This is a genomic window from Streptomyces sp. NPDC001903, assembly GCF_042891345.1.
Classification (GTDB): Bacteria; Actinomycetota; Actinomycetes; order Streptomycetales; family Streptomycetaceae; genus Streptomyces.
In genome coordinates, this window is record NZ_JBIASZ010000002.1 from 1 (window position 1) to 56,512 (window position 56,512).

The 56,512-nt window shown below is 70.0% G+C and carries 48 protein-coding genes and 9 pseudogenes; 23 read left to right on the forward strand and 34 right to left on the reverse strand.

The features are described 5' to 3' along the window. The 3 genes and pseudogenes from ACFYZS_RS03480 to ACFYZS_RS03490 form a co-directional block, all read left to right on the forward strand. Positions 1-516: fibronectin type III domain-containing protein (locus ACFYZS_RS03480; protein WP_389006322.1), on the forward strand; the 516-nt coding region annotated here is incomplete at its 5' end. A 101-nt stretch (positions 517-617) separates the two neighbouring features. Next, positions 618-792, forward strand: a pseudogene (locus tag ACFYZS_RS03485) (transposase); the annotation flags it as partial. Between the two features lie 4 nt (positions 793-796). Continuing rightward, a pseudogene (locus ACFYZS_RS03490) lies at positions 797-1,129 on the forward strand (helicase); the annotation flags it as partial. Between the two features lie 206 nt (positions 1,130-1,335). On the opposite strand, the gene ACFYZS_RS03495 reads toward ACFYZS_RS03490, so the two are convergent. Next, the gene (locus ACFYZS_RS03495; RefSeq protein ID WP_389006324.1) at positions 1,336-1,707 is read right to left on the reverse strand and encodes a winged helix-turn-helix transcriptional regulator; all 372 of its coding nucleotides are present in this window, start codon (positions 1,705-1,707) and stop codon (positions 1,336-1,338) included. 83 nt (positions 1,708-1,790) lie between these two features. Here ACFYZS_RS03495 and ACFYZS_RS03500 point away from each other — a divergent pair, with 83 nt between their 5' ends. Both ACFYZS_RS03500 and ACFYZS_RS03505 read left to right on the forward strand, forming a co-directional pair. Beyond that, positions 1,791-2,699, forward strand: a complete 909-nt coding sequence (locus ACFYZS_RS03500) for an NAD(P)-dependent oxidoreductase (RefSeq protein WP_389006326.1) — start codon at positions 1,791-1,793, stop codon at positions 2,697-2,699. 73 nt (positions 2,700-2,772) lie between these two features. After that, positions 2,773-3,405: a hypothetical protein gene (locus ACFYZS_RS03505; protein ID WP_389006328.1), complete on the forward strand. Its 633-nt coding sequence runs from the start codon at positions 2,773-2,775 to the stop codon at positions 3,403-3,405. Positions 3,406-4,032: 627 nt separating this feature from the next. Here the strand turns inward: ACFYZS_RS03505 and ACFYZS_RS03510 are convergent. The 5 genes and pseudogenes from ACFYZS_RS03510 to ACFYZS_RS03530 all read right to left on the reverse strand — a co-directional run. Then, positions 4,033-4,110: pseudogene (locus ACFYZS_RS03510) on the reverse strand (site-specific integrase); the annotation flags it as partial. A 185-nt stretch (positions 4,111-4,295) separates the two neighbouring features. Then, positions 4,296-4,541: a hypothetical protein gene (locus ACFYZS_RS03515; RefSeq protein ID WP_389006330.1), complete on the reverse strand. Its 246-nt coding sequence runs from the start codon at positions 4,539-4,541 to the stop codon at positions 4,296-4,298. Positions 4,542-4,939: 398 nt separating this feature from the next. Beyond that, positions 4,940-5,611, reverse strand: coding sequence for a hypothetical protein (locus tag ACFYZS_RS03520; RefSeq protein WP_389006332.1), 672 nt, complete (start codon positions 5,609-5,611; stop codon positions 4,940-4,942). Between the two features lie 326 nt (positions 5,612-5,937). Continuing rightward, positions 5,938-6,171 (reverse strand): hypothetical protein, encoded by a 234-nt coding sequence (locus ACFYZS_RS03525; protein ID WP_389006334.1) that lies wholly within the window; start codon positions 6,169-6,171, stop codon positions 5,938-5,940. Positions 6,172-6,785: 614 nt separating this feature from the next. Beyond that, the gene (locus tag ACFYZS_RS03530; protein WP_389007523.1) at positions 6,786-7,115 is read right to left on the reverse strand and encodes a MerR family transcriptional regulator; all 330 of its coding nucleotides are present in this window, start codon (positions 7,113-7,115) and stop codon (positions 6,786-6,788) included. A 103-nt stretch (positions 7,116-7,218) separates the two neighbouring features. Between ACFYZS_RS03530 and ACFYZS_RS03535 the strand changes: the two genes are divergently transcribed. Beyond that, positions 7,219-7,386 (forward strand): CsbD family protein, encoded by a 168-nt coding sequence (locus ACFYZS_RS03535; protein ID WP_389006336.1) that lies wholly within the window; start codon positions 7,219-7,221, stop codon positions 7,384-7,386. A 388-nt stretch (positions 7,387-7,774) separates the two neighbouring features. Then, positions 7,775-8,401: a hypothetical protein gene (locus ACFYZS_RS03540; protein WP_389006338.1), complete on the forward strand. Its 627-nt coding sequence runs from the start codon at positions 7,775-7,777 to the stop codon at positions 8,399-8,401. Between the two features lie 130 nt (positions 8,402-8,531). Here the strand turns inward: ACFYZS_RS03540 and ACFYZS_RS03545 are convergent, their stop codons facing one another. The 3 genes from ACFYZS_RS03545 to ACFYZS_RS03555 all read right to left on the reverse strand — a co-directional run bounded on the left by ACFYZS_RS03545 (position 8,532) and on the right by ACFYZS_RS03555 (position 10,471). Then, on the reverse strand, positions 8,532-8,936 hold the full coding sequence (locus ACFYZS_RS03545) for a lamin tail domain-containing protein (protein WP_389006340.1): 405 nt from the start codon (positions 8,934-8,936) through the stop codon (positions 8,532-8,534). 82 nt (positions 8,937-9,018) lie between these two features. Beyond that, complete coding sequence (locus ACFYZS_RS03550) at positions 9,019-9,447, reverse strand: RHS repeat-associated core domain-containing protein (RefSeq protein ID WP_389007525.1); 429 nt, start codon at positions 9,445-9,447, stop codon at positions 9,019-9,021. A gap of 205 nt (positions 9,448-9,652) precedes the next feature. Continuing rightward, positions 9,653-10,471, reverse strand: coding sequence for a glutamate ABC transporter substrate-binding protein (locus ACFYZS_RS03555; RefSeq protein ID WP_389006342.1), 819 nt, complete (start codon positions 10,469-10,471; stop codon positions 9,653-9,655). Positions 10,472-11,159: 688 nt separating this feature from the next. Here ACFYZS_RS03555 and ACFYZS_RS03560 point away from each other — a divergent pair. Continuing rightward, positions 11,160-12,091 (forward strand): IS5 family transposase gene (locus ACFYZS_RS03560; RefSeq protein ID WP_389006344.1). Its coding sequence is split into 2 segments (ribosomal slippage): positions 11,160-11,495 and positions 11,498-12,091, totalling 930 coding nucleotides; the frame shifts between segments, so codons are not numbered across the junction. 15 nt (positions 12,092-12,106) lie between these two features. Here ACFYZS_RS03560 and ACFYZS_RS03565 read toward each other — a convergent pair. Next, positions 12,107-13,090: a hypothetical protein gene (locus tag ACFYZS_RS03565; RefSeq protein ID WP_389006346.1), complete on the reverse strand. Its 984-nt coding sequence runs from the start codon at positions 13,088-13,090 to the stop codon at positions 12,107-12,109. 124 nt (positions 13,091-13,214) lie between these two features. Beyond that, positions 13,215-14,120 (reverse strand): helix-turn-helix domain-containing protein, encoded by a 906-nt coding sequence (locus ACFYZS_RS03570; RefSeq protein ID WP_389006348.1) that lies wholly within the window; start codon positions 14,118-14,120, stop codon positions 13,215-13,217. Between the two features lie 147 nt (positions 14,121-14,267). Here ACFYZS_RS03570 and ACFYZS_RS03575 point away from each other — a divergent pair, with 147 nt between their 5' ends. Then, entirely contained in the window at positions 14,268-14,777 is a 510-nt protein-coding gene (locus ACFYZS_RS03575; protein WP_389006350.1) for an SRPBCC family protein, read from the forward strand. 1,008 nt (positions 14,778-15,785) lie between these two features. Here ACFYZS_RS03575 and ACFYZS_RS03580 read toward each other — a convergent pair. Both ACFYZS_RS03580 and ACFYZS_RS03585 read right to left on the reverse strand, forming a co-directional pair. Beyond that, positions 15,786-17,051: a hypothetical protein gene (locus ACFYZS_RS03580; protein ID WP_389006352.1), complete on the reverse strand. Its 1,266-nt coding sequence runs from the start codon at positions 17,049-17,051 to the stop codon at positions 15,786-15,788. A 214-nt stretch (positions 17,052-17,265) separates the two neighbouring features. Further along, a complete protein-coding gene (locus ACFYZS_RS03585) occupies positions 17,266-18,174 on the reverse strand; it encodes a LysR family transcriptional regulator (RefSeq protein ID WP_389006354.1) in 909 nt (302 codons plus the stop codon). Positions 18,175-18,421: 247 nt separating this feature from the next. On the opposite strand from ACFYZS_RS03585, the gene ACFYZS_RS03590 reads away from it, so the two are divergent. The 6 genes and pseudogenes from ACFYZS_RS03590 to ACFYZS_RS03615 all read left to right on the forward strand — a co-directional run bounded on the left by ACFYZS_RS03590 (position 18,422) and on the right by ACFYZS_RS03615 (position 24,449). Next, entirely contained in the window at positions 18,422-19,213 is a 792-nt protein-coding gene (locus tag ACFYZS_RS03590; RefSeq protein WP_389006356.1) for a gamma-glutamyl-gamma-aminobutyrate hydrolase family protein, read from the forward strand. An 85-nt stretch (positions 19,214-19,298) separates the two neighbouring features. Beyond that, positions 19,299-19,976: a FadR/GntR family transcriptional regulator gene (locus ACFYZS_RS03595; protein WP_389007527.1), complete on the forward strand. Its 678-nt coding sequence runs from the start codon at positions 19,299-19,301 to the stop codon at positions 19,974-19,976. Continuing rightward, positions 19,973-21,412 (forward strand): amino acid permease, encoded by a 1,440-nt coding sequence (locus ACFYZS_RS03600; protein WP_389006358.1) that lies wholly within the window; start codon positions 19,973-19,975, stop codon positions 21,410-21,412. The genes ACFYZS_RS03595 and ACFYZS_RS03600 overlap by 4 nt, the downstream gene beginning before the upstream one ends. 100 nt (positions 21,413-21,512) lie before the next feature. Continuing rightward, a pseudogene (locus ACFYZS_RS03605) lies at positions 21,513-22,247 on the forward strand (asparaginase); the annotation flags it as partial. 78 nt (positions 22,248-22,325) lie between these two features. Beyond that, complete coding sequence (gene aspA / locus ACFYZS_RS03610; protein ID WP_389007528.1) at positions 22,326-23,735, forward strand: aspartate ammonia-lyase; 1,410 nt, start codon at positions 22,326-22,328, stop codon at positions 23,733-23,735. A gap of 465 nt (positions 23,736-24,200) precedes the next feature. After that, positions 24,201-24,449 (forward strand): AIPR family protein, encoded by a 249-nt coding sequence (locus tag ACFYZS_RS03615; protein ID WP_389006360.1) that lies wholly within the window; start codon positions 24,201-24,203, stop codon positions 24,447-24,449. Positions 24,450-24,820: 371 nt separating this feature from the next. Here the strand turns inward: ACFYZS_RS03615 and ACFYZS_RS03620 are convergent, their stop codons facing one another. Then, positions 24,821-25,249, reverse strand: coding sequence for a nucleoside deaminase (locus tag ACFYZS_RS03620; RefSeq protein ID WP_389006362.1), 429 nt, complete (start codon positions 25,247-25,249; stop codon positions 24,821-24,823). Beyond that, entirely contained in the window at positions 25,246-26,109 is an 864-nt protein-coding gene (locus ACFYZS_RS03625; RefSeq protein WP_389006364.1) for a TIGR03619 family F420-dependent LLM class oxidoreductase, read from the reverse strand. Before ACFYZS_RS03625 ends, ACFYZS_RS03620 begins: the two co-directional genes overlap by 4 nt. A gap of 94 nt (positions 26,110-26,203) precedes the next feature. On the opposite strand from ACFYZS_RS03625, the gene ACFYZS_RS03630 reads away from it, so the two are divergent. After that, positions 26,204-26,671, forward strand: coding sequence for an Lrp/AsnC family transcriptional regulator (locus tag ACFYZS_RS03630; protein WP_389006366.1), 468 nt, complete (start codon positions 26,204-26,206; stop codon positions 26,669-26,671). Between the two features lie 721 nt (positions 26,672-27,392). On the opposite strand, the gene ACFYZS_RS03635 is transcribed toward ACFYZS_RS03630, so the two are convergent. The 6 genes and pseudogenes from ACFYZS_RS03635 to ACFYZS_RS03660 form a co-directional block, all read right to left on the reverse strand. Next, positions 27,393-27,542, reverse strand: coding sequence for a DoxX family protein (locus tag ACFYZS_RS03635; RefSeq protein ID WP_389006368.1), 150 nt, complete (start codon positions 27,540-27,542; stop codon positions 27,393-27,395). Further along, positions 27,512-27,658, reverse strand: a complete 147-nt coding sequence (locus ACFYZS_RS03640; protein WP_389006370.1) for a hypothetical protein — start codon at positions 27,656-27,658, stop codon at positions 27,512-27,514. Before ACFYZS_RS03640 ends, ACFYZS_RS03635 begins: the two co-directional genes overlap by 31 nt. After that, a pseudogene (locus ACFYZS_RS03645) lies at positions 27,655-29,627 on the reverse strand (acetoacetate--CoA ligase). The gene ACFYZS_RS03640 and the pseudogene ACFYZS_RS03645 overlap by 4 nt, the downstream one beginning before the upstream one ends. After that, positions 29,624-31,243: a bifunctional 3-(3-hydroxy-phenyl)propionate/3-hydroxycinnamic acid hydroxylase gene (locus tag ACFYZS_RS03650; protein WP_389006372.1), complete on the reverse strand. Its 1,620-nt coding sequence runs from the start codon at positions 31,241-31,243 to the stop codon at positions 29,624-29,626. Before ACFYZS_RS03650 ends, ACFYZS_RS03645 begins: the two are co-directional and overlap by 4 nt. Positions 31,244-31,262: 19 nt before the next feature. Continuing rightward, the gene (locus ACFYZS_RS03655) at positions 31,263-32,201 is read right to left on the reverse strand and encodes a fumarylacetoacetate hydrolase family protein (protein ID WP_389006374.1); all 939 of its coding nucleotides are present in this window, start codon (positions 32,199-32,201) and stop codon (positions 31,263-31,265) included. Positions 32,202-32,229: 28 nt separating this feature from the next. Further along, complete coding sequence (locus ACFYZS_RS03660) at positions 32,230-33,381, reverse strand: VOC family protein (protein ID WP_389006376.1); 1,152 nt, start codon at positions 33,379-33,381, stop codon at positions 32,230-32,232. Positions 33,382-33,516: 135 nt separating this feature from the next. On the opposite strand from ACFYZS_RS03660, the gene ACFYZS_RS03665 reads away from it, so the two are divergent. Next, positions 33,517-34,152, forward strand: a complete 636-nt coding sequence (locus ACFYZS_RS03665; RefSeq protein WP_389006378.1) for a TetR/AcrR family transcriptional regulator — start codon at positions 33,517-33,519, stop codon at positions 34,150-34,152. 747 nt (positions 34,153-34,899) lie between these two features. Here ACFYZS_RS03665 and ACFYZS_RS03670 read toward each other — a convergent pair. Together ACFYZS_RS03670 and ACFYZS_RS03675 are read right to left on the reverse strand one after the other, a co-directional pair. Then, positions 34,900-35,898 (reverse strand): helix-turn-helix domain-containing protein, encoded by a 999-nt coding sequence (locus tag ACFYZS_RS03670; protein WP_389006380.1) that lies wholly within the window; start codon positions 35,896-35,898, stop codon positions 34,900-34,902. A gap of 137 nt (positions 35,899-36,035) precedes the next feature. Then, positions 36,036-39,767, reverse strand: a complete 3,732-nt coding sequence (locus tag ACFYZS_RS03675) for a S8 family serine peptidase (protein WP_389006382.1) — start codon at positions 39,765-39,767, stop codon at positions 36,036-36,038. 320 nt (positions 39,768-40,087) lie between these two features. Here ACFYZS_RS03675 and ACFYZS_RS03680 point away from each other — a divergent pair. The 3 genes and pseudogenes from ACFYZS_RS03680 to ACFYZS_RS03690 all read left to right on the forward strand — a co-directional run. After that, a pseudogene (locus ACFYZS_RS03680) lies at positions 40,088-40,201 on the forward strand (universal stress protein); the annotation flags it as partial. Positions 40,202-40,331: 130 nt separating this feature from the next. Then, a complete protein-coding gene (locus tag ACFYZS_RS03685) occupies positions 40,332-42,107 on the forward strand; it encodes a cation:proton antiporter (RefSeq protein WP_389006384.1) in 1,776 nt (591 codons plus the stop codon). A gap of 229 nt (positions 42,108-42,336) precedes the next feature. Further along, entirely contained in the window at positions 42,337-43,155 is an 819-nt protein-coding gene (locus ACFYZS_RS03690) for a hypothetical protein (protein WP_389006386.1), read from the forward strand. 270 nt (positions 43,156-43,425) lie between these two features. On the opposite strand, the gene ACFYZS_RS03695 is transcribed toward ACFYZS_RS03690, so the two are convergent. From ACFYZS_RS03695 to ACFYZS_RS03710, 4 genes are all read right to left on the reverse strand, one after another. After that, positions 43,426-43,611, reverse strand: coding sequence for a hypothetical protein (locus tag ACFYZS_RS03695; RefSeq protein ID WP_389006388.1), 186 nt, complete (start codon positions 43,609-43,611; stop codon positions 43,426-43,428). A gap of 1,399 nt (positions 43,612-45,010) precedes the next feature. Then, a complete protein-coding gene (locus ACFYZS_RS03700) occupies positions 45,011-45,349 on the reverse strand; it encodes an STAS domain-containing protein (RefSeq protein ID WP_389006390.1) in 339 nt (112 codons plus the stop codon). Then, positions 45,346-46,620 (reverse strand): PP2C family protein-serine/threonine phosphatase, encoded by a 1,275-nt coding sequence (locus ACFYZS_RS03705; RefSeq protein ID WP_389006392.1) that lies wholly within the window; start codon positions 46,618-46,620, stop codon positions 45,346-45,348. Before ACFYZS_RS03705 ends, ACFYZS_RS03700 begins: the two co-directional genes overlap by 4 nt. Beyond that, the gene (locus ACFYZS_RS03710; protein ID WP_389006394.1) at positions 46,620-47,423 is read right to left on the reverse strand and encodes an alpha/beta fold hydrolase; all 804 of its coding nucleotides are present in this window, start codon (positions 47,421-47,423) and stop codon (positions 46,620-46,622) included. Before ACFYZS_RS03710 ends, ACFYZS_RS03705 begins: the two co-directional genes overlap by 1 nt. Before the next feature lie 537 nt (positions 47,424-47,960). On the opposite strand from ACFYZS_RS03710, the gene ACFYZS_RS03715 reads away from it, so the two are divergent. Further along, positions 47,961-48,416, forward strand: coding sequence for a hypothetical protein (locus ACFYZS_RS03715; protein WP_389006396.1), 456 nt, complete (start codon positions 47,961-47,963; stop codon positions 48,414-48,416). An 816-nt stretch (positions 48,417-49,232) separates the two neighbouring features. Here the strand turns inward: ACFYZS_RS03715 and ACFYZS_RS03720 are convergent. The 5 genes and pseudogenes from ACFYZS_RS03720 to ACFYZS_RS03740 form a co-directional block, all read right to left on the reverse strand. Then, the gene (locus tag ACFYZS_RS03720; protein ID WP_389006398.1) at positions 49,233-49,670 is read right to left on the reverse strand and encodes a GPI anchored serine-threonine rich family protein; all 438 of its coding nucleotides are present in this window, start codon (positions 49,668-49,670) and stop codon (positions 49,233-49,235) included. A gap of 84 nt (positions 49,671-49,754) precedes the next feature. Beyond that, positions 49,755-49,910: a hypothetical protein gene (locus ACFYZS_RS03725; protein ID WP_389006400.1), complete on the reverse strand. Its 156-nt coding sequence runs from the start codon at positions 49,908-49,910 to the stop codon at positions 49,755-49,757. 390 nt (positions 49,911-50,300) lie between these two features. Next, the gene (locus ACFYZS_RS03730; protein ID WP_389006402.1) at positions 50,301-51,584 is read right to left on the reverse strand and encodes an AI-2E family transporter; all 1,284 of its coding nucleotides are present in this window, start codon (positions 51,582-51,584) and stop codon (positions 50,301-50,303) included. 592 nt (positions 51,585-52,176) lie between these two features. After that, the gene (locus ACFYZS_RS03735; protein ID WP_389006404.1) at positions 52,177-52,674 is read right to left on the reverse strand and encodes a DUF1877 family protein; all 498 of its coding nucleotides are present in this window, start codon (positions 52,672-52,674) and stop codon (positions 52,177-52,179) included. Positions 52,675-52,990: 316 nt separating this feature from the next. After that, positions 52,991-53,887: pseudogene (locus ACFYZS_RS03740) on the reverse strand (IS630 family transposase); the annotation flags it as partial. A gap of 205 nt (positions 53,888-54,092) precedes the next feature. On the opposite strand from ACFYZS_RS03740, the pseudogene ACFYZS_RS03745 reads away from it, so the two are divergent. Both ACFYZS_RS03745 and ACFYZS_RS03750 read left to right on the forward strand, forming a co-directional pair. Further along, positions 54,093-54,389: pseudogene (locus ACFYZS_RS03745) on the forward strand (barstar family protein). Positions 54,390-54,467: 78 nt separating this feature from the next. Beyond that, positions 54,468-55,068 (forward strand): annotated as a pseudogene (locus ACFYZS_RS03750) (DUF5753 domain-containing protein); the annotation flags it as partial. A gap of 510 nt (positions 55,069-55,578) precedes the next feature. Here ACFYZS_RS03750 and ACFYZS_RS03755 read toward each other — a convergent pair. Beyond that, the gene (locus ACFYZS_RS03755; RefSeq protein WP_030325187.1) at positions 55,579-55,782 is read right to left on the reverse strand and encodes a cold-shock protein; all 204 of its coding nucleotides are present in this window, start codon (positions 55,780-55,782) and stop codon (positions 55,579-55,581) included. A 247-nt stretch (positions 55,783-56,029) separates the two neighbouring features. Beyond that, positions 56,030-56,380 carry a helix-turn-helix domain-containing protein gene (locus ACFYZS_RS03760; RefSeq protein WP_389006406.1) on the reverse strand — a complete coding sequence of 117 codons (351 nt, stop codon included), beginning with the start codon at positions 56,378-56,380 and terminating at the stop codon, positions 56,030-56,032. Between the last annotated feature and the right edge of the window lie 132 nt (positions 56,381-56,512).

Sequence of the window (56,512 nt, forward strand, 5' to 3'; positions counted from 1 at the left end):
CTCACGTTCTACCTCCACCGCGACGAGACCGTCACTCCCAACGGCACGCTGTCCCTGTACGAAGGGACGCGCTGCAACGACCCCGACCTCGATGGCACGATACGAGTCTCGGAAAGACCAATCGTCCTGGGCAAAGTCCGGAACGAGAACCTGGTCGTGAAGAACAGGGAGTTCCTGTCGAACGATTCGACCTCGGCGGAATTCTCGATCACACACAGGGCCGCCGCAGTGGACGTCGGGCGGCCGAACGAGCCGTCGAACGTCGTCGCCACCGCGGTCCCCGTCGGCAACGAGAAGAGCGTCCGAGTGGACTGGGAAGACACCGCCAACAACGAGACCGGTTACGAAGTCCGCAACACCACCCTCAACCAGAACTTCGGCGTCGACGCCAACACCAAGACCTTCACGGTCCCCCACCTCGACCCGAAGATCCGGTACTGCTTCCAGGTCCGGGCCGTCGGCGCCCAAGGCCCCTCTGCCTGGACGCCGGTGGGCGAGAAGGTGGAGTGCGCCTGAGCCGGTCGGCGCAGCACCGCCTGACACGCCGTCTGCCGGGTGTTCCCTGAACGTGAGCAATCCGCATCAGACGTCGGCTACCCCCACGGGCCGGCCGGGACAAGCTGACCGGCCAGGGTGGTCTGCTGCAGCAGCTCACGAAGAGGATCCTCGAGTGGGCTCTGGAAAGCGAGATCACCGACCAGCGCGGGCATGAGAAGCATGAGAAGGCCTGACTCGCGCAACACCCGCAACCGGAACCGGTCCAAGGCCGTGGTGACCGAGGTCGGCCCGGTCGTGCTCCCTCTTGGAGCACGACGCGGCGTACAACCTGCGTACGGTCATGACGTTCAACCAGAAGGCGGAGGAGGCGGCCGCGTTCGCGGACAAGCTGCCGGACACGGCGGCCGAGCTGTACGACAGTGACGCCACAGGCGCCGATCTCGCGGCCGCGGAGAACCTGCCGAAGTCGTCAATCGACGCGGAGTTCTACGAGCTGGAGGCCAGCCGCCACGTGCCCCCGGACCGGGTCTGGTCCGCGTGGCTGTGCGGGGACCACCTCGTCACCGAGCGCCGGGAGGTCCTGCGGCAGTTCGCCAACGGCATCGACGCGCACAACCGGCGCGTGCACCGGCCCGACCATAAACGACAAGCTAAGCCTCGTGAGCACAGCTGAGGCTGGCTGCTGCCCCGACACGCCTCAGTGTGCGTTCCCGGTCTGCGGCTGCTCCCTGACCACCGTGCAGCCCCGTACCCTCGGGCACAGGGCGGATGCCATGCTCTTCCGTTGCACGGTCTGTAGCACCCACCCCGGCTGCACCGACGCTTCCCGGACGCCGCTCAGACCTGGGCGGCCTCGTCGACGACGACCTTCTCGGAGCCTTCGCGGCGGATCCGCTCGGTCCCCCACGCACCGAGCGGCCCAAGTGCCTGGTTGAGCGTGCGTCCGTGCTCGGTCAGGGAGTACTCCACCCGCGGCGGCACCTCGGCGTAGACCTGCCGGTGCACGAGGCCGTCCGCCTCCATCTCCCTCAGATGCTGCGTCAGCATCTTCTCACTCACCCCCGGCAGCCCACGGCGGAGCTCCGCGAAGCGCAGGACACCACGCGCCTCCAACTCCCAGAGGATCAGCCCCTTCCACTTGCCGCTCACCACATCGAGCGCGGCATCGATACCGCAGATGTAAGGCCCGCTCCTCGGCGCCCTCGCCATCGCCGTCCCCCTTACTAAAAGGTAAGTACCGCAGAAAATAGTGGGTACTTCCGAGACTAGTAGCACTCTCCGAGCATGGAGAGGTGAACCAACGACAGGAAAGCACCAGCCGGAACAACCGCCCCGTGACCGTGATCGGGCTCGGCCCGATGGGCCAGGCGATGACACGCACCCTCCTCACCGCCGGCCACCCCGTCACCGTGTGGAACCGCACCGCGAGCCGCGCCGACGACGTCGTCGCCCGCGGAGCACGCCTCGCGGCGACGCCCCGCGAGGCGGTCGAAGCCGGTGACCTCGTGATCCTCAGCCTCACCGACTACCAGGCGATGTACGACGTCCTCGACAGCGCCACCGAGTCCCTCACCGGCCGCACGCTGGTCAACCTCAGCTCCGACACCCCCGAACGCACACGTGCAGCGGAAGCCTGGGCCGCGGACCACGGCGCCAGCTTCCTCACCGGAGGCGTCATGGTCCCCGCGCCGATGGTCGGTACGCCGGCGGCCTACGCCTACTACAGCGGCCGCGCCGAGGCGCTGGAGAGCCACCTGGCGACCTTGACGCTGCTCGGAACCCCGAGGTACCTCGGCGAGGACCCGGGCCTCGCCCAGATGATGTACCAAGCCCAGCTCGCCGTGTTCCTCACCACCCTGTCCGCACTGATGCACGCCACCGCGATGCTGGGCACCGCGGGGATGCCGGCCCGGCAAGCGCTCCCCGAGCTGCTCTCCGCCGCAGACTCGATAGGCGCCATCCTGAGGGCCGGCGAGCAGAACCCGGGCACCGCGCTCGATGCGGGGAAGCACCCCGGTGAGCTCAGCACGGTCACCATGATGGGGGCGACGGCGGACCACATCGTCGAGACGAGCGCGTCACTCGGCCTCGACCTCGCGCTCCCCCTTGCCGTGCAGGCCCACTACCACCGCGCGGTCAAGGACGGACACGGCGCCGACAACTGGACCCGCATCATCGACGGCATAAGGGCCCCGCGCTGACCGCAGATCGACGCCCCAGGGGCCGGGGCGGCACTGCGGGGTACGAGGCCACGGCACGGGGTACAGACGCGGTGTGCGACGTGAACGACTGACCTTCGACGGCTGGATCGCAGCCGTCGGAACGGCCTCCGGCACGCGTGTGGTCGTCGGTCACTGGCCCCGCTCGCCCTTCGGGCCGTTCAGTGACGTGATGCTGGAGCGCGCCGACGGCCGGCGCGTGCTGCTGGCACCCACTGCGCACACCGCGCAGTACGTCGCGGGCGTCTATCACTTCGACGAGGTCCGGACGACCCCGGTGAGCGTGCGCGGGCGCGACCGTGCGTGGGAGGTCGTGGCGGGGTCCTGCCTGACCGTGGCCTTCACCGTCGGCCGTCGCGGGGCCCTCGGCTACGCGCTGCGCGCCGTACCGAGGCCGCTCGTCCGACGGCCGCTGTGGGCGGCCGTGGCCGACGTCCCCGCCCGCCTGATGGCCGGCGTACGGACCCGGGGGAGCTCACGCCCCGGCTACCGGCAGTGGTACGCGGCCAGTGACCTGTGGCCGATCGTTGCCGCCGAGGCGTCCTTCGACGGGATCGACCTGGGGCCGCTCGCTCCCGTCGTCCCCCCGGTGCGCTTCGGCTTCGGATCTGCTCCCGCGAGGCCGGCCCTGGTACGGGTCCTCTCCACCGTCGAACGCGTGGATCGGGGCAGTGCCGTGGGGCCATGAGGCCCCGCCGGGTGCAGGTGAGGGTCATCCGGCCGATCCCGCCGTTGCGGACCACTGGGGTGTTCGGAGACGGGTCCGTCGGCTCGCGGCCGGAAGGCCGTGCCGGTCCGCCTTCGCCGACATCTCCCGCCGGGCCGCCCCTGGGGCCGGCTCCGCTGCGGAGAGCCTGACCGCCGTCGGAGTCGGTGTCGGTGTCGGTGTCGGTGTCACAAAGGCATCGCCCACACCTGCATCAAACCGCATCACCGCACTTCAACGGCAAGGTCGAACGCTCCCACCGCATGAGACGCCGAGGAGTTCCACCGCGTCCTCGCCAGCGTCTTCAACGACAAGCTGCGTGAGTGAGAGGACTACTACAGCTACCACGGCCCCCACGGCGCCCTCGGCGGCCGGACACCCTACGAACGCCTCAAGCAGAAGTCCCGGACCCCGCTGCAATCAAGCTCCGACAGTCGCACACCGAGCTCTGACGTGCCGCTGATCGAGCAAGGCGAGTCCCACTGCGAGGTGGTCTCGCGACGCAGCGGGTTTGGCACCGCTGCCCCTCTGCGCATGGTCACGCGCCGCGAGACCGGCATCACACCAGCGCGTACCTCGGGAGAGGCCTTGAGGCAGCGGCGGACGTTCAAGCTCCCAGCCGGTACCCGCGCCACACACGGCGGTGTGCCGGTCGCGCAGAGCGCGGGCCTGGCCGTAGGAGAGGCGGCCAGGGTCGTGTCATCCAAGAGGGCTGCTGTACGAACATGCCGGATCGTTTTACCAAGGTCAGCAGAACGGATTCTTCCCCTCCTGCGGCGGGTCGGCACCCGCTGCCACTGCAGGGCAGGTGGACGCGCCCGGCTGCCATCCGGGCGCGTCGTGTCACTCGGTCATGCGGGGCCGGGTGCGGCTCAGTTGCCGATGCCGGAGGTGCCGACGCCGGAGTTGCCGATGCCGTGGCTGCCGATGCCCGTGTTCGCGATGCCCGCGTTGCCCACCCCCCAGTTGGCGATGCCGGCGTTTCCAACGCCGTCGTTGAAGGCGCCGGCGTTTCCGACGCCATGGTTGCCGATGCCCGAGCTGCCCACGCCGTCGGCGGTGGCCGCGCCGGCGCCGACGGCGGCCAGCATCGCCACGCTACCCAGCACGGTCGCCACACGGTGAAGAGTCGTACGCATAGTCATATACCTCCTTCTAATGGAACTTTCCGCTCATATCCTTAACATGTGGCCAGGTCTTACCTGGGGACGCCCGAACCTGGCGTGCCGCCCAAAATCTTCGTCTTCCGGCGCTTGAGGGGCGCGGGCCGGCCCGGAAAGCCCGTTCTTCGTCGAATCGGCCCCGGCTGGGCGTCGGCCAATCGTGATCGATGCGCCCTGGACGGGCTGCGTCCCCTCTCTCAGCCTCGCCGACCAGCCGACCACGCCCGTTGTGGATGGCAACGCGTTGCTTTCGAGTATCGGGACGGCCGATCTGTTGGTCTGCAATTGAGCTGCGGTGATGGGCCGTTCCACCCTGACCGCCATGTCTCGCGGCCCCGAACCGGCCCCTCGCCTCAGCAATCGCGGCCAGTGCGCGTCCGGCCTGCGGTGAGCACCGGCTCGGGCGCCACGCCCGTTCGCTCGGCCCGCCGCCTCGACACCCGGCGCCACGCCCCCGCACCGGCCAGGAGCGCCAGCCCGTCCACCAACGCCGCGGACAGCCCCATCGCCGCGACCGCCTGCCACGAGTGCTCGTCCAGCTCCCCGCCCTCCGGCGACGCCCACAGCCGGATCCGATGCCCGTCCGGGTGCACCTTGCCCGCCGGGCGCACCTCGTCGAAGGTGCGTCCGCCGACCGACCAGACGTACCGGCACTCGACCTCGTCCTTCGGCCCCGCGCCCTCGTCCCAGTGCCGGCCGGTCACCCGGCAACTGCTGAGCTCGATCGTCACCGGTTCCGTCGTCCGCCCCCGGAGCTGGACCTGCTCCACCGTGCCGCCCGTGGTCACGACCCCGGCCAGCACCAATACCGTCAGCCCGCCAGCGGCCAGCGCGTCGGCCCACCGGTCCAGACCCGGCCGGAGCCTGAGCCCGACCAGCGCCGCCACCAGGCCCGCCCCGAGCAGGACGAGCGGCCAGGTCGTCCACGGCGTCCCGTACGCCCAGTTCCACAGCAGCACGCCCGCTCCGACGACCGCGGCCACCGACCCCCCGACCGCGACGTACCCGCCTACCTTCTTCGCCACTTCGCACCCCCTTTCCCCCCGCTACCCACCCGTCCGATCCCGCAACCACGCTGCCACCGCCAGGTAGCCGTCCGCCGCCACGTACCGAACGCGCCATGAATCGCACTCGATCACACTTCGGCGGCCCGCCCATAGGGCTGCGCCGGCAACATGAAGAAAGTTCCCGGTTAGTCAATAGCCCGGACTTCTGGGCGGGTTGGGGCGCACCGCACAAGCCCGCCTACGCGTACGAGGGCCGGATTGGCTCCTGCGGGGGACACGAAACGGGGGCCGGCACCCGTCGATGCCGGCCGCGAGGGACCCATTCGTCAGCGCGGGACGGGCGGTCAGCCGGCGGCCGCGGCCGGGCCCTGGCCGAAGGGCTGGGCGTCTCTGGTGGTCACGTCCAGGCGGATCCGCTGGAACCTCATCGAGTGCCGGAAAACACCCAGGTCACACGCCCGGTCGGCGCTGACCTCCGCCACGACGTCCGGACGGACGAGCACCACGTCCAGGACGTCGCGACTCCCCCACGTCGAGGTGAACCGCACCCTCTCGAAGCGGTGACCGGGGGCGGGCACGGCGAGGTGCTCGACAACCTGGCGGGAGACACTCGGGCGCAGCCGTACCGTCGGTCGGCTGCACGCAGCCGACCGCCCGCGTCGTGGCGGCCGAGGACGAGGAGCTGCGGGCGGGTCGGTGTGCCGGTCACGGCGTCGATGACCGCCTCCATGGCGTCCAGCCTCCGCCCGGGCCTTCGCCAGGTCCGTCGTCTGCGGGACGAGCGTCCGCGGGGCCGTCAGGGCGTGCTCGGTGGACGACTTCTCCAGTTCAGTCCTGCGGCCCCTGTAAGGCCGCCGCAGGAGCTCCGCGCCACCCGGTTGCAAGAGGTCGAAGGCGACGAGCAGGCCGGCCACCGGGCGGCCGGGGCCGGGGCGCCGCGGGCGCGGGTGGCGGCCCGGCGCTGCAACGCCTCACATGACAACCGGCCCTCCTCGACATCCCAGACGACCAGCTCGCCATCAAGGACCGGGCCGGGCGGCTACTGCTCGGCGGCCGCCTCCAGGTCCGGCCCACCCCACGACAGCTTACTCAGACGGTACACACCCGCACACCCCGTCACCAGACAAACCCGGGCAGCGTGGCCGCCGCGGGTGCCAGCCTCGCCGGCGACCGGCGGGCGCGAGGTGCGGTCTCAGGCCGCGGACGACGGGTCCGCCGACTCGGCGGCGCGGCGGTACGCGGCGTTGATGCGCTGGGCTTCCTCGAACCGGTCTTCGAGGACGATGATGCGACAAGCGGCCTCGATCGGGGTGCCCTGGTCCACGAGCTCGCGTGCGCGGGCGGCGATGCGCAGCTGGTAGCGGGAGTAGCGGCGATACCCGCCCGGTGAGCGGAGCGGGGTGATCAGGCGGGCTTCGCCGAGAGCGCGTAGGAAGCCTTGGGTGGTGCCGAGCATCTCGGCGGCCCGGCCCACCTGGTTCTTATCCGCGCAGCCGGGTAAGAGCGGCGGCCTGCCGTGCACTGCCGTACGCGGTTCGCGCAGTCGGCGGCGAGGGGGTTTGCGGCCGCCGGTGGGGAGCAGGCGCGCGGCCACGACCAATCCGGTACTACACGAGGAGGTCCCGATGTCGGGCACGGAGAAGACCAAGGCCACTGCCGAGCAGGCCAAGGGCAAGGCCAAGGAGACCCTCGGTCGAGCCCTCGGCAGCGAGCGCATAACCGCCGAAGGCCACGGAGACCAGGCACGCACCCGACAGGCCAAGGATGACGTCAAGGACACCTTCCGCCACTGACACGCGCGCACCCAGGCACTCCGCCTCTTTCGGGCCCCGACCCTCCCCCGGGCCGGGGCCCGATTCCATCCCGCGCAAACGCGGGCGCGGGCGCGCAGGCGCGACGATGCCGCCGCCAGGCGGTAGGGCGGCGGTCGTGCCGCTCGCGGTCGGCGCCAGGACGTGGGCAATGCCGCAATCGACTCCACGTCCGTCAGGTCCGGCACCTGCTGCAGGGTAGGGGTCCACAGTTCAGGACGGGGACGACCTCGGGAGGAGCGCCTCATCGAGCACCGCCGCCGCGGCTGGCGGTCGGGCGCCGGTCCAGCATGACGCCATTTGCCATGCACGCGCCACGAAACCTAGGGTCGGGCGCATCTTGATCATTCACATGGGAGTTCCCGCCAATATGCGCATTCACCGGCTCGTCAGCGTCACGACCATCCCCTTGCTCTGCCTCACGGCCCTGACCGCATGCGGGAGCGGCGACAAGGGCGGATCCCTCGATGGGCCGCTGGGCAACCAGGCGCCCGCTAAGAACGGCGGCTCGGGCGGCTTTGACGGCGGCGGCAAGGCCGGCGCCCCGGGCCTTCCCAAGGCGGGCACGATGGCCAAGGCCGCCCAGATCGTGAGCGCCTACGGCGCCTGCAACGACATCTCCACCGACCCGAAGGACGACGACTTCTTCCCCGGCGACGAGATCTACGACAGCAAGTGGGGCGTCACCGAGCGCGGCGCCTGCGGCAAGGGCACCCGCATCTTCATGTTCAAAGACCTCAAGACCTTCCAGGCCAAATACAAGGCCGAACTCGACGCCGACCGCAAGGAAAGCCCGAACAAGGGCCACCGCGGCAAGTTCCTCCTCGGCCAGGACTTCGCCGTTCTGCCCGACCAGAAGCCCGTCATCCGCAACGCGATCAAGCCCGGCGGCCTCCTCATCCTCAACTGCCACCCCGACTTCAAAACACCCAGCGGCTACCGCAAAGACCCCGCGCTCGTGCAGGGCTGCGTCCTGACGGACTACTTCGAAGACTGACCGGCGACCGGCACCGAGTCAGTCACCGTTCGTCGGAGGTGAGCCCCTCGGTCGAGGGGGGCTCACCTCCAGGTATGCGGTGTCGACGGCCACCCGCCGTCCAGGCGGCCGCCGACACCCCTGACACCGGTCAGTGGTGGCGCCGGCCCCAGGACTCGGTGTCGACCGTGCGGCCCCGGTCATCGCGCAGCGTGGCGATGTCGGAGCGGTTGTCCCAGATGTATTCGCGGCTGTTCTGGAACAGGTCGATGCGGGTGCCGCGGCCGTTGCCGGTGTGGATACGGATCGTGGTCCGGCCGTTGATGCGGACGTTGTCGACGCGGTAGCGGTTGCCGTCCGCGTCGCGCAGGGTCCAGCCGCGCAGGTTGATCACGTCGCGGGTGGTGTTGGTGATCTCCACCCACTCGTTGTTCAGGGAGCGGATCGAACGGTCGTCGCGGCCGGGGCTGTCGGCCTGGACCCGGCTGATCTCCACCCGCGGCCGCTGCTGGTGGTGACCGTCCTGCGCGGCGGCCGGCAGTGAGGCCGCGCCCACGACGGCTCCGGCGGCCAGGACGGTGGCGGCGATACGGCGGGCGGAGGAAGAAGCAAAAGAGTTGGCGAACCTGCGCTTCTTCTCACGCTTGTCGACGATCCATGACGACCAGTTCCCACCACTCCGACCGGTGTACTGCCACGACTCCCTCGTGATAGTCGACGGTCTCGCCGCTCTTGGAGTCGCTGGGAACACACCGGCTCGTGCTACCGCCACACAATCCGTCAGGGCGGAGGCCCGTCGGGTCCGAGAAGGTGATCGGGTTGTTGTTGGCGTAGGCGTAGCCGTTGGGAGACTGCGCTTGGTCGAGGCTCAGGAGTGGGTCGACGCTGATGAACTGGCCGAGATTGCTGTCATATTCGCGGGCCCCGATGTGGGTGAGGCTGGTGTCGGTGTCCTCGGGCTTGCCCAGGACCGCTTGTCGTACGGCCAGTTCGCGGGTGCCGGACTGCGTGCGGCACCAAACGGAGTGGTGTACCGCTTGGACACCGTCCAGGTGCCGTCCGCGGATACCACGAGCACGGGCGCATGGGCGGCCGGATGCGGCGGACAGGCTGGTGGACGTGGTGCTGTCCGCCGCATCCGGCTGATCATCCGCGTTACGGGCGGCGTCCTGCGATGTGCAGGGCAGTGCCGGCTTCGACGGCGCCGACGATCTGGCCCGGGCGCGGCAAGGGGGCGTGTTCCCCTCCTGCCGCGCCCGGGGCGTGGTGTCGTCAGCTGCTCGCGGAGGTGACCTGCGGGGCGGGCTCGTGCTTGAAGTTGGCCTGGCCGAAGTTCTTCTTCACGGCCGCGTCCCAGGAGCCGTCCTGGACCATCTTCTCGAGGGCGGCATTGATCTTGGCGTGCAGATCCCGGTTGCCCTTCTTGATGCCGATTCCGTAGCTCTCGCTGCTCAAGCTCAGCCCGACGAGGCGGAACTTGCCCGTGTTGCCCTTCTGGGCGGCGTAACCGGCCAGGATCGCGTTGTCCGTGGTCATGGCGTCGACCAGGCCGTCCTGGAGGGCGATCACGCACTCCGAGTAGCCGTCGAGCTCGAGCAGGCTGGCCTTCGGCGCCAGGTTCTGCTTGACGTTCTGCGCCGAGGTGGAGCCGACGGTGGAGCAGAGCTTCTTGTTGTTGAGGTCCTCGGCCTTGGTGATCGTGGCGTCGCCGGCGCGGACGAGCAGGTCCTGGTGGGCCGTGAAGTACGGGCCCGCGAAGTCGACCTTCTCCCGGCGCTTGTCGTTGATCGAGTAGGTCGCGGCGACGAACTTGACGTCGTTGTACTGGAGCAGCAGCTCGCGTTCGGAGCTGTCGACCCGCTTGAACTCGATCTGCTCCGGCTTGTAGCCGAGCTCCTTGGCGATGTACCTGGAGACGTCCACGTCGAAGCCGGAGAAGGTGCCCCCCGCCTCGCGCAGGCCGACGCCGGGCTGGTCGAAGGCGATGCCGATGGAGAGGGTCCCCTTGGGTCCTTCGCCGCCGCCGCAGCTGGTGGCGGTCAGGGCGAGGCCAATCACAGCGGCCATCGCACCAGCCTTGGGGACCTTCATGTTGCAACTCTTTCCTCGGGGACGCGGGACGCGGAGCGGGATCGCCGGTGCGCGTGGAACCGCGGGGTACGTAGAAGCGTCAAGACGCGTGTATGAGGAAGCTAAGGATGCTGCCGCCGCGGTGTCACTTGATCTGGGCAAAACTTGAGGTAACGATCCGGCTCGACCGGCGTTCCCCGTGGCAAGCGCGTACCGACGACTCCGCGCCCACAGCCGGTGCCACGTCGGCACGTCAGCACGTCGAGCACACGCCGCGAGGGGCGCCTCGACCCCGCGTAGCGCGCACCGGACCCGCGCCTCGTGCGCCCCTCCCCGCCGAACCCACCCTTCGGGGCACCCCCGCTCGGCGTGTACGTACACCAATCCCCGCTTCATAGGTGGTCGCATGTGAACGATGGGGCCCCATAAGTGTCTGGACTCGGTCCGTGCCTGTCAGGGGGCGCGGACGACCGCTCCTGAGACGAACCACTGCGCGAGGGCCGCAGCCAGATGTACGCCGGCCCGGGCCGTGCCAGAAGCGAGTTCGCCAGCTGAGCCGCACCTCAGCAGCGCGCTCCGGCGCGGCGCGCGAACCCCGGTACGCCGCTGAGCGTACGGCCCGTGAGGCGTTGGAACATCGCCATCCCTACCAGCTAGGACCTGTCCGGCCGATCATGTGACTACTCCGTGTCCGGGTCGTTGATGTGGCATGGGGCGGGGTGATCTGAATGATGCCGAGTGGGAACGGCTGCGGCCGTTCCTGCCGGTCAGCAACAGGCGTCGTGGCAGGTGGCGGGATCATCGGCAGGTGATCGACGGGATTCTGCACCGGGTTCGGACCGGCGTGCAGTGGCGTGACCTGCCCGAACGGTTCGGCCCGTGGAAGACCGTCTACGAACGCCACCGGCTGTGGTCGGGCGACGGAACGTGGGAACGCCTGCTCCAGCAGGTCCAGTTGGCCGCCGACGCGGCAGGTGAAATCGACTGGGACGTCTCGGTCGACTCCACCATCGTGCGGGCTCATCAGCACGCGGCAGGTGCCCCTACCGATCCTCCCCCTGCCCCCGCCTCAAAGGGGGCCGAGCCGGCAGAACATCAGGGCGAAACGCCGTGGCGGAGCCTGGTCGCCCGCCTGGTGGAGGTGGTGCTGGAGGTGAGGGGCTGGGCCGCTCGCGCGGCGGGTTCACCACCAAGCTCCACCTGAGCGCCGACGGCCGATGCCGCCCGCTGTCCCTGGTCGTCGCACCAGGTCAGCGGGCGGACTGCACCCGGTTCAAGCCGGTCCTGGAGAGAATCCGTGTCCCGAAGCCCGGCCCGGGCCGGCTCCGCAAGAAGCCGGACAGCGTCGCTGCCGACAAGGCCTACAGCAACGGGCCCTGCCGCCAGTACCTGCGAAGCCGCGGCATCCGGCACACCATCCCCGAGAAGACGGACAGCCAGGCCGCCCGCCTGCGCAAAGGCTCACGCGGCAGACGGCCACCCGGCTTCGATGAAGAGCGATACAAGCAACGCAACACCATCGAACGGGCCATCAACCGCCTCAAACAGCACCGGGCGGTGGCCACCCGCTACGACAAACGCCGTGACGTCTACCTCGGCACCGCAACCGCCGCAGCCCTCACCATCTGGCTCCGAACATGATCGACCGGACAAGTCCTAGTCGTTCAGGTGGGCCAGGAGGAGGTTGGGGTCCTTCGCCGTCACGTACGCGGCGCTCAGGACGTAGGCGGTGTCGTCGCGCAAGGCGATGGAGGTGGGGTTCTGCAGGCCGTCGGCGGCGGTCAGGACGGTGGAGTGGGTGCCGTCGCTCTGGACGAGGGCGACCTCGCCGGGGCCGTTGAGGGCGGCCAGGATCTGGTCGCCTCGGCCGGTGAACGCGAAGTCGTCGATTCCGGCCAGGCCGGTGGCCCGGGTCTGGACCGGGCCGGCGCGACCGTCCCGCTGGACGGGTATGCGCAGGACCGTGCCCCGGTCGAGGTTGGTGACCCACAGCGCCCCGTGGCGGATCTTCAGCCCGTTGGCGCCGAGGAATCCGGTGGAGGCCAGTTCGGGGGCGGTGGACCAGGTGCGGGGGGTGCCGCCTGTGGTGGGGACGCTCGAGATGCTGCCGAGGGCGGAGTCGGTGATGTAAAGGGTCCGGGTGCGCGGGTCCAGGGCCAGGCCGTTGGGCAGACCGGCCGCGGGCAGTGCGGCGATGCGCTGCGGTGTGCCTTCGGGGCGCAGGCGCCACACGCCGGTCAGGTCGGCGGTGCCGGCAGCGTACAGGAAGTACAGGGTGCCGTCCTGCGCGCGGACGATGCCGGTGGTCAGAGCGAAGCCCAGGACCGGGGTGTGGACGCCGCCGTCGGCCGGTGCGGGCAAGGTGGCCAGGATCCGGGTGGATCCCCCCGGGGTGATGCGGGCGACCTGGCGGGCGGCGGCGAAGGTGACGTACGCGCTGCCGTCGGGAGCCAGCGCGATGTTCTCGGGCGTCTGCTGCCGGGCCAGGTCGAAGTGCGCGGTAACGCGCGCGCAGCTCAGCGGGGCGGAGACGGCCGACGCGACGCCGGGGGTGGCCGCGACGACCGCTGCCGCGGTCAGTACGACGGCTGCCGCGGCGGTCTTGGACAGCGCGCTCTTGGCCCACGTGTTCTTGAACATGGTTCCTTCTCTGTTTTCGGGCATGCGGCAGCGGTACGCCGACGCGCGGAAGTTGGGTTGAGGGGTTGGGGGTTGGCTTGGGGGTTCGCGGATGTCTGCGTGGCGTCCGGTGGTGTGTGCCGGGTCAGCCGGAGCCGGCCGCCCGGACCCCCGGTCGCGCCGGGTCGCGCTGCGGGGTGACCTGGGCGAGCAGGGCCAGCGTGGTCCGCGCGGGCGAGTCGGCCTCGGTGGTGGCGACCACGATGCTCTGCCCCTGGTCCTGGCCCGGGCCCTGGCTCAGCGTCTGCTGGGTGACGGTCAGCGGGCCGACCAGCGGATGCCGCATCTCGTAGGTCGCGACGGCGCACGCCGTGACGCCGTGGTCGGCCCACATCGAGGCGAAGTCCCCGCTCTTCGAGCTCAGTTCACCCACCAGCGCATGGAGCGCGGTGTCGTCCGGATGCCGGCCGGCCACCAGGCGCAGATTCCCCACCACGGCCCTGGCCTTGGCCGGCCAGTCGGCGTACAGGTCACGGGTGTGGGCGTCGAGGAACACCAGCCGGGCCATGTTGGGCCGCTCCGCAGGCCGGTTAGGTGCGCCCGGGTCCAGGTGTCCGGCGAACAGCGCATGGCCCAGCCGGTTCCACGCCAGGACGTCACTGCGGCGGCCGGTCACGATCGCCGGGACGTGGGCCAGGGCCTCCAGCAGCTGGCCGGTCGCCGCCGTCACGCGCTCCGGGGCGGCCCGGCGGCCTCGGCCCGAGCCCCTCGCCGGCGCCCGGGCCAGGTTGTGCAGGTGCAGGCGCTCGGCCTCCTCCAGCCGCAGGGCCCGGGCGATCGCGTCCAGCACCTGCGGGGAGGCGTTCAGGGACTGCCCCTGTTCCAGCCGGGTGTAGTAGGAGACGCTGACACCCGCCAGCGACGCCAGCTCCTCGCGTCGAAGACCCGGCACCCGGCGCCGCTCCCCGTAGCCGGGTATCCCGAGATCCTCCGGTTGCAGCTGGGAGCGCCGCGTCTGCAGGAACTCCCCGAGCCGCACTTTTGCGTTCATGGATCCGAGTATGGGCCGGGCCCGACCGCACAGCCTGACCCTGGCGTGGATAGGCACCAGCGGGTCTGGATACCCGGCGGGACCGATGGTGACGTGGGCGTCGCCGACATGGCACCACCCCACCCGTCACCCGTTCAGGAGGACGCCTTGAGCGCCACCACCAGCGAACACGACCTCTTCGAGGTCCTGGACGCATCGGATTTCAGCTTCACCCGGCGCGCCTGGGTCGATGCCGCGCCCGCCCGGGTCTACGACCTGGTCAGTGACGTGTCCGCCATCGGGCGCTGGAGCCCCAACGCGAGCGACGTCACCTTCGACCAAGGCGCCGGTCCCCGGGTCGGGGCCTGGTTCAGCGGCCGCAACCACAAGGACGGCCGGCAGTGGACCACCCGCTCTCAAGTCGTACGGGCCGAACCCGGCACCGCCTTCGCCTTCGTGGTCGGCGGCGCCGAGGACGGCATCGTCCGATGGAGCTGGACCTGCCACCCCCGGGGACGCGGAACCGTCGTCGAACAGTCCTGGCAACTCCTGCGCCTCGACCACGTGCTGGGCACCACCCGCGGCGAACTCGACGCCCTGCGCGACTACATGACCAACAGCGCAGAAAGCACCCTCCTCGCCCTCGCCCAGTGGATCGCCGAAACACCGGCCGGGTGAATGACCCGCGGGTCGGTACACCCGGACCGCCTCGCGATCCGCAGGAAGTCCGCGACCCGCAATGGCGGCCACGGGGGCGGCCGCCCACACCCACCCCTCCGCAATGCCCTGTGGCGCCCGACGCCCGAGATACAGCCACCGAACATGAACAATTCGAAGGTCAGTTGTCACGTTCGGCGCCGCTACGGCATTGAGGGGTATGAGCCATGACGACCCACGTGCACAGTTCCTCAACTGCACGCTGAAGACCAGCCCGGAGCGCAGCCTCCACACACAGGGCCCGACCGGCCTCAGCGCGCGGATCGTGCAGAAGCAGGGCCGTCAGTTCGAGCTCCTGCGGCCGGTCGGCCATGGGATCGCCACTGGGGCGCGGCCGGACATGACCGGGCACGGCCGGAGGCGCGACGCGCTGCCGTCATTCCACCAGCGCGTGACGGCGCCGCACTCGGGTCCACCCCGGGTGCGATGGTGTATCCCCGGGGGGCTGCAGGCTGTACGGGATGCTCATGACGAGTATGGGCGGTCTCGACGGTTTCGACGGTCAATGATTGAGGCCTTTCGTGGCTGGCTTGGCGATGTCGAACCTGCACCGGGATCGGGAAACGAGGGGTCCGGCCCGGCCTCCCCGATCCAGCCCCACGTCTGCGCCTGCCCCGGCTGCACCAACCCGCCCGAGCCGCAGGCACCGACGCGCCCCCGGCCAGGCCTGGTCTGGCCTGGCTCACCGTTGGTACGACGCACGGTGCGCCAGGAGCTCGGGCAGACCTCCGCCGTCGTCGCGTTCGGGCAGCCGTCGGCGGCCGAGGCCCGGATCGAGACCGTCACCCGTGCCGCCGCGCAGCGGATTCTGGCCGCCGACGAGCGCTCCGCGCTCGCCGAGGAGGCTGGTGACACGGCCGTCGCGGCGCTCGACGCTGAAGGGCCTGGTCCTGCCGGCGGCCGTCGGCCTCGACGCCTACGACCAGTGCAAGGCCGGAGCCTGGCGCTCTGGCAGTGGCCGCGCGTGCTTCACGGTCCGGGGGTCGTGGTGGTCCGGTCGTCGGTGAGGCGGGCCCTCCAGTCACTGACGTATGTGTCGGGCATGGAGGCCAGGCGGGCGATCTCCGCGTCCTCGCGTCCGTCGGACCAGGCCAGGATCCGCGTCACGGTGCGGTTACGTGCGGCGCGGAAGTCCTTGAGCATGCTTTCGAGGCGTTCGACTTCCTCGCCCTCGTGGACGAGTTGCCGGTCGACGGCGGAGCGTTCTGCGGCGCGCAGCCGCCGGAGATGGGCGGTCAGGCCCGTCAGGGCCAGCCCGTGTTCGTGCGCGGCGTTCTGGAACGTTTCGGCCAGGGACGCCAGCACGCAGTCGGGGACGTCTGCGAGGGTGGCTCCGAGGGGCTTGGCCGCCTCCCAGGTGTCCCGCCCGGCTTCGGTCGTCTCCAGCCAGACACGGGCGTCTGTCGGAGTACGGTCGCCGCAGGCCCGTGCCCGGTAGGCGTACAGGGCGGCGCGGTGGCCGTAGAAGGTGAAGCCGTCCTCCATCTGCCGGTCGGCGTCGCGGCAGATCCGGCCCGGTACGCCGCCGTAGCCGTTCTGGGGGCTGTAGTCGGCGCAGGTGTCGAGTTCCGCGTCCGTGGCCAGGTCCCAGGAGGGGTCGCACAGCCCGGGGTTGGCGGCCAGGAAGGCGCCGACCTCGACGCGCCAGGCCGGGACCGGTGTGGTACGCGGTCTGGGCCAGAGGAGTTCCCCGGAGGGGCCGAAGGCGGGCGTCGCGGCCTGTTCGATGTCGTCCCATGCGGTGGCCGCCTCGGCCGACCACTCGAGCTCGCCTTCGGGCCCGATCCGGTGGATCGAGTCCACGAGCCGCTGCACGGCGGGCAGGACGCGCACCGCGAGCGCGTGCAGTTCCTCGGCGTCGAAGAAGCGCCATGTACAGCCGCGCTGTTCGTCGTGGCTCAGGTGGCCGAGCAGCTGCACCATGATGCCGGGGGCGGGGACGTTCCCGTCTCCGAGTGCCCTGCGGGGGATGCCGGGGAGCCGGCTGCCAGGGGACTCCTGCGGGGCTCGCCAGTCGGTGTCGCCGAACCAGACGGCGCCGTCGCGAGCGTCCACCGCCAGCCACTGTTGGTAGCCGACTCCCGGGCCGTAACGCTGGTCCTGCTGTTCGGCGTTCTCGTCGTGCCATACGTACTCGGCCGGGGGCGGGTCCAGCTCTGCGGCCATGAAGCCGTCCTCGGGGCGGTAGCCGGTGAGGACGCGCGCCGTTCCCGGCGCGCTGTCGGCTGCGGTCATGAGGGGATTCCTCTCGCTGGAACGTCAACCGCGGCAAACGTAGTGCGCCTGTCACACAATAGTTTAACTTTCAGCCACAGTGTCCGGTAGTCGGACACGATGGGAAGTACGGCGTGCCGGTGAGGTCTACGCGCGTGCGACGGCCGTCAAGTTGGCCGCTTTTCGCGTTCCCCCACGATCCGTTCACCCGCTTGCCCCCGGGACACCGTGCGCCTTACGCGAGCGCGGCCAACGCCTGGGCGGCGAGCATCTCCTCCAGGTCCAGGACGACGCGCGGGGCGTGCCGGGTGTCGATGCGGACGGCGTAGATGAAGCGCGTCAGCTGCGGCTCGGCCAAGGGGCGGGCCACCACCTGGGTGTGCGTGCGGGGCAGGGCGAGTCGCGGCATGACGGCCACGCACAGGCCCGCGGCCACGAACCCCAGCACGGTGTTGAAGTCGTCCCCCTCGTATTGCAGACAGGCCTGGAAGCCGGGCGTGTTGGCCATCTGCGAGAGCAGTTCCAGGCGCAGCGCGGCCTCCGGAGCGGCGATCCACGTCTCGGAGGCGAGGCTGGCCAGGTCGATGACCTCCCGGTCGGCCAGGCGGTGGCGCGCCGGGACGACGGCCACCACCGGATCCCGTGCGACCAGCGTCCGGCGCAGCATCCGCGGCGGCGGGACGGGGATGAAGTCGTAGTCGTAGCTGAGCGCCAGGTCCATGTCCCCCCGCTTGAGCCGGTTGTAGCCGGCTTCGGGCTCCAGCTGGCTGAGGCTGACCTGCACGTGGGGGTAGGCCGCGTGGAGTCGGGCCAGCGCCTGCGGAACGATGCCGGTGGCGGCCGAGGCGAAGGCGCCGAGCCGGATCCGTCCGGCCGTCCCGGCGCGCATGGCGCCGAGTTCGACCGACGCCGCCGCCAGCGTGCTGCGGACGCCCTGCTCCGCGCCGAGGAGGACTTCGCCGGCCGGTGTGACGCGAACGGGTCGCCGCTCCAGCACCCTGAGGCCGGCGCGGCGTTCGAGTTCGGCGATCTGCTGGGAGACGGCGGGCGCGCTGTAGCCGAGTTCGCGTGCGGCGGCGCTGAAGGAGCCGTGCCGCACGACGGCTTCGAGGGTGGCGAGCAGGCGGGGGTCGAGTCCGTGCACGGAGTTAAGGCTCACTTATCTGTCGCGAAGATGTGTTTTCTTGTGATTGGAGATGAACGCCAGCAGGATTCTTGCTCGCGGCAAGAAAACGCAAGCCTGCGCTCCTGGACCGCGAACACCCCTCCCCCGCCGTCACGGTGGCCTCCGCCCGTACCACCTCGCCACCCGCCGCCGCCTGCCGTGGCGGCTGCGGGCGGTTCGGCTGCGGCTGTCGACGGCCACCCCTCATGCCCCGAAAGGAAGTGGTATGCCCAAGCCACCGCTCATCGGACTCACCACCTACCTCGCCCACGCGCAGTGGGGTGAGTGGGACCTGCCTGCCGCAGTGCTGCCCGCGGCCTACGCGGACTGCGTCCGGGCGGTCGGCGGCCGCGCCGTACTGCTGCCACCGGACGCGCCGGAAGCCGCGGCCGACGTGGTCGAACGTCTGGACGCGATCCTCCTGGCGGGAGGCGAGGATCTGGATCCCGCCCTGTACGGGGCCGTGCCCCATCCGCGTACCGGGCCACCGGTGCGCGAGCGCGACGCATGGGAGCGGGCCGTACTGGCCGCCGGCCTCGCCCGCGACACACCCGTGCTCGGGGTGTGCCGGGGGATGCAGCTGATGAACGTACACGAGGGCGGCACCCTGATCCAGCACCTGCCCGACCGGGTGGGCCACGACGGCCACAACCCCTACCAGGGCCACTTCTGCTCCCACGCCGTGACCACCGTACCCGGGACACGGGTCGGCGCCCTGCTCCCGGGGACGCACCACGTCGCCACGCACCATCATCAGGCGGTGGACCGCCTCGGCGCGGGACTGGTCGTCGCCGCCCGTGCGGCGGACGGCACCGTCGAGGCGATCGAGAGCACCCGGCACCGCTTCGCCGTGGGCGTCCAGTGGCACCCGGAGATGGGCGACGACGCGCCGGTCGTGCGGGCCCTGGTGGCTGCCGCGAGCTCCGTCGGAGGTACCGCTCCTGCCCGGACTGCCGGACGGAACACGCGCACGGTGCGAAGCGTGCCGGGCCGGACTTTCCCGGCACAGGTGCCTTGACACCCCGGGGCGGACCCCCCAAGATCACAGCGTGAACCTGTCAGACAGCCAGACAGGTGGCCCCCTTCCGCGGCGCGTCAGTGCCATGGAAGCGGTCTTCGGCCACCTGCGCAGCGCCATCGAGCGCGGTGAGTACGCCGTGGGCGACAAGCTCCCCTCCGAAGCCGAGTTGTGCCGCACCCTGGAGGTCAGCCGGCCCGTACTACGGGAGGCGCTCCGGGCCCTGCAGGCCATGGGGTTGACCGTGTCCAAGAGCGGCAAGGGCACGTTCGTCCTGGCGAACACGGTCGAGGAGCCCACCTTCGGCGACTACGCCGCCAGCGACCTGCTGGAAGTGCGCCGGCACGTCGAGATCCCGGTCGCCGGGTACGCCGCGCTGCGCCGCACCCCCGAGGACCTGGACCACCTGGGCCATCTGCTGGACCGGATGGAGCAGGAGACCGACACCACCGCGTGGGTGGCCATGGACACGGTGTTCCACCTGGCTGTGGCCGAGGCCTCCCGCAACCCCGTCTTCCGCCGCGTCATCGAGGAGATCCGCGACGCACTGGCCCGTCAGTCGACCTTCCTCAACGAACTGGGCGGTCGGCGCGAGCAGTCCAACTGCGAGCACCGGGCCATCGTTGAGGCGCTGGTCGACGGCAGCGAGCACGACGCGGTGGAGGCCATGTCCCACCACCTGCGACGGGTCGAGACGACCCTCACCGACATCGTGCGCCCCCAGCGCACCACCGCCCCTACGGAAGGCAGACCCGAGGCGTGAGCGAGCAGTTCCTCAAAGACGAGAAGCGCCCCACGACCCGTCACGTCGACGCCGGTGACACCGGCTACAGCAAGTCCTTGAAACCCCGCCACGTCAACATGATCGCCATCGGCGGCGCGATCGGTACCGGGCTCTTCCTCGGCGCGGGCGGACGCCTCGCCGACGCCGGGCCCTCTCTGTTCGTCGCCTACGCCATCTGCGGGATCTTCGCCTTCCTCGTCGTGCGCGCGCTCGGCGAGCTGGTCCTGTACCGGCCGTCCTCCGGCGCCTTCGTCTCGTACGCCCGAGAGTTCCTCGGGGAGAAGGGCGCGTACACCGCGGGCTGGATGTACTTCCTCAACTGGGCGACCACCGGCATCGCCGACATCACCGCCGTCGCCACGTACACCCACTACTGGCACCTGTTCTCCGATGTCCCCCAGTGGGTGATCGCCCTCATAGCCCTGGCCGTGGTCCTCACCGTGAACCTCATCTCGGTGCGGATCTTCGGCGAACTGGAGTTCTGGTTCGCCATCGTCAAGGTCGGAGCCCTGGTCGTCTTCATGGGGATCGCGATCTTCCTCCTCGCGACCCGGCACCCCGTCGACGGCACCGTCCCCGGCCCTGCCCTGATCACCGACAACGGCGGGATCTTCCCCCACGGCCTGCTCCCCATGCTGCTGATCATCCAGGGCGTCGTCTTCGCCTACGCCTCCGTCGAACTGGTCGGCGTCACGGCCGGCGAGACCGAGAAGCCCGAGGAGATCATGCCGAAGGCGATCAACTCGATCATGTGGCGCGTGGGCCTCTTCTACGTCGGCTCGGTCGTCCTACTGTCGATGCTGATGCCCTGGAGCAGCTACAGCGCGGGCCAGAGCCCGTTCGTGACCGTGCTCTCCCACATCGGCATCCCGGCGGCCGCCGACGTGATGAACCTGGTCGTGCTCACCGCGGCCATGTCCTCACTCAACTCCGGCCTCTACTCCACCGGCCGCATCCTTCGCTCGATGGCCGTCAACGGCTCCGCCCCGCAGTTCACCGCACGGCTCAGCCGGACCCAGGTCCCCTACGGCGGCATCCTCCTCACCAGCGGCATGTGCGTCCTGGGCGTCGGGCTCAACTTCGTGGTCCCCGCGGACGCGTTCGAGATCGTTCTCAACCTCGCCGCGATCGGCATCCTCGCCACCTGGGGCATGATCATGGTCTGCCACCTCCTCTTCTGGCGGAAGACCCGCAACGGCGAACTCACCCGCCCCTCCTACCGCCTGCCCGGCTCCCCCTGGACCGAACTCGTGACGCTGGCCTTCCTCGCCTCCGTCCTGGTCCTCATGTACGCCGACGGAGGCGCGGGGCGCACCACCGTGCTGTGCGTACCGCTCATCGCCGCGGCGCTGGCCGCCGGCTGGTACGCGGTCCGCGGCCGCGTGGCGCGCACCGCCGCCCGGAGCGACAGCTGAGCCGGACGCCGGCCCGTCCGCCCGCGCCCGGGGGTGGCGGTCGCCACCCCCGGGCAGCAGCGACCCACCACAGAACGGGGCAGTGATGCGCAGCAGTTTCCTCGCGGGTGTCCGGCTGGTCCTGGAGCTGGCCGGTCTCACCGAGGCCGACCTGCGCAACGTCCCCGACCTGCCCTACGGCCCGGCCGTCCGGGACGCCTGGCTGCGCGAGGGCCGCGGGCCGTCCCGGCTCGCCCAGAACTGTTCCGGCAAGCACGCGGCGATGCTGTACCTGTGCAAGCTGTCCGGGCGGCCCCCGGAGAGCTACCTCGACGCGGACCACCCGCTCCAGAGGGCGATCGCCGAGGTCGTCGAGGAGCTCACCGGCCGGCACATCGCGAACGTCACCGTCGAAGGCTGCGGTTCCCCGCTGTTCGCGGTGTTGCTGCACGGCGTGGCGCGCGCCGCCGCACGCATCGCCACGGCCGCCCCGGACACCGCCGAGCACCGCGTGGCGAACGCACTGCGCCTCCACCCGGAGATGGCCTCCGGTACCGGGCGGGACACCGCCGCACTGATGCGCGCGGTGCCCGGGCTGCCGGCCAAGGACGGCTTCGAGGGCGTCCAGCTGGCCGCGCCGCCCGACGGCCGGGCCGTCGCCGTGAAGGTCGCCGACGGGGCCGACCGCGCGCGTACGGCCGTGACGGCCGCCGCCCTCGCACGTGCGGGAGTCGAGCCCCGGCTACTCGCCGGGTTCACGGGCGAGCCCGTGACCGGTGGCGGCCGGACCGTCGGCGGCATCCGGCCGGTGGCGGCCCTGGAACCGCCCCGTGCCCCCGTCACCGCAAGCGCCTGACACCCGCCTGCCCCCATCCCCCCTTGATCCGCCCACCTCAGGAAGAGGATCCGCACACCCGTGACCACCTTGACCGCCTTGACCGCCTCCAGCCGCACAGAACACGACCTGCTCGGAGACCGCGACGTCCCCTCCGGCGCCTACTGGGGCGTCCACACCCTGCGCGCCACCGAGAACTTCCCCATCACCGGCACGCCGATCTCCACCTACCCGCACCTGATCGACGCCCTCGCCGCCGTCAAAGAGGCCGCGGCCCTCGCCAACGGGGAACTCGGCCTGCTGGAGCCCGCGAAGGCGGCCGTCATCGTCGCGGCCTGCCGCGAGATCCGCGGCGGCGAGCTCCACGACCAGTTCGTCGTCGACGTCATCCAGGGCGGCGCGGGCACCTCGACCAACATGAACGCCAACGAGGTCATCGCCAACCGGGCGCTGGAGTTGCTGGGCCACTCCAGGGGCGAGTACGGACAGCTGCACCCCAACGAAGACGTCAACCTCGGCCAGTCCACCAACGACGTCTACCCCACCGCCGTGCGGATCGCGACCGTCTTCGCCGTGCGCGGCCTCCTCGACGCCATGGCCGTCCTGCAGAACGCCTTCGCCCGCAAGGCCGCCGAGTTCCACGATGTCCTGAAGATGGGCCGCACCCAGCTCCAGGACGCCGTGCCGATGACGCTCGGACAGGAGTTCTCCGCCTTCGCCGTCATGCTGGACGAGGACCGCAGCCGACTCGCGGAAGCCCTCGGACTCATCCACGAGATCAACCTCGGCGCCACCGCCATCGGCACCGGCCTCAACGCCCCCGCCGGATACGCCGAGGCCGCCCGCCGCCACCTCGCCGACATCACCGGCCTGCCCCTGGTCACCGCTCCCGACCTGGTCGAAGCCACCCAGGACTGCGGCGCCTTCGTCCAGATGTCCGGCGTCCTCAAGCGCGTCGCCGTCAAGCTGTCCAAGACCTGCAACGACCTGCGTCTGCTGTCCTCCGGGCCCCGCGCCGGACTCGGCGAGATCAACCTGCCCCCGGTCCAGGCCGGTTCCAGCATCATGCCCGGCAAGGTCAACCCCGTGATCCCCGAGGTCGTCAACCAGGTCGCCTTCGAGGTCATCGGCAACGACATCACGATCACCATGGCCGCCGAAGCCGGACAGCTCCAGCTCAACGCCTTCGAGCCGGTCATCCTGCACTCGCTGTCCAAGTCCGTCACCCACCTGCGCGCGGCCTGCCTCACCCTCGCGGAACGCTGCGTGAGCGGCATCACCGCCAACACCGAGATGCTGCGCGCCACCGTCGAGAACTCCATCGGCCTGGTGACCGCCCTGAACCCGCACATCGGATACACCGCCGCAACCGACATCGCCAAGGAGGCCCTGGCCACCGGTCGGGGTGTGGCCGAGCTGGTCCTGGAACGGGGGCTGCTGCCGGCCGAGCGGCTCACCTCCCTGCTGCGCCCCGAGGTGCTCGCGGGAACCGGCCCGGCCCGTCCCTGACCGGGACCGGGCCGGGTCCGCCCGGTCGGAGCGCGGGGTGCAGCGGGTGGACGTGGTGCGGGGCGGATACAGACCGAGGCGGCGACGCCCACGATCGCCGCCCAGCACCTCCCGGTCACCGCGGGGACCGACCGGACCGGGCCAGCGGATCGTATGCCGGACGCCGATCCGGGTCCGGCATCCGCTCCATAACAGAGCCCCAGGTCAGCGACCAGGTCGGTCTCCGGGTGCGCCTCCGGGCCGATGCCCTCGCCCACCGGGATCGACATGGGGGTCAGCCGGCTCTAGGTCGAAGCGCTGAAGTTCGGGCCCGATGTCCTTGATGGTCATGCTTCCCTCCCGGTCGACGGAGGTGGTACGCGTTCTGGCACGGGTTTTGCGCCGGGCCGGCCCTACGAACCGCCCGCGGCGCCAAAACCGTAGCTCGGCTCGTCATCTCCGACACGGCTACGAGCACGTACCTCGGTGACGGCTACATGCGCCCTGGCGCGTCTCGAAGAGTGCTACCGCTTCATCACCTCGGTCAACAAGGTCCTCCGTCTGGAGCTCTTCGAGTCGAACGTGCGGGACCACGCGGGTTCGACCGCCGTGAACAACGCCATCGGCGACACCGTGGGGTCCGGGACGGGCGAGGACTTCCGGTGGTTCAACAACGGCGTCACCGTCGTCGCCGACCCGGGCCGCAGATCGTCGTCGAAGACCCCGAGATCGTGAACGGGCTCCGGACCGGTCATGAGGTCTACAGCTGCTTCCAGTCCGGCGGACAGCACCGCGACCGCTCGCTCCTGGTCGAGATCGTGGTCGCACCTGAAAACGGGACGGCACGCGACAGGATCATCCGCGCTGTGGACCACGCCGTACTTGACCCCGACGGCGTGGTCCACACTGCGCAAACGAGCGATGTCGGCGGGTGAGCCCGAGCGCCCGGCATGCCGGATGGGTGCGTAGGGTCTGGGCCAGCGACGTCGGGCCCCGGGTGGACTTCGCCAGCGCGTTCCACACGGGGCGGACGCGGGTGACCACCAGCTGGTACTGGACCAGCCGTGCGACGACCAGGACCGGGGGATGGCGGCTATGGCAGACGCTCAGCGGTAGTATCCCTCGACCACGGACCGCACCTCGTCGAGCAACGCCGGGCCGTCCTGAGGCACCGGCTGCCGCCCGCTGCCCGGCCTGATGTCCAGGAGCTGTTCGTTGGACAGGGCGAACACCACCCTTCGCAGCGCCGCCTGTTGGATGACCGCTGCGCACATCTGACACGGCTGGCAGCTGGTGTACATCGTGGTTTCCGCCGCGGTGGCCACGTCCAGCTCCCTCGCGGCCCACCTCGCCAGCTTCAGCTCCGGGTGCGCGGTGATGTCCCTGTCGGTGAGGGTCGTGTTGTGCGCCTCTGCCAGGACCGTCCCGTCCGGCCCCACCAACAGCGACCCGAACGGCGGGTCACCGCCCTCGCGCGCCTTGGCCGCGAGAGCGATGGCCTGCCGGAGGAAGGTGCGGTCGTCGGAAGTGGTCATGACGGTTCCGTTCCAGTGCGAGGAGAGTAGAAGTGGGCGGCCACCGTGGCGAGCGCCTGCCAAGCCTCCTGTGGCCGGCAGGTCTGGCGGGGGTCGCCGCTGTAGGTGTCGAGGACGACGATCTCGGCGCCCAGCAGCCGCAGTTGGTCGAGGTCGTCCATGACCTGGTCGATCGTCCCCTCCCCTGCGAGCCGTTGCGGTCCGGTGACCGGCACCTGGGTGAGCTTGAGAGCGATCCGGGGGGCCAGCGCCGGTACGGGGAGATGCTGCTCGTCCGCAGCCTCCTTCAGCCTGACCGCAGCTTCGCGCAGCCACGGCAGGGTGCAGCGCAGTGGATGCCATGCGTCGCCGAGCCGCACGGCACGGCGCAGCCCCGCGTCGCTGTTGCCGCCGACCCACACCGGGATCCGTCCGCTCCCATAGGAAGCGGTATTCGCCCAGGCCGCCCGGATGTCCCGCAAGTGATCGTCGGTCAGCCGTCCCCGGCGTTCGAACGGGATCCCGAGGGCGGCGAACTCCTGCCGCGCCCAGCCCACCCCCACGCCGAGGACCAGCCGGCCGCCGCTCAACTCGTCCAGGTTGGCCGCCATGCGGGCGGTGAGCAGCGGGTGCCGATAGGGAGCGATCAGGACCGTCGTGCCGAGCCGGATCCGAGTGGTGAGACCTGCGAGCCAGGACAAGGTGGTGAACGGCTCGTAGAAGGGTGCCGGATAGCGCTCGGCCACGTCGGGGGTGATGGCGATGTGGTCCGAGACCATCAGCAGGTCGAAGCCCAGGCCCTCAAGGGTCTGGGCCCAGCTCCGCAGAATTCCCGGGTCGGTGCCGGGGCCGAAATTGAGGACGTTGATTCCGATCTTCACGACACCCAGGCTAGTCAGGGAACAGACGTGGGCAGAAGGGATTCCTGCCTGTTCAGCCACGGTTGCCCAGTGGATCCACCGGTAATCTGAGCGGATGACCGAGAATCTTGACGCGACCGACTGGGCGATCCTGGATGAGCTCCAGCGGGACGCCAGGATCGCGTTCACAGAGCTGGCCAGGCGGGTGAACCTAAGCGCGTCGGCGACGACGGAGCGGGTGCGGCGGCTGGAGGCGGCCGGGGTGATAACGGGTTACCGTGCGGAGGTGGACCTCGAGCGGACCGGATACATGGCGCTGGCAGTGGTTCGGCTGAAGTATCCGGGAACCCGGCACGAGCCCTTGCGGCAACTGCTCGCGGAGCGCTCGGAGATCCTGGAGTGCCTGCGTACCACTGGAGAGGACTGCTACGTCCTGAAAGTGGCAGCCACGTCGATGGCCCAGCTGGAGGAGATCGTCGACGCGCTGGCCCAGTTCGGGAGCACGACCACCAACCTGGTCCTCAGTCCCACGCTGCCGTTCCGCGGCCCACGGAAGCCTCAGGCCGCTACCCGGTCGCTCTGAGGGGCCACCTCGACTCACTCGGTCACGGCAGCCGCCCGGCCGCCGTCGGGCAGCCCCCCGACCTGCCGTCGTGCGGTTCGTCGAGTACTACCTCGAACCGACCCCGGCCGACCTGGCCGGCTTCGCCGACCTCGTGGACTGCTCGTACCTCACGCGCCGTACGTCGACAGGACGACCGGGGCGCGCCACTCGCCTCGGCGCCCCGGCCCAGAGCAGCACCCGTTCGGCCACTGCGAACGGCTCGGGCAGCCAGGCGGCATCCAGGCGCGGGACCTCTCCCCCGGACGCCGACCAAGATCCGGTCCAGTTCCGGACCAGCTCGCCACGCATGCCTGAGGGCAAGTCCTGTTCCTGCTGGTCACCTGGGGTGCGACGCATGTACCGCCAGCAGACCAGAAACGTCCTGGTGTCGTACTCGCCGAAGAAGATCGGCTTCTTCCAGGAGCACGAAAGAGGGGGAATTCGCAGTCTGTGAAGAACGTGACCATGCCGTGGGCGAGGGTTGTGGCTGCCATGGTGCGTGACCCCTCGGGAAGCGATGCTGACCATGTGCGGCCGCACCGACTACGAGATCCGCAAGGCCCGCTAGGAGTCCCGCTGGTCGAAGTGCCCGCACACCTGCACGATCCCCTACCGCAACGCAGGTTGTCGGCTTCCGTCGGACTCGAGCCGAGTTCTGCCACCGACGGGCCCCACGCGAAACGGCGCACGCTGTGGGCCGTCAGCCGGTACCGATCGTCACCCCGGCGTACGCCACCGCCGTCAGGGCCAGGACGGCGGCGGGCAGGGCCCGCGCGGGCGGGTCGCCGTGGCGCAGGTGGGCCACGGCTGCCGCGGTCATCAGCAGCGCCAGCCCGATCGCGGCGGCCATATGCCGAGGTGTGCTGCCGCCTGGCGCATGAACGGCACCGCGGCGATCTTCGCCGCTCCCAGTGGCAGGAAGACCAGGGTCAGGACAACGGCGAGGGTGATCTGCGCGGTCGTCATGTCGACCGGCCCCGGCGTTCGGCGCCCATCTGGGCGAAGTAGTCGATGAGGTCGGGGGCGTCCACGGCTGCGGGGTTGACGACCTGCTCGACCGGGGCGCCCTGGAGGAGGCGTTTGACGGGGACTTCGAGTTTCTTGCCGGTGCGGGTGTGCGGGATGCCGGGGACCTCGAGGATCTCGTCGGGGACGTGGCGGGGTGAGGCGCCGGTCCGGATCGCCTCCTTGATCTTCTCGCGGAGCTGGTCGTCCAGGGTCGCGTCGGCGGCGAGGAGCACGAACAGGGGCACCAGTAGCCGCCGTCGGGCTCTTCCGCGCCGATGACGAGGGCTTCGGCGATCTCGGGGAGGCGTTCGACGACGTCGTGGATGTCGGCGCTGCCCAGGCGTACGCCGTTGCGGTTCAGGGTGCTGTCGGAGCGGCCGTGGACGATTACGGAGCCGTGTCCCGTGATGGTGATCCAGTCGCCGTGCCGCCAGATGCCGGGGTGGGAGGAGAAGTAGGCGTCGCGGTAGCGGGTGCCGTCGGGGTCGTTCCAGAAGTACAGCGGCATGGACGGCATCGGGCGGGTAACGACCAGCTCGCCGACCTGGTCCACGATCGGGAGGCCCTCGGCGTCGTGCGCGGCCAGGGCCACTCCGAGGTGGGGTGCTGACAGCTCTCCTGCCCAGACGGGGGTGTTGGGTGAGCTGCCGGCGAAGCCGGAAACGACGTCCGTGCCGCCGCTGACGGAGGCGAGCAGGACGTGGTCGCCGACGTGGTGGCGGACCCAGGGGTAGGCGGAGGCCGGCAGGGCGGAGCCGGTGCAGCCGACTATGCGGATCGAGGACAGGTCGTGCGCCGAGGGGTCGATGCCGTACTTGGCCATGCCCAGCAGGTACTGGGGGCTGGTGCCGAAGACGGTCACACGGTGGCGCGCGGCCAGCTCCCACAGGACGTCGAGCTTGGCGAAGGGTGCCGGGCTGCCGTCGTAGGTGCACGTGGTGGCGCCGGTGAGCAGCGTGGAGGCAAGAAGGTTCCACATCATCCAGTGGGTGGTGGTGTACCACAGGAGGCGGTCGCCGGGGCCGAGGTCGGAGTGGAGGCCGAGGGTCTTGAGATGTTCGAGCAGGACGCCGCCGTGGCCGTGGACGATGCCCTTGGGCAGGCCGGTGGTGCCCGAGGAGAACACGACCCACAGCGGGTGGTCGAACGGCACCGGCGTGCAGATGAGTTCCTCGGTGCGGGTGGCGGCGTCCTCCCACGGCACCACCAGTGACGGGTACGCGTGTGACGGCCACGGCAGGCCCACGTGGTCCACCAGCAGCGCGGCCTTCAGCGTCGGCAGCTCACCGGCGAGTTCGAGGGTGGCCGCGCGGCGGTCGTGGGTCGTGCCGTTGAAGAGGTAGCCGTCGGCGGAGATCAGGACGGTGGGTTCGAGCTGGGCGAAGCGGTCGGCGGCGGCCTTGGGGGCGTAGTCCTGCCCGCAGACCGACCACACGGCGCCCAGGCTCGCGGCGGCGAGGAAGGCGACGATCGCGTGCGGGGTGTTGGGGAGGTAGCCCACGACCCGGTCCCCTCCACCGACGCCCAGGTCGCGCAGGGTAGCGGCAACGGAGGCCACCTGTGCCCGCAGCCGACCGCCGGTCACCTCGTATCCGGAGCCGGTCTCGTCGAGGGCGATGATCGCCACGGTGTCGTCGGTGAGGTTGCGCAGGGCGTGGTGGGTGTAGTTGAGGGTGGCGCCGGGGAACCAGCGGGCGCCCGGCATCCGCTCCTCCGCGAGCACCTGGTCGTATGGGCTGTCCGCGTCGATGTCGAAGTACTCCCACACCGCGCCCCAGAAGCCTTCCAGGTCAGTGACCGACCAGCGGTGCAGGACGGCGTAGTCGGTCCCGTCGAGCCCGGCGTGGCGGGCGAAGTCCATGATGCGGCTGTGGGCGACGGCCTGCGCATCGGGCGTCGTGAAGGGGTCCGGGTACGGCCTGGTCATCGTGTGGCGCTCCTCAGCAGGCTGTTCTCTACGGTCCGTGGGGAAGGGGCGGGGCTGCGCGTGGTGTGCAGGAGAGACGCCCAGGCGGCGGTGTCGGTGAAGTCGTGCCTCCCGGCCGGGACGACGTCCATGACGACGCGGTCGGGGCGCAGCAGGACGGCGTCCGCCCGGCCGGCGCGCAGCCAGGCGGCGAGCGTGCTGTCGTCACGGAGGTCGGTCACGGGGATCGCCGGGACGCCGAGCCCGTGGGCGCGGGCGCGCAGCGTGGGCCAGGGTTCGGCGGCGGTCAGGACGGTGAAGGTGTCGCCGAGCAGTTCATCGAGACGGGTGCGCCGGCCGTCGAGTCCCACCACCCATGGTTGCGGGCAGTGGGTGCCCACGAGGCTCCTGCGTATACGGCGCCGGACTAGGGGCCCGGCGGTCAGGGGTGGGCTGAGGTCGCGGCCCGCCGCCGCGGTGAGGCCGGGTATGCGGCAGGCCGCGGCCAGGATCCCGCGGCGTAGTGCGGCGGCGCCGTCCTGGCCGCCGGTCATGGCCCAGCCCATGGCGACCGCGAGCCGGATCGCGTGCCGTGCGTGCGGCTTGCGCTCGCTCTCGTAGGTGTCCAGCAGCCGCTCGTCGCCGCCCTGCTGGAGGACTCGGGCGAGCTTCCAGGTGAGGTTGTAGGCGTCCCGCAGGCCCGAGCAGAGTCCCTGCCCGATGAACGGCGGGGTGAGGTGGGCGGCGTCGCCGAGGAGGAAGACCCGTCCGCTGCGCCACCGGTTGGCCACCCGCGCCCGGAAGGTGTAATGCGTCTCCCGTACGACTTCGAAGTCCCCGTCGTACGAGGGCGACAGCCACGGGGCGATCAGTTCGCGGACCGGTTGCTGCCCGTCTTGCAGCCGGAACTCCCAGCGGTAGCGGTCCTCGCCGACGCGCATGAACGTCGCCGGCCGGTGCGGGTCGCAGACCTGGTCGACGCCTTCCCAGCAGCGGACGTCGGCCTTCGTGCGGACGTCGATGACGGTCCAGCGTTCCTCGAACCGCAGGTCCTCCCATGTGGCACCGATGGCTTCGCGGGTGAGGCTGCCCGCGCCATCGCAGCCGAGGACCGCCTCGGCCCACAGATGATGCTCGCCGTCGTCGTCGCGGTAGGTCACGTGCACGGGGCCGGCCGGGTCCGGGACGACGCCGGTGACCTCGACACCGCCCCGCAGTTCGCACTCCGGGCGGCGGGCGAGGGCGTCGCGCAGCAGTCGCTCCAGCTCGGGCTGGTCGAACATGCTGGTCTGCGGGTAGCCGTGTTGGCCGTGCTCGGCGCGCCGGAACTCGGCCATCACCCGGTGGCGGGCGTCCAGCAGCCGAAGTCCGTTCGCGGGGCGGGCGATCGCGGCGAACTCCTCGCCTACGCCCGCAGCCTGGAGGATGCGGCGCACCTCGTCGTCGGTGGCGACGGCACGCGGGAGCGGGTAGACGTCCTGGTGGCGTTCCAGGATGACGGTGCGGATACCGCGCCGGGCGAGGAGGAGGGCGGCGGTCACGCCCACCGGCCCGGCTCCGATGATCACGACGGGTGCGGGGGCTGTCTGTGCGGGCCCGGGTGCGGTGTCCCGGGGTCCGGCCTGGTCGGCGGTCATGTGCGGCTCACCTCGGGTCTTACTTCGCGTCCGTGACGGGCGTGCGCTGCTCGCCGAGGTCGATCCGCCCGTCCGGGGTCGAGATCGTGGCCGTGATCATGTCACCCGTGTGCAGGTAGTGCGGGTTACGGGCCTGGCTCTTGAAGAACGCCTTCCACTTCACGGCGGGCGGCAGCAGCGCGCCGATCTTCTCGACGGCCTTGGGCGGGGCCTTGAGGGCCGTGCCGCCGGGGGTCCCGGTGAGCAGCAGGTCTCCGGGGTCGAGGGTCTGGAAGCGGGCCAGCAAGGTCAGCGCCTGTGCCGGGCGGACGATCATGTCGGCGAGGGTGCGGTCTTGACGCAGCTCGCCGTTGACCGACAGCCGCAGCCGCAGATCGAGGAAACGGGCGAAGTCCTCGGGCTCCAGCAACGCCAGGTAGGGGCCGGCCGGTGTGAAGGTCGGGTACGACTTGCTCTCGTAGAACTGCGTCTTGGTCAGCTGCACCTCACGGGCGCTTACGTCGTTCGTGATCACCAGCCCGGCGACATACGACGGCAGGTCACGCTCCTCGACCACAGTGCCGACGGGCAGGGGTGCGCCCATGACGAGCCCGAGCTCGATCTCGTAGTCGAGGAACTTCACGTGCGACGGGCGGACGATCGCCTCACCCGGGCCACTCAAGGACCCGGACGCCTTGCGGAAAAAGGCGGGCGGAATGTCGCCGGTGAAGCCCGAGTCGCGGGCGTGGCTGCGGTAGTTGACCATCTGTGCGACCACCCGGCAGGGAGTGGTCACCGGCGAGAGGGCGACCAGGTCGGCGACGGGCGTGCCCGTCTCCCCGGAGAGGGCGGCCTCGCGCACGGCCGCCCGGTCGGCGATCAGCTCGGCGGTGGTGGCGGCCCTGGTGTCGACGTGGACGGCCCGGTCGCCGCGGAGGACCCACCATCCGTCGGCGGTGCGCAGGACGTTGGTGCTCATATCAGTACCTTCGTGAGGGGGTTGGGTTTCAGGACTTGGCGGCTTTGAGCAGGCCCAGCAGGCGTGCCGGGTCCATCTCGTTGTCGCCTCGCAGGGCTTCGATGACGTCACGGACCCGCTGCGGGGAGGGGCTCGCGCCGAGGAAGTCACGGGTGGCAGGAGGTCCCCACTGGGCCAGGCCGGTGGTCGACATGGGTGCCCAGCCGGGCTCCAGGTCGCAGGAGAACAGGTCGCCGTCTGCGAAGTGCTCCAGCATGAAACGGTCGGGGTCGCGCCAGTAGTCGAAGAGCTGGCTGCCCTGGACGTGCCGGCCGATGCCCCAGCTGCGCTGGTAGCCGCGCTCGGCCAGGTACTCGCCGCCTGCGGCGATCGAGTCGAGGTCGGTCACCTGGTAGGCGGAGTGGACGTAGCCGTTGCCCGGGCCCAGGTGCATGGCCAGCGTGTGGTGGTCAACGGCCCGGCTGCCCTGGTCACAGCGGATGAACGCCATCGTCGGGCCACGGCCGCGCTGGCCGTCCAGGAACAGGAAGTCGGACACGATCATCCCGAGGGTGTCCAGGTACCAGTCCAGGGCGCGCCCGAACACCCTTGTCTCCAGGACCACATGGCCCAGGCGCTGGATGCGGGAGGGTTCACGCGGCGGGCGCTGGGTGACGTTCGTGCGACGGTGATCGGTGCCGAAGTTGAGCAGAAGCGGCTGCTGCTCGGGCAGCGCCGGAAGTTCCTGACCGCAGTGCACGACCCGGACTGGGAAGCCGGAGGGGTCGAGCAGGTCGACCGCCTTGCCGCCGGGCACGTCCGCGTCCCGTACGGACGTGCCCGTGGCGCGGGCCAGCCGGTCCAGGTCGGCCCGCTCGGCGGCGCGGAACGCCGGGCCGATGAAACGGGAGGTCCGGCCGCGCCGGATCACCATGCACGGCGAGCCGGCGAAGGTTCCCCGCAGCCACAGCTCGCTCTCGCTCCGGGCGGCGACACCGAAGCCGAAGTCCCGGGCGAAGACCTCGGCCCGGTCCAGGTCAGGCTTCTCGAACTCCAGCCAGGCCAGGTCGGCCACCTTGATCACGGGGTTGCGGGACCGCCCGGGATGTTCGCCGCGCAGGGCTCCCTGCGCACTGTGGAGGTCCTGATGGGCCGTCCTGACGTCCGGGACGCCGACTGCGTTGACGCGGGTTTCGGACATGGTGTCCTCCAAGCAACATTGCCGTAATGAGGAAATCATCAAGTGTGAGAGTTCTATCGTCAAGGGGTTCGCTGCAGGAGATGATGAATTCATCAGGACTGCGATCATCATCGTCTCCACGGTTAGACTCTGCGTATGCCTACGTCAGCCCCGCCCAGCAACCGATTCGAGCGGCGTCGCGCCGAGACCCGCGGAGCTCTCGTCCGCGCGGCCCGCCAGATACTCGCCGAGACCGGGGACACCAGCGTCAGCATCCAGGTGATCGCCGAGCGCGCAGACGTCGGCTTCGGCTCGTTCTACAACCACTTCGACTCCAAGACGGAGCTGTTCGAGGCCGCGGTGCAGGACGCGCTGGAGGAGTTCGGCCAGACCTTCGACGAGCGCCTGGCCGGCATCGACGACCCCGCGGAGCTCGTCGCGACGGGCTTCCGGCTCAGCGCCCGCATGGCCGAGTCGCACCCGGAGCTGATGCAGGTGCTGCGCCGTCGCGGCCTGGGCCACATCCACTCGGACAACGGCCTGGCCCGACGGGCCCGCCGGGACGTCGAGGTCGGCATGGCCTCCGGCCGCTTCACCGCCGTCGACCCGATAGTGGCCCTGTCCGCACTGGGTGGAACCCTGCTGTCCCTGGTAGAGCTGAGATTCGCCCGCCCCGACGTGGACGGCGATGACGCCGCGGTGAACCTCGCCGAGATGGTCCTGCGCATGCTGGGCGTACCACCGGACGACGCCCACGAGGTCGCCCGGCGCCCCCTCCCCGACCTCGCCTGACCGACCACCGGACCGCGTCGACGCCAACGGTCCGCGCGGCGCCCTCTCGGTCTGGGGCGGCTTCACCCCGGCACGGTGAGGCCGTGCCCGTAGCGTTGTCGAAGCCACCGAGGACTGCGGTACGTTCACCCAGACGTCTGGGGTACTCGAACGCATCGCTCTCACGTCGACGTCGCCGCTGATGACGTTCATGGCGGTCACCTTCCCGCCAAGGCGCCGCCCGCAGAGGTGCCCGCGTACTACGACACCTGGGACTGGGAGGGGTCGCGGGCCTGTTCCGCGGAGAGACTGCGTGGTGGAGCATCCCGCATGCTGAGGTCGGCATCATGTCCGGCCGAGGCCATGCCGTTCAGTTGGCAACATCACCGTCGTGACCGTCTGGTTGAAGCGTTTCGCCGGTACCGCGAAGCGCTCAACGATGCCGTGTCAGGACGGTCCGAGACCGAAGGAGAGCTCCCAGCTCGCGTTCTGTATCGCGCTCCGCCCCGGCTCGTCGGCAGCGAACCGCTGCGACCGGCCGGGGACTTCGAACCGCCGGCCCCCTCGGGACTCCGGCGGTTCCGGACTCCGCTGCGACTGCGCTCATCGGCTGCCCTCCTGGCACTGGTACCGACACGCACACCATCGGTTCGGTGTGAATGCCAGGCACCATGAACAGGCCGCCACGCCCGGAGCCGTCCTGAGAGCACAGCCAACCCGGCGGTGGATGTGCCCGGCGTACAAACAACCGCCCGCCGTCGCTAGCGGTCACGTCCGTGGGAGCTCCGCCCAGCCCTTCCGTATGGCGTGGGCGCCGAGCTGCATCCGGCTGCGGACTCCGGCCATGTCCATCAGGTGACGCAGGCGCCGGTGCAGCGTGCGCGGCGACAGACCGAGTTGTGCCGCGGCCGTCAGGTCCGTCAGGCCGGCCAGGAGCAGCCCGAGGATCCTGCGGTCGAGCTCGGTCGGGCCTAGCGGACCGACCTCCACGGTGGCTTCGGGTCCTGCGTCCGCGGCCGGCAACGACAGCGGGTGGGCGGCTCGCCATACGGTCTCGAACAGGGCCTCCAGCGCGTCCAGCAGGCCGCTGCGGTGCAGCAGCACGGCACCGGGCTCCCCGTCCGGTGTGACCGCGAGGGGGACGAGGCCGAGGTCGGCATCGGCCAGGACGAGCTTCATCGGCAGCTCGTCGGCAACCCGGAGCTGCACGCCCCTGCCCAATGAGTCGATCGCGTCGTCGACGATGCCCGGTTCTGCCAGCACGGCCCTGTCCAGCACCGCACGGAACTGCACGCCGCGGCCGATGGCCACGGGCTCGGCGGTGTTCTCCTCGGGCGGCAGGGCGACGAACGGTGCGGTGATGAAGGATCGGACCTGTGTGCGGGCCGCCTGCTGCACCTGGAGGAAGCGGTGGCGGATGGCGTCGGGGCCCGTGACGACCTCGATCAGATCGTTGATGCTGCTCCCGGTCATCGCCGCCCGGTGCTTCTCGGCGAAGGTCACCAGGGCGTGCTCGGCCATGCGCAGCCCGTCCCGGCGCTGGCTGATGAGAGCGCCCAGGGCCATGGCGGGCGGCGCGGCGGTGAACCGGCCGTCCGCCGACCTCGTCACCAGCCCCCACTCGACCAAACGGGACAAGACCTTGTCGACGTGGGCGTGCGGGAGGGCGATTTCGTCGCTGAGCAGGAGCACGGTGGAGTGCGACCGTCCGATCAGCGCCCGGTAGACACGTTCGTCGTCGGGGTCGAGGCCCAGGACATCCAGCATCGGCGACCGACTCTCTTCCGCTTGCCGCAGCGGGGAGAGTATCCGCCATGGTGGCAGACTCTGAATAGTCCCTGGTGGGAACAGGTGCGAGGGGAAGGTCCCCGGGGCGTCGCCGCCCCGGGGACCGATAGTGCGGTTCATCGCAGGCCGTACGCCCGGATGATCTCGTTCCTGACGCTGAAGCCGCTGTCCGTTTCGGCGCTCGCACGCACCGAGATGAAGCCGCCGGGCTTCTTGGCCGTCCTGAACGAACCCGTCCAGCGGCCGCCGGCGCCCTTGGTCACGGTCACCTTCTGCCACGTCGCCCCATCGTCGTATGAGACGTCCAGCTGCACCGACTTGACGGTGCCCGGTACGGTGCCGAGGCCCATCGACACCGGCTTGAGCGCGATCTCCTGAGTCGCGTTGGCCTTGACGTCGCCGTGCAGGTCCGACTCCAGCGCGTAGTCCAGGTTCAGCACCGGGAACGGTTCGAAGAACTCCGAGTCGACGGTGTCGGACATGAACGTCCACTCGGTGTGGGTGCGCGTCGACAGGCGGAAGAGGTCACCGGGCCGCTCGGCGTCGAGGACGGCGCGGAAGGGCAGGTTGCCCGCCGGGACCTCCACCCACTGCATGTCCGTGCTGTGCGGGTTGTCGTGGATCAGCCTGTCGCCCTGGAAGACCTGCAGGTGGGTCGGCGTCTCGCCCCACTGCAGGAAGCCGCCGAGCCGCATGGTCTCGCTGGAGGAGGCCCACGCCTGCACGTTCCAGGTCATCTGGTTCTGCCAGCGGGAGTTGTACACGCCGAAGGACTCGCTCTGGCCGGGCCGGGTCGCCGGAGCGAACCAGTCCAGCCGGGTGGAGCTGCCCTTGGCGTACGTGTTGTCGCCCGACACCATCACCCACGGCAGGGCCGTGTCGACGCCCTGCGCGTGGAACTCCCTCCAGACCTGGCCCGGGGTCACCCACTCGGTACGGGTGCCCGGATGCCACTCGCGCTCGGGGAAGTTGACCGACGGGCTGAGGGTGAAGTCGGACCGATAGCCTTCCGCCGACCGGCCGTCCGTGGCCGAGTAGTAGCGGGCATCGATCCGGGCGAGGTCGTCCTTGGTCGGCTTGTAGACCAGGGCCCGGTCCGGAACCCGGCCAGGGTACTCCCGGGTGAGGTCGTAGACGAACGGCGTGTACTCGGTCTGCTCCACGGTCAGCTTGTGACGGCCGGCCTTGGCCATCGCGACAAGGGCCTTGCCCGCCTCGCGGTGCACGGTGGCGACCGGGATGTTCGATTCGCCGACGTACTCCATCAGCCCGCCGACACCGTCGTTGACCACGATCAGCGCCTTCGCACCGGCCGCGACCGCGGCCTCGGTGCGCTCCTGGGGCGAGACCCCGTCGCTGCGGTCGATGACGACGACCTTGCCCTTGGCCTTGGCCTTCTTGTACGCGGCGGTCGCGCCGTTGCCCGCGTAGACGGCGTCCAGGGTGTCGCGGGCGGTGCGCAGGGAACTGCCCGCCTGCACCAGTGCCTCGAAGTGGAGCCGGCCGCCCGGCGTGCTCAGGCTGATCTGCGGCTCGCCCTTGCGCCACCGGGTGGTCAGCATGAACTCGCCCTGCTTCATCGGCTCCGTCGGTGCGACGTAGACGTCGTCGTACATCGGCGGCAGTACGTACGCGCTGCGGTAGTCCGTGAATGGGTCGAGGCCGTTGTAGTGGACGTTGAAGTCGACCTTGCGCTGTCGGTCTTCGCTGCGCTGCGGTGCCTCGGTCTGCAGCAGGCGTGCCTTACTCGCGTCCAGCACCACGTCCGCGGATCTGTCCTTGAGTACGGTCTCCGGGTCGACCAGCACGGCCAGACCCGAGCGGTCGGCCTTCTCGCCCGCCACGTCGAGGTATCCCGCGGCGGTGTACGTACCGGGTGCCATGCGCATGGTCGTCGAGCCGTCGACGTAGAGCGACCAGGGCCAGAAGTCGCCGGCCAGGTTGACCGTGACCCAGCCGGCGGCGGGCTTGCCGTCCCGGCCGACCAGCTTGATGTTCAGGTCGTAGCGCTCCTCCTCCTTGAGCAGCGCCACGGACGTGCGGGTCACCGGCTGCCCGGTGTCGGCGTCGGTGGCCGTCACGTAGCCGACGTGCCGGCCGGCGGCCGCGGCTTTCGGGTCACCGGTCACCGGAACGGCGGCCGTGCCGCGCGCCGGGACGGTCACCCTCGTGGCTCCCAGCGTGAACGGTCCGCCGCCGGTCTGCGCCAGGTTCAGGGTGATGTCGGCGGCACCGGTGTTGGTGAAGGTCAGGTCCTTGGTGACGGCGGCGTCGCTCGGCTCGTGCGGCCATGTGTAGTTGCCGAAGAAGAGCGATCCGGTGCCGCGGACCGTGGTGCGCACTGCGGCGGCAACGTCGACACGCCCGGTGCCCACCTCGTACGGCGAGTACCCGCCGTCCAGGCCCTTCGCGGTGCTCATCAGGTGTTCCTTGAGCTGCGCGCCGGTCCAGTCCGGGTGCTGCTGGGCCAGGATCGCCGCCGCGCCGACCACGTGCGGGGTGGCCATCGAGGTGCCGCTGAGGGTGCGGTAAGGGCCCTCGCCACTGCCGGTCATCTCCTGTGAGCGGGCCGCGGTGATGTCCACGCCGGGCGCCGCGATGTCCGGCTTCATGCCGCCGGAGTGGGCCAGCGGGCCGGTACTGGAGAAGGACGCGAGCCGGTCCTGCTTGTCCGTGGCGGCCACGGTCAGCGCCGAGGCGGCCGCGCCCGGGGCGGAGATGCTCTCCGGGCCGGAGTTGCCGGCGGCTATGACGAACAGCGTGCCGTACTGCGCGGACAGCGCGTCGACCGTCTGCGACATGGGGTCGCTGCCGTCCGTCGGGTAGGAGTCGCCGAGGCTCATGTTGACGACGTCCGCACCGGACTCGGCGGCCCACTGCATGCCGGCCATGACCCAGGAGTCCTGGCCGGAGCCCTCCGCACCGCCGAGGACCTTGCCGACGAACAGGTCGGCGCCGGGGGCTACGCCCTTGTTGGCGCCCCCGGAGGCGGCGCCCGAACCGACGATCGTGCTGGCGACATGGGTGCCGTGACCGTTGACGTCGGTGACGGCCTCACCCGGCACGAAGCTGGCCGTGCCGTCGATCAGGCCGGAGAAGTCGGGGTGGTTGACGTCGACGCCGGTATCGAGCACCGCGACCTTGACGCCCTTGCCGTCGTACCCGGCCGCCCAGGCCTCGGGCGCGCCGATCAGCGGCACGCTCTCCTTCAGGCCGGCCTTCACGCGACCGTCGAGCCACAGCTTCGCCACGCCCTCGCCCAGCGACGGGCTGCCCTGCGGCGCGACGGTGGTCCAGAAGGTGCGAGCCTGCCGCTTCTCGGTGCTGAGCGCGGCACCGCCGATGCCCTTGAGCCGGCGGGCCACCTTGCTGCCACGAGGGGCCGCCGGCTCGCCGGCCGAACGGGACTTCGACTGGGTGTATGTCGCGATCAGCGGCACTGCAGCCGACTTCGCGTCGTCGTAGCCCATCTCGATCAGATCGGTGACGTTGAACAAGCGTCGGTCCAGCTTGTCCGTGCCCAGCAGCGGCGCCGCCTCGTCCGGGATGACGAACAGGTCTCCCTTGACCTGCTGGATCTTCACGCCGCCGACGGCACCGTCGGGCCGGTCGACTTCGGCGCTCTGCTTGCCGTCGGCCATCGTGGTGACCGTGACGACGTCGCCGGTGACCAGGGTGACCTTGTGGGTCGCCGATGACTGGGAGGGATGGGTGGGCTTGCTCGGAGCGGCCTGGGCGGGCGCTTGCAGGACCGCAAGCCCCGACGCCAGCAGCGGCACGGCGGTGGCGGCCGAGATCAGCTGCCAGCGCCGGCGCCGGAAGGCGGAAGCATGAGAGGGGGAGGACATGCCATGGGTCTATCGACCCGTGAGTGCCGTCGTGAAGGCCTCATGACGGCAAGTCCTCGCCATGGCAGATGCTTGTCAACGGTGAACCGCGCGATAGCGGGTGGAAAGGCGCCATGCGACGTGGGGATTGCGACCACGTTCCGTCTCGGCACGGTCTACCTCATCCGATGTGCCGCTCGGCTGTCGCCACCGGCCGGTCGGCCAGATGGGGCACTTCGGCAACGTCACCGAATGCGGTGCACGACGGCGATTCAGCGACTCGGTAGCTTCATGACCAGTCCTCTCGGGCATGTGGGTGCTGATGGGCGGCACACGACGCGGGGCTTGTGGTCGTCGGCCGGCGCAGGGCGGCCAGGGGCTCCCACGTCGGTTCGGTCACGCACGCCCTCATTCACCACGCCTCCTGCCCTGTTGCTGCCGTACCTCACAGCTGACGGACGTAGCAGGGGCGTTCGCCAGGGCAACCACGGGTTCCCACGGGACGGTGGTGCAGCACGCAACAGCTGGCCCCTGGCCGGATCCACACCGGATGCCCTCCGTCCGGCTCCGAGGAAGGACGACGCTGTGACCGAAGACGAGATCCTTCTCGGGCTCGCCCTGACGGTGGTGCTCGCCACAGGAGCGCAGATCCTGGCGAGCAGGCTGCGAGTCCCAGCCCTGATCATCCTGCTGCCCGCCGGGTTCACCGCCGGTGCGATCACGGACGTCATCCACCCGGAGAACCTGCTGGGGCCCAGCTTCTCCACCCTGGTGTCGCTGTCCGTCGCGGTGATCCTCTACGACGCCGGTCTGGGACTCGACTTGCGCAAACTCGCCCACCACACCCGCGGCATGGTGGGCAGGCTGCTCGTGTACGGCGTGCTGCTCACCTTCCTCGTGACGGGGACGGTGGCACCGGCGATGTTCGACATGCCCCTGCGCATGGCCGCGATGCTGGGCATGATCCTCGTCGTCTCGGGGCCCACGGTCGTGGGACCGATCCTCGACTTCGTGCGGCCGAGCAACAAGGTACGGCACATTCTGATCTGGGAGGGGACGCTGACCGACCCCATCGGCGCCATCCTCGGCGCCCTCACGTTCCACGCGGTCGCCTCGTCGCACCAGATCGACATCGGTCGAGGCTACCAGCTGGGTCAGTTCCTCCTCAGCATGGCGGTCGGGCTGGTCGGCGGGGGCGTGGGCACCGCTCTGCTCTGGTTCACACTGCGCACCCTCCGGCTCGGCGAGACCCTGGGGACACTGGCGCAGCTCGCCGTCGTGATCGGCGTATCGGCCGGCTGCGACATCGTGCGGGACGACACGGGCCTGATCGCGGCCATCATGGTGGGACTGGCCGTCTCCAGCATCCGCGGCTTCGACATGCCGGCACGCCGGCCCTTCTTCGAGACCCTGGTCCAGCTGATCATCGGTCTGCTGTTCATCTCCATCTCCTCCACCGTCACACCGGCGTCCCTCGTACCGGTGCTTCTTCCCTCGCTCGGTCTGCTCGCGATCCTCGTACTGGCGGTCCGTCCGCTCGTGGCCTTCGCGGCCGCGGCACACACGGATCTCTCACGCGGGGAGCGCGCCTTTGTCGGATGGATGGACCCGCGCGGCATCGTCGCGGCGGCCACGGCGTCGGCCTTCTCCGCCGGCCTCGTGGCACGGGGAGAGGCCGGGGCGGCGAAGATCCTCCCGGTCACCTTCCTGGTGATCGTGGGCACCGTTCTGCTGTATTCCATGACGGCGGCTCCCATGGCCAGACGGCTGGGCGTGGTCAGGGAGGAGGGCACACGCGTCCTCCTGGTGGGCGGCCAACCGTGGGTGGTCGGCCTGGGAAGGGCCCTGAGGTCCGCCGGCCTCGACGTGCTGATGTGGGCGGGGCTCAACGAGGAGCGGGAGACGATCAAGGCAGCGGGGATCGAGCTGGCCGGGGGTGATCTGCTGGCCACGGCGACCAACCCCGGGGCTCGGCTGGAGGGTGTCACGGCCGTCTTCCTGGCCACCGACGACGACGACTTCAACGCGCTCGCCTCCATCGTGATGCAGGACACCGTCGAGGGGCCCGTCTACAGGGTCGGCCCACCACACGACAGCCACAGCGTGGTTGCTCCCCATACCGGCGGCGAGATTCTCTTCGGCCCCTCCCTGGGCCGACAAGTCCTCGCCGAGCGCTACGCGCGGGGAGCCCGGTTCACGGTACAGCCGGGCACCGCCCCGCTCCGGCCGGACCACGACACGCTCTTCGTGGTGCGCGCCGATGACCGGCTCGACCCCGTCACGGAGAGGGAGCCGGCCACTCCCCGGGAGGGAGACACCGCCGTCCTCCTCGGTCCCGTCCCGACCAACGCCGCCGGGTAGGACCCCCGGTCCGTCGTGTCGGCATCTCGGCGCGTGCGGAATCGACTGTTGTAGCGGCTGCCCTTCGAGCTGCCAAGAGGCCCTGCTTCCATACCCGGCACCGACCACGATCACCCGATCGGGACAAGCGGGGAGTGACGTGGTCACGGGATCGCTGATCCCGGTCGCCTGGCCTCTCTGGCACGAAATTGTGGAGCGTCGCCGAGCTGCCCGAGGCTAGGCTGGCGCGGTGCATCCGATCCGCTTCGAGGCCGCCATGACAGGCGGCGTCCATCTTTTCCACTACCTCCCGGGCAATGACCGGGCGGTGACTCGGCACTGGCCTGGCCTGTGGCAGGAATGGCCTGAGGAAGGGACGCCCTACACCGAGTGGGCGGTCAACAACAACAGCATGGAGGAAGTCGCCGTCTATGTGGGCCTGGTGTGGCGTCTGACGGCCGGCCTGGACCGCTATGCGATCCCGACCTACTACCGCGACGATGCCGAGCGTTTCCTGGAGCAGAAGCCTATTCCGGTGAGCTGGGAGTACGAGGTCGACGCCAAAGCACCGACCGCCACCACACGGAACAAGGGCTTCGTCCCTGCTCGTACGGCAAAGCCCCATCAGGCGGAGCCGACCGCCGCGGAGCCGGACAACGCCGATCGTGCGGGCCTGTTCCGGTTGTCCACGCCTCGCGACCTGGTATCCGCGCTGCACGCGGTGATCTTCGACGCCTCATCGGAGACCACGGTCTTCGCAGTCGCCCGCGGAGCGGAACGTCTCCAACGTCTGGTGAGCGCGTTGAGCGGCCCGACTCCCCCTACTCTGGCCGAAGTCCTTGAGGAAGAAGGGGTACTCGTGGACCTGACGATCGGTTCGGATTTCGACTACTACGACTCGGTCATGGTGGCGTCGCGCGCCGATCTGCGGCACCGGGTCGATGACCTCGCTGTCAACTATGCGCGCAGGATCTCGGCATATGAACTGCGCCTGGACGAACTCGCAAGTGTTCCGGACTTCCTCCGGGCGATGCCGGACCTTGCCGGTGTGGTCCTGGACGTTCCATAGCCCTCGATCACTCGATCGAGACCCCCGTTCGATCGGCAAGCCGCTTGATCGGTACGACAACAGCTTCTCAGGGCTTGCCCATGCGCTCAGACTTGGCCCGCAGCCGACTTCACGGGGGACGGGCACGGCCGGTGCCGTCGTAGTGGAAGCGCCGGCCGCCCCAGGCGTGCAGCATCGAGGTCACGCCGGCGTCGCGAGCGCTGCGCCGCTCCCACATCGAGGGTTCACCGCCGGGTGAACCGGCCCTGAGGCTGCGCGGCCGGGGCCCGTTCAGTGAGTTGGCCGGCCGGTGGGCATTTGAAGGTCGTAGTCGCGGAAGTCGACGGCATACCAGGCCACGACCTGCGACGCTATCTTGAACATCTGCGCGTGGATCGAGGCGAGCAGCGGGAACTTCTGCCGGCCAAGGAGCAGCAAGGTCGTCGGCGGACCGACCGTAACCGCAGCCCACGCCATCGCCGGGTGCCACCGGTAGCGGGATCGGAACGCCGCCCGCGCAGCGGGACGAAGTGCAAGCCCATCAATACCTGCGAGCCCTCACACCAGGCCACGCTCCGCCCTTCCCGACGCCTGGTCGCCAGCACGTGCTCGTGCAAGGGGGCACGGAGAGGGCGGTGTCACCGCTGCACCGCTGCCGGGAGCCGCAGGCCGCCTTCCACCGCAGGTTCGCACCGCGCTTCCCGCTCCGCCGCGAAGCCCGCCAGACGGTGCAGAGCCTCCAAGAGGATCGCCATGGCCAGGACCCGGGGTCGGCATGCTCAGACGACCGTCCGCCGAGGGACACCGTGACCGCCCTGAGGACCACCGACACGGTGATCAGCCGACGGGTCGTCAGCTGATCACCGTTCAGGTGAAGCGGCCACAACGTACGTCCGCCCGCCCCCGTACCATGGGGCGGGCGGACGCCGATTCCCGTTGGGCGCGGCGCCGTACCAGCGGCCGCTGCTGCTGTGAGCTCGAAAACCCAGGTCGTGATGGCCCTTCTGACCGTTGCCGGCCAGATCCTCTCCGCATCGCGAGCCGGACTCGACCGGCGTTCATTCGTCGTCCTTGCATCGTTCTTGCGCGTGGTCCCCCGGCTCATTTCCAGCGCATCGACGGAGCACCGGGGCACCGGAACTGCTGGACAGGTCTTCCACGTACGAAACGCCCCCCGGGCCCGGCTTGCGCGGGCGCATGGCCAGGTGGCCGGGGAGACGGCAAAGTCCATCTTTGGCACGGGCGTGGCCGTGCCGCTGGCGCACCAGGTCAGGGCATCGAAGCATGAGCCGCCCTGCGTGGGGCCTCATGCTTGCTGCACCCGGTCACTGGATGATCAGGGTGCTGGAGCTCACCGGATCGGTGGCACTGTTCACCCTTCGCCCGGCGGTGGCGGACTGCCCCCCTGCGCCCGGCTCGCTCCTCGGGCTGAGGCGGGAGACAGCGTGACAACAAGGGAGCCGGCTCTCACCCGGGATGACCATCCGCCAGGCCGTGGATACCGTCACAGACGTGCACGGCGGCGGCCGGATCGTCAATGGTCGGCCGTCGTGCCGGATACGCGGATGCCAACGGACGGGGTAGCGAGTGGTGTCGGCCGACACCACACCCGAGGGAGAAAAGGCCGCCGACGGGGCAGGTGGGCTCCTCGCCATGCCCCATCCCACCCGATCCGCCCGCGGCGCACACCTTCGACCCACTCCTACTCCGGGAACCACCCGCACAAACCCCAACCGCGTCCGCGGGCCGGCTCCGTGAGTGCAGGATCGCAGGCCTGCCCTTACGAGAGGCCGCTTCCCCGCTGTGTTGCCACCTCGCGGGGCTGTGCGTGGCTGCGCGAAGGAGAGACTGCGAGGTGAGGGTGCCGGCCTCGGGGTCAGGCCACGATTGCGGAATCGGTGTCGGGATGGAGCGGGAAGACCTGGTCCAGTCCGACGACACGCAGGATGCGCAGGGTGTTGGCCGGGACTGCGGCGAGTGCGATGTCGGCTCCGGCTGACTGGGCGTGGTTGCGGGCGGCGATCAGGGCGCTGATGCCGCTGGAGTCGCAGAATTGCATGCGTGCCAGCTCCAGGACGAGGCGCTGGCCCCGCTCCAGGGGAAGGGTTTGGAGGAGGTCGCGCAGGGCTGGGGAGGTTTCGTAGTCGAGTGCCCCTATGACTGCTACGACCGGGCCTTTCGGGGTGCCTCGGACGGTGAGATCCAGTGGGTTCATACCGGCTCCCAGGGGGCGGGGACGCCTAGCGCGAGGAGGGCGGTGTCGTCGTCGAGGCCGTCGCCGAAGCCGTCCAGCAGGCCGGTCATCGCCTCGATGACCGCATGCGGGGCGCGGCCGGCGTGGTGGGTGGCGAAGGCGCGCAGGGCTTCATCTCCGTACAGGTCGGTGCGGCTTTCGCCGGTGCGGGCTTCGGTGAGGCCGTCGGTGTAGAGCAGGAGGGTGTCGCCGGGGGCCAGGGTGGCGATGGCGGGGGTGAAGGGCGCGTTGGGCAGGATGCCGACGAGGAGGCCGCCGGGGGTGGGCAGGAAGTCGGCTGTGCCGTCGGCGCGCAGGAGCAGGGCCGGCGGGTGGCCACCGGAGGCCAGGTGGACCATGACCTGCCCGGTTCCCGGATCGGGTTCGAGGGTGCCGAAGATGGCGGTGCAGTAGCGGGGGTCGCCACCGCTGTAGCGCTCGTGAAGAACCCTGTTCAAGGTGGTGAGGGCGGAGACGGGGTCGGGGTCGTGCAAGGCCGCGGCCCGCAGGGTGTAGCGGGTCAGTGAGGTCACCGCTGCGGCCTGGGGGCCTTTGCCGCATACGTCGCCCAGGAAGAAGCCGAAGCGCTTTTCGTCGACGGGGAAAATGTCGTAGAAATCGCCGCCGAGCCGGTCGGGCGAGGCAGTGCGGTAGTGCGCGGCACTCTCCATGCCGGGTATGGGCGGCAGGGTGTCGGGCAGCAGGGACGACTGGAGTGCGGCGAGGGCGTCCTGGAGGCGGGCGCGGTCGGCTTCGGCCTGCCGGCGTGCTTCCTCGGCTGCTTTGCGGGACCGCAGGAGTTCCTCTTCGTAGGCGCGGCGGTCGCGGGCGTCGAAGAGGGTGGTGCGGATGAGGAGCGGCTCGCCCGTGGCTCCGTGTTTGACCGTGGAGGAGACCAGCACCGGCATCCGGACGCCGTCGGCGCCTTTGACCTCCAGGGCGACGCCGCCGATCTCGCCCTGCATGCGCAGCAGCGGCGCGAAGTGCGTTTCGTGGTAGAGCTTGCCGCCCACGGTCAGCAGGTCGGTGAACCTCAGCCGGCCCACCACCTCCTCCCGGTTCAGGCCCAGCCAGTCCAGCAGCGTCGTGTTGATCTTCGCGATGGTGCCGTCCATCAGCGTGGACAAATACCCGCACGGCGCGCACTCATACAGTTCCTCCGCACTGTCCTCCAACAGCGCGGCGAACGCCGCGTGCGATGTCTTCTCGTCGTCAGCGTCGTGCGGGTCGCCGAGCTGATCGGTGCGGCACATCAACGCAGGCCCGCCAGAAACCCGGTGAGCGCCTGATTGGTGGCTTCGGGTGCGGACAGGTGCGGGCAGTGCCCGGTCGCGTCCAGGGTGACCAGTCTCGCGCCGGGGACCGTCTGGTGTACGAAGGCGCCGACCTCGCGCGGAGCGATGGCGTCCTGCGTGCACTCCAGTACCAACGTCGGCACGTTCACCTTCTTCAGGTCCTCCCTCGAGTCCGACAGGAAGGTGGTGCGAGCGAAGACCCGTGCCATCGCCGGATCGGTAGCGCAGAAACTGTTGGTCAGTTCCTCGCCGAGCTCGGGCCGCTCCGCGTTCCCCATGATCACCGGCGCCATCGCCGCCGACCAGCCCAGGTAGTTCGACTCCAGCGAATCGAGCAGCTCCTCGATGTCCTCGGCAGAGAATCCGCCCCGATAGCCCTCGTCGTCGATGTAGCGGGGCGAGGGCGCCACCATCACCAGCGCCCCGATCCGCTCCGGAGCCATCTGGGCGGCCAGCACACCGATCATCGCGGAGACCGAGTGGCCCACGAACACCGCACCTCGAAGTTCGAGCGCTTCGCACACGTCCACCACGTCCTGCCCATATCCGCTGAGGGATGCGTAGCGGGTCTCGGAGAACACGGAAAGATCGGAGCGGCCCGAGCCGACGTAGTCGAACAACACCACCCGGTAGTCCTCGACCAGGGCGGGCACGGTGAGGCGCCACATGTTCTGGTCGCAGCCGAACCCATGCGCGAGAACCACCGTCGGGCCATGGGGATTGCCGGTGACGGTGACATTGTTCCTGCGCTGGATATCCATACCGAGCAGTCTCTCAGGCCCCACCCATCACTCTTGCGAGCCCCCGGATCACCCCACACACCCCACCCCGTGCCTTCACACGTCGCTGAGCCAGCCTTGAGGCGCGGCCCGACCGTTCTCGGCGCCGTCGGCGCTGGAGTGGGCCGATCCGCTCGCAGTCGACCGTGCGGAGGTCACGCGGATACCGGCCAGCCCCTGGAGGGACGGTGCTCAGACTCCAGGGCCGTGGAGTATTGCCGCCGGGAGCGCTCACGGTCCCCTCGGCGGCGGGTCTGCCTCCTACCCGGTCCAGTGACCTCGCCGCGATCCGGCTTCAGCCCCGGCATGCTCCGTGGTGTCACAACGCGGAGAGCGAGGCGCAGGTTGCGCTGCTCGACCACGGAACGTCGGACGGCCGCACCGGAGAGTTTGACCCTCTGACGGAAGGAATTCAGGTCGCTATCATCTTACCTTCTTATGTCATGTGAAATATCACATTGCATAAGGCGGGTCGATGGCCCGTCACGTACCGACGAAACACAAGGAGAGCACGTCCCCATGAACCGCTTAGCCCTTCTCGCGGTCGGCGTTGCCGGCCTGACCGTTCTGGCCGCCGGCCCGGCCGCCGCGACCCCCGAGGCCACCGCCGACCAGACCGTGACCACCTGCGGGAACTCGGGCCTCCAGGCAGGCCTGCTCACCCGGCTGTGCGCGGAGGTCACCGGTAACGCGGTGCAGCTCTACGGCAGGGTCAGCCTGGCCGGGCCGCCCTCTCCCGGCAGCCCGACGCCGGCCACAAAGGAGCTGTCCACCACACTGTCCGCCGAGGTCGTGGGCGCCGGCGCCCCGCCCCTCACGCAGGACAAGCCTGTCGTCTTCACCACCACGACGCTCGAGGTACGCGGCCCGGCGAGCACCGTCCCCTGTGGCGCCACCGTCCGCGGCACGTTCGGCGTGGCCTCCTTCCCCTGGACACCCCAGCCGGTCGTGCACGAGGTCACCCTCACCTGCTGACGCCCCGTCACCGGGCGACTCACCCAAGCCTGGGCTGCCCTCTCACCGGAGGGCAGCCCTCACCGCGAACGGCCTGCCGACGGGAGCGCGCGCCGCTCCCACGACACAAAATGCGAAGGCCGGCCTGGCGCCGCTGCGGGCGAGCCAGGTGAGCACCATGCCGGTCTGTAAACCCGGCCCCCACCTCTCCATGCGCACAGGTGGTTTCGCACTTGACCCACGTGCACCGAGGGCATGTACAAGGCACCCGGCCACAGCGGTGATCCCTCTCCCCCACGGCACCGCTGTGGCCGCCACCCCAAAGCGGGCCCAGGCGCCGTCCCGTCGGGGCGGCGCGCAGGCCCTGCACCCGCCAGCGTGTCAGCGCCGGGGGCCACAGCATTCGGTGGGCGCACAGTCGACGGGCCGGATCGGAACTCCGTCTGGGCGATCGGTCAGAGAGCCTGGACGCGCACGCCCTATCGACACGGGGTGCCGCCGACCCCGACCGCCAGAAGAAGGACCCGATCCCCCGGCCGCTCCCCGACCCGAGAGCGTGCGCTACAGCGGCAGGGGCGGGTCGGCTCGTCGAGGGCAAGCAGGGTGGTCAGGGCCGGCAGAGCGCTCCAGCAGTTGGCCAGCCGTCCCGGCAGCGGGCAATCAGCGCCCGCCGGGAACGGGTTCGAAGCCCGCAGTCACCGTGCCGCTCAATGCATGCCGGCTCCCGTGCGGCGATGCACTACCGAAGTGCACAGCCTGACCCTGCGCATGCCCCTCGGCGAGATCAAAGCCTGAACCGGACGCGGCGAGACGCCCCCGGGGCCAGGGCTGGCGTGGCTAGGGCCCACTCCGGGCCGACACTGGGGTTGGCGTTGAAACTGGGGCCCGTCCCCCGTTCGGCGACGTGGCAAGGTTGCTGTCATCGGTGATGGTGAACTGACCGGAGTAGCCGATGTCCGGTGGGGTTCCGAGCGCGATCGCGTACGTGTTGTCGGTGGGCAGGTCGGCCGGGACGGTCCATTCGTAGGTGCCCGAGGCGCCGTCTACCGTGGCGATCTGCGCCACCTGCTGGAGAGCTGTGGCCTGTCCCTTCATCAACTTGAGCGGCTGGCTTCCGGGTGTCCCTGCGGTCCACACGATGGAATAGGTCTTCCCCGCCTCCCAGACGACATGGGAGAAGGGCTGCGCGAACGCGGCGGCCGCGGCGGCGGGCTGGGGCTGCGATACGCCGGTGATGGCGCTGTACGCGAGGGCCAGCACGAAGGCCGCGAACACCAGGTGAGGCCTCCGCCAGGCGGTAGCAAGGGTTTCCATGACCGGCCTAACGGGGTCCGGCCCCACCGGTCACCTCGATCGCGTTCAGCGATGGCAGCGTGCTCCGGTTCCGGCCGCTTCCACCAGCCCGAACCGGGGTACGTCCTCGGCCGTGACGTCCAGGCACAGCCGCTTGAACCGGGGCGAGTGGCGGAAGACCCCTCCGCGGTCCACGGACCGGTCGGCGCTGATCTCCGACACAGGTCCTGGACCAGTGCGCCGCGCCGGGTCTGCACCAGCACGACGCCGCCCAGGTCGGTCGGAGTGAAGCGCTTTCGGCTGCCCCAGCAGCCCCCGTCATGGCCACGGACCGGCAGCCGGCCCGCCCCGGTGGCGGCCACCACCCGCTCCACCATTCCGCCTCTCACTGAATGTGCGCCAAGACCAGAGTTCCGGCAGCACTGGCCTGTTCGCCGTGAACCCGGGCCGCGTGAGCCCGGCAATGATGCGGTCGCTTCACGAGTACGAGGCGACCGCTTCTCCGGCACGGAAGGCGGCGCCGTCCGTCAGCATCCGGATGCACCATGATCACCCTTGCGGCGTGAGCGGTGGGCTGCAGGCCGCAGGCGTCCTGCGGAACCAGCCGGGGAGTCAGGCAGGTTCCTGGTCCGGCTCCGCGGGCGGATCCGCCCGCTCCTCCTCGACCGCCACGGGGGACCCGTCCGCTGAACCGTCGTCCCCGCTGTGGGCGCGCAGGTGCCCGATCACCGTGTTGGACACGGCGACCAGGGGGACGGCGACGACCGCTCCGCCGATGCCGGCGACCACTCCGCCGGTGGCGACGGCCAGGACCACGGCCAAGGGATGGACCCGTACGGCCCTTCCGAGGATGAACGGCTGCAGCACGTGGCCCTCGATCTGCTGGACGACGAGCACGACCAGCAGGGTCAGCAGCGCGGTGAACACCCCCTGGGTGACCAGTGCGACGACCACCGCGAGTGCCCCGGACGCGACGGCGCCTACCAGGGGCACGAACGAGGCCAGGAAGATCACCACGGCGATGGGCACGGCGAGTGGCACGCCCAAGAAGTAGATGCCGAGACCGATGAAGAGTGCGTCGATGAAGGCGACGATCAAGGTTCCACGGACATAGGCGGTCAGGGTGCCCCAGGCGGCCGGTCCCGCGTCGGCGACATCCGGCCGGGCGGCGGCGGGGACCAGCTTCAGCGTCCACTGCCAGATGCGCCGGCCGTCGTACAGCAGGAAGAGCGTCGAGAACATCGCCAGCAGCATTCCAGTGATGATCTCCACCAGCACGGTCACGCCCCGGAGCCCGGTCGAGGTGATCTCGCTGGTACTGGTGCCGATGGCATCGCTCAGGCTGCCGGCAACATCGTTGATCTGCTGCTCGGTCACGTGGAGGGGGCTGTCGAGAAGCCACCGCTTCAGCTCCTCGATGCCTTCCTGGAGCCGCCCGGACAGATTGTCCAGGTTGTCGAGCACTTGCCAGACGACGAACCAGCCGATCAGCCCCAGGATGACGAACCCGAAGAGCGCGGTCAGGGCGGTGGACAGCCCCCGGGAGAGCCCCGCACGGTGCAGCCGGGCGACCGTCGGTTCCAGCAGGGCGGTGATCAGCAGCGCGGCCACGAAGGCGAGGACGACGAGCCGGACCGAACCGATCACCCGCATGATGACCCACAGGGCCGCCGCCAGCACGAGGAAGCGCCAGCCGGCCTCGGCCGCGACCCGTACACCCCAGGGCACCGCCCGGGCGGGGTCCGGGTCGCGCGGACGGGCCCGGCGGGCCTCTGAGACCCGCTGCCGCTCGGCCAGCAGCTCGGCCTCGTGCCGCGCCTGCACCTGCGTACGACGCTCACCGAGCGCGGCGGCGCGGTCCGCAATCAGACCGAACCACGTACGGATTCCAGGCATGCGGAACCTCCTTCCTCATCCGGCCGTCTGCCCCCACTTCGGGGGATCAGGCCCGTGCGACCCGACGGGTTCGTGAGGGTGGACAGACTCCGAGCAGATTTCGAGCGAATTTCGGGCGTAACGGGGAGTGCGAGGCCGGGAAGGCCGCGCGCCTGCGGATCTGCGTCCGCTGTGGGACAAGGCCTGCGGTCTGTCTGCGGTCTGTCTGTGGCGCCACCACCCAACCCCGCGGGCTCTGCCCGGGCGGCACGTGCTCCAACCACGCGTACTCCTGCTCTCCTGCCCCGCCAGCTGAAGCCCTCGGGACGCAGGCATGAACGGTCGGCGGCACGGTGGGGCTCCTACCGGGCCGGCCCTGCCCACGGGCAGAAACCGCCTGTTGGCGGTGCGCGGGTACAGCCGGTTCGTCGGGCGCGGCCTGGCCGGGCGCGGCGCCGGGTGGAGGGGCGCAGTGTCCGGACGTTTTCACACCCCCTGAGCGCGGCTTTCGGAGCGGGGAAAGAGGCCGGGCTCCGTTGCCTGTGGAGGAGACTCCGGTGATGGTGGGCGCCACTCGGAACCGCTCGGTGGGGAGAAGGCAGGTCAGCGCGGTTCAGGTGATCCACAGGAGCAGTGTGTCTTCCTCTCTGGCTGCCGCGCGCAGGTACTTCGCGAGGTCCGCCCAGTGCGCTGCGACCCAGTCCGGTTCCTCGCCGCGCTCCCAGATGGTCGTCGGGTAGATGTTCGCGGCAGCCAGGTCTGTCGGGGTGACGCCTTGCGTCAGGGTGTCTGGAGCGTGGTCCTCCAGGGCGTCGGCGGCAGCGCGCACCCGGTCCGCGGTCAGGAGCCGGGGCGGGCCATAGCCCCAGTCCTCGCCTTCCGGCCAGGGCATGTCCGCCTCTCCGTAGACCACGTCCACCGGGAAGCCGCGCCGGTTCAGCAGGAAATCGAGGGCGTGCCAGGCCTTGTCGGTCTCATGCACCCGCGCGGTGGCGGCCGCGTCGTCACGGTCGTACAGCGCGCGGGCGTGCTCGCCCGCCCAGTGCGGGTCCTGGCAGGCGCGCTCGAATTCGGCTGGGGTGAGGCGGAGGTACCGCCCGATCATGCTCATGCCCCACACCCTAGGAACACACACTGACAGCACAACCGTGTCCAGAGGGTGAACGAGCTCGGCAAGGCCGGCTGCCAGGGCTCGCGGCGGATTGCCTCGGCCTCGGACGCGGCTCCCCCGTGTGCCCGCACTCGTCCGTCTTCAACACTGCAGGAGGTCGGGTCCCGTACCCGAAAGCCCAGAGGGGAGGCTGGCCGGGAGTTCGGAAGTGGGCTGGGCAGAAGGGGCGGTCGCCTCGCGGCGTAAGGCACGGCAGAAGTTCAGCGCGCGTGCAGCAGTCGCACCGGCCGCTCCGGCCGCCGTCGCCTCCGGCCACGAGCCCGGCGAACCACCGCTCCACCAGGTTCAGCCATGACGCGCTGGTGGGCGTGAAGTGCAGGTGGAACCGCGGGCGGGCCAGCAGCCGCTTTTTTTGATGTCCGGGGTCTTGTGGGTGGCGTAGTTGTCGAGGATCAGGTGGACCTGCAGGCTGACGGGGACCTCCTTGTCGAGCTTGGCCGGGAACGTCTTGCACTCGGCGGCCCGGTAGCGGCGGTACGGGGAGCCGATGACCTTGCCTGTGTCGACCTCGAGGGCGGCGAAGGGGGTCGTGGCGCCGGCGCGAACACAGTCGTGGCTGCGGCGTTCCGGGTGTGCCGGGCATCATCGGCAGGACCGGCTGGGGCCGGTCCAACGCCTGGATCTGCGACTTCTCGTCCACGCAGAGGACAAGGGCCTTCTCCGGAAGGTCGAGATAGAGGCCGACGACATCACGAACCTTGTCGATGAACAGCAGATCTGTGGACAGCAGAGACGTCTGTGACCGGTGCGGGGCCAGCGCGAACGCCCGCCAGATCCTGGAGACTGTCGACTGCGACATGCCCGTGGCCGCGGCCATCGACCTGGTCGACCAGTGCGTCGCGTCCTTCGGTGTCTCTTCGAGCGTCTTGACGATCACCCGCTCGACATCCGCGTCGGTGATCTTTCGTGGGACACCCGGTCGCGGCTCATCGCCCAGCCCGTCCAGACCGTACTCGAAGAAGCGCCGCCGCCAGGTGCGGACCGTGTCCGGAGCGATCCACATCCGGCGCGACACTTCCATGACCGAGTGCCCCTCCGCGCACTCCAGCACGATCCGCGACCGCTGAGCCAAGCCCTGAGCCGTCACGCGACGACGCAACCAGCCCTCCAGCACCACCCGCTGGGCATCCGTGACCGACGACGGCGCAATCATCGAACCCGGACGACTCAAACCAAACTAACGACAAACCTCAGACTCAGGTCACTAGACTGTTTCCTTTGGATCTTGTCGGCAGGTCCGCGTCGTCCGGTGCCGTGCCTCGGTGTGCTGAGGGAGGGGACGGACCCGGCAAGATCCGAAAGGAGCCTGTCTCTTTGACCGGTGAGCGCCTCGTGGTGGGGGCTGGTTGTCTGCTGTGATGACGAATAGCGAGTTGATCGTTGATCTGCGCGGTCGGCCGATCGAGATACTCAACGACTTCTGGGATGCGGTTGCCGAGCCGTGCGGGCTGCCTGAGTAGTTCGGCCGGAACCTGGACGCGTGGTCGGACACGATCGAGACCCGGGGCATCTCCGAGGTGATCGACAGCCACGACATTCTGATCGTCCACGTCGACCAGCGGGGTCTCTTCGGTGGGGACCGGCGGGAGGCCAAGGCCCTGGCCGGCATCGTTGACGGAGCGCAGAACCGGCTCGTCGTCCATGGGCCGGCCTGACGAATCCTTCGGACGCCTGGTTCAGCGCCGGGTTCAGATGGAGATGGCAGCAAGTTGAAGTGCGGCCTGGTAGGCGACGGGGCAGTCCCGTATGCCGTGTACATCGGCTTGGAGACGGCAGCCGCTTCCGTGCGCTCCTACGAACCCCTGGTGATCCCCGGCCTGTTACAGACACCCGCCTACGCGGCAGCCGTCATCGAGGAAACGATCCCTCTGGCCACGGAGGAACAGATCGCCGTGCGCCTTGAGGTACGGCTGCGTCGTCAGTCCCGTGTCCATCACCCGGCCCGGCATTTCCGCCTATGGGTCGTTGGACGAATCAGCACTGCGCCGCGTGGTTGGCAGCCCCGAGATCATGCACGAGCAGCTCGAGCACCTGAACCGCCTCGGTGAACAGCCTCACATCACCGTGCAGGTCCTCCCGCACACCGCGGGAGCCCATCCGGGCATCTCGGGACAGTTCTCCATCCTCGACTTTCCGGACGCCGCCACGGGGACCGTGTATCTGGAGCGGTTCACCAGCGACCTCTACCTGGAGAAACGATCCGACGTACGGCACTACAGCGCCATGTTCAACCACCTTCAAACCCAGGCCCTGCACCCGGAGGCCACTCGCTGCTTCATCACCGGCGCCGCCCAAGAGCTGCCGGCCGAGGCACCGATGCCCGGCCGACCATGATCGCCGCACCGGGCCGCAGAACCCTGTCGGACACCGCACTCGGCCGCAGGCATCGGCAGCAACGCCCCACGGTTTGAAGCGCACACCGTCGGACCGGGTCCCGAGTAGGTAGCCGAACCCAACGCGCGAGGTGGACATCGTGACCACGCGGCCGCCGGCCTACGTACTGCCGGGGCGGGTGTTCGCTGCCCGCCTCTTACATCCACACACTGCTCACACATTTGCCGCTCGCGAGCGCTGCGTCCCGGTCAGAACGCGTCGAAGGAGTCCGTACGCGTATCCCCCGCCTGGCTTAGCGCCGAGCCGCCCACCCCGCAGTTGTCCCCGGCAGGGCCCGGCGCGCACCGCGCACCGCTGAAGTGCAGCACGGCCGGCAGTCCCGACATGGATCAGGGCCGCGCAATGGATGCTGCGCGGCCCTGGTGCCCTACGCCTCGAGTCCCGCCGACCCTCCAGGCGCCCTCGTCCGGCCGGACTGGAAGTTCCCGTAGGGCGGAGGGGTGGGGAGGGTCAGGCCAAGTTGATGTTCTCGGCCTGGGGCCCCTTCTGGCCCTGGGTGACGTCGAACGTCACCGTCTGGCCCTCCTGGAGCTCGCGGAAGCCCGAGGAGTTGATCGCGGAGTAGTGGGCGAAGACGTCCGGTCCGCCGCCGTCCTGGGCGATGAAGCCGAAGCCCTTCTCCGCGTTGAACCACTTCACAGTTCCCGTAGCCATGTTCATGCCTTCCAGTCCGACGAACGCCTCCCACGGCGTGGAAGGCGGAGGTGATCGCCCTGGTTCCTGCGGCACAGCACAGCAAAACACCCACGCCGAAGACGTGGGTAAAGGGAACTTCCGAACCACGACAGCTGACTCAGACGGTACACGCCCGCACACCCTGTCACCAGAGAAAACCCGGCCGGCGTGCGCCCGCCGCGGATGCCACAGCCCCGCGGGCGGCCTGCGGGCGCGATGTACGGCGTCAGACCGCGGACGACGGGTTCGCCGACTCGGCGGCGCGGCGGTAGTCGGCGTTGATGCGCTGGGCTTCCTCGAGCTGGTCTTCCAGGACGATGATCCGGCAGGCGGCCTCGATCGGCGTGCCCTGGTCCACGAGCTCGCGTGCGCGGGCGGCGATGCGCAGCTGGTAGCGGGAGTAGCGGCGGTGTCCGCCGGCTGAGCGGAGCGGGGTGATCAGGCGGGCTTCGCCGAGAGCGCGGAGGAAGCCTTGGGTGGTGCCGAGCATCTCGGCGGCCCGGCCCATGGTGTAGGCGGGGAAGTCGTCGTCGTCCAGGTGGCCGCCGAGCGGGCTGGCCGGGTTTTCTGCTGTCATCGAACCTCTCTCGTGAAACGCGTGGAGGGGCCCTGGCGCCTATGGCACCAGGGCCCCGAAGGAACTTGTTACACCATCTGCCGGCCCTGATACTGCGCCGGGCTACTGTTTTCCGCTGACCCGCCCGAAAGG

Excerpts from the sequence above, each read along its gene's own strand:
- ACFYZS_RS03495 (WP_389006324.1), bottom strand. The coding sequence starts at position 1,707 with ATGGCGAGGGCGCCGAGGAGCGGGCCTTACATCTGCGGTATCGATGCC.
- ACFYZS_RS03535 (WP_389006336.1), top strand. The coding sequence starts at position 7,219 with ATGTCGGGCACGGAGAAGACCAAGGCCACTGCCGAGCAGGCCAAGGGC.
- ACFYZS_RS03540 (WP_389006338.1), top strand. The coding sequence starts at position 7,775 with ATGCGCATTCACCGGCTCGTCAGCGTCACGACCATCCCCTTGCTCTGC.
- ACFYZS_RS03555 (WP_389006342.1), bottom strand. The coding sequence starts at position 10,471 with ATGAAGGTCCCCAAGGCTGGTGCGATGGCCGCTGTGATTGGCCTCGCC.
- ACFYZS_RS03565 (WP_389006346.1), bottom strand. The coding sequence starts at position 13,090 with ATGTTCAAGAACACGTGGGCCAAGAGCGCGCTGTCCAAGACCGCCGCG.
- ACFYZS_RS03570 (WP_389006348.1), bottom strand. The coding sequence starts at position 14,120 with ATGAACGCAAAAGTGCGGCTCGGGGAGTTCCTGCAGACGCGGCGCTCC.
- ACFYZS_RS03580 (WP_389006352.1), bottom strand. The coding sequence starts at position 17,051 with ATGACCGCAGCCGACAGCGCGCCGGGAACGGCGCGCGTCCTCACCGGC.
- ACFYZS_RS03590 (WP_389006356.1), top strand. The coding sequence starts at position 18,422 with ATGCCCAAGCCACCGCTCATCGGACTCACCACCTACCTCGCCCACGCG.
- ACFYZS_RS03595 (WP_389007527.1), top strand. The coding sequence starts at position 19,299 with ATGGAAGCGGTCTTCGGCCACCTGCGCAGCGCCATCGAGCGCGGTGAG.
- ACFYZS_RS03620 (WP_389006362.1), bottom strand. The coding sequence starts at position 25,249 with ATGACCACTTCCGACGACCGCACCTTCCTCCGGCAGGCCATCGCTCTC.
- ACFYZS_RS03630 (WP_389006366.1), top strand. The coding sequence starts at position 26,204 with ATGACCGAGAATCTTGACGCGACCGACTGGGCGATCCTGGATGAGCTC.
- ACFYZS_RS03635 (WP_389006368.1), bottom strand. The coding sequence starts at position 27,542 with ATGGCCGCCGCGATCGGGCTGGCGCTGCTGATGACCGCGGCAGCCGTG.
- ACFYZS_RS03640 (WP_389006370.1), bottom strand. The coding sequence starts at position 27,658 with ATGACGACCGCGCAGATCACCCTCGCCGTTGTCCTGACCCTGGTCTTC.
- ACFYZS_RS03650 (WP_389006372.1), bottom strand. The coding sequence starts at position 31,243 with ATGACCGCCGACCAGGCCGGACCCCGGGACACCGCACCCGGGCCCGCA.
- ACFYZS_RS03655 (WP_389006374.1), bottom strand. The coding sequence starts at position 32,201 with ATGAGCACCAACGTCCTGCGCACCGCCGACGGATGGTGGGTCCTCCGC.
- ACFYZS_RS03660 (WP_389006376.1), bottom strand. The coding sequence starts at position 33,381 with ATGTCCGAAACCCGCGTCAACGCAGTCGGCGTCCCGGACGTCAGGACG.
- ACFYZS_RS03665 (WP_389006378.1), top strand. The coding sequence starts at position 33,517 with ATGCCTACGTCAGCCCCGCCCAGCAACCGATTCGAGCGGCGTCGCGCC.
- ACFYZS_RS03670 (WP_389006380.1), bottom strand. The coding sequence starts at position 35,898 with ATGCTGGATGTCCTGGGCCTCGACCCCGACGACGAACGTGTCTACCGG.
- ACFYZS_RS03675 (WP_389006382.1), bottom strand. The coding sequence starts at position 39,767 with ATGTCCTCCCCCTCTCATGCTTCCGCCTTCCGGCGCCGGCGCTGGCAG.
- ACFYZS_RS03695 (WP_389006388.1), bottom strand. The coding sequence starts at position 43,611 with ATGGCGTGGGCTGCGGTTACGGTCGGTCCGCCGACGACCTTGCTGCTC.
- ACFYZS_RS03700 (WP_389006390.1), bottom strand. The coding sequence starts at position 45,349 with ATGAACCCACTGGATCTCACCGTCCGAGGCACCCCGAAAGGCCCGGTC.
- ACFYZS_RS03705 (WP_389006392.1), bottom strand. The coding sequence starts at position 46,620 with ATGTGCCGCACCGATCAGCTCGGCGACCCGCACGACGCTGACGACGAG.
- ACFYZS_RS03710 (WP_389006394.1), bottom strand. The coding sequence starts at position 47,423 with ATGGATATCCAGCGCAGGAACAATGTCACCGTCACCGGCAATCCCCAT.
- ACFYZS_RS03715 (WP_389006396.1), top strand. The coding sequence starts at position 47,961 with ATGAACCGCTTAGCCCTTCTCGCGGTCGGCGTTGCCGGCCTGACCGTT.
- ACFYZS_RS03730 (WP_389006402.1), bottom strand. The coding sequence starts at position 51,584 with ATGCCTGGAATCCGTACGTGGTTCGGTCTGATTGCGGACCGCGCCGCC.
- ACFYZS_RS03735 (WP_389006404.1), bottom strand. The coding sequence starts at position 52,674 with ATGAGCATGATCGGGCGGTACCTCCGCCTCACCCCAGCCGAATTCGAG.
- ACFYZS_RS03755 (WP_030325187.1), bottom strand. The coding sequence starts at position 55,782 with ATGGCTACGGGAACTGTGAAGTGGTTCAACGCGGAGAAGGGCTTCGGC.
- ACFYZS_RS03760 (WP_389006406.1), bottom strand. The coding sequence starts at position 56,380 with ATGACAGCAGAAAACCCGGCCAGCCCGCTCGGCGGCCACCTGGACGAC.